The following is a 55,263-nucleotide window of genomic DNA, read 5'->3' on the forward strand; positions in this document are numbered from 1 at the left end:
GCCGAGGACCTGATCGTGCGCGCCGGTCCTCGGAATCGCCGATCTCCTCGCGAACCGGCGCGGGCGTGGGCGAGGGCGTGAGCGCTGGCTCCGGTTCAGAGTTCGGCGAGCACCGAGACGGGGCGCTCGATGCAGCGCGCCACGAAGGTGAGGAAGGCCGCAGCCTCGGCACCGTCGCAGACCCGGTGATCGAACGAGATCGTCAGCTCCGTCACGGTGCGCACCGCGAGGGCGCCCTCGACGACCCAGGGCCGCTCGATGAACCGGCCGACGCCGAGCATCGCCGCCTCGGGATGATTGATGATCGCCGCCGAGCCGTCGACGCCGAGCGTGCCGTAGTTGTTGAGCGTGAAGGTGCCGCCGGTCAGCGCCGACGGCGGGAACACGCCGGTGGCCGCTTCCTCGGTGCGCGCCGTGATCGCGTCGCGCAGCGTGCGCAGCGGCATCCGCTCGGCGCCGTGCACCACCGGTACGAGGAGTCCCCTCGGGGTCTGCGCGGCGAGGCCGAGGTTCACGGCCGAGTGATAGACGAGCTCTTCGCGTTCCGCGTCGAAGCTCGCGTTCAGCGCGGGGTGCTTCGCGAGGCCGGCGACGACGAAACGTGCAATGAGCGCGGTGATGCCGAATCGCTCGCCCGTCGCCTCCTGCAGTTGCCGGCGGGCGGCGAGCAGCCCGGTCGCGTCGACGTCCATCCAGACGGTCGCCTCGGGGATCTCCCGCCGCGATCGTGAGAAGTGGGCGGCCGCGGCTCGAGCCATCCGGTCGAGCGGCACGCGCCGGTCGCCGTCACGGTCTGCCGCAGGGGCGGCGACGGCCTCTGGCGATGGTGTCCGTATCGACGAGGCGGGGGATGCCGCGGTCTCGGCGTCCATCGTCGGCGTCTCGTGCTCGGCGATGTACGACTCCACATCGCGTCGCATCACGAGGTGGTCGTGACCGGAGCCGAGCAGCTGGCTCGCGTCGAAGCCGTGCTCGCGGGCGAGGCGGCGCACGATCGGGGAGACGACGGGGGAGCGGCGTGCTGCGTCGAGTCGGGCCGTGCCGTTCGAGCGCGGCCCGGTCGATGCGGCACTCCCGCCGCCGGCACTCGCACCGCTTCGCCGACCGAAGCGCGCCGGCGCCGAGGCCGCTCGCTTCGTCACGGTCGACTGCCGGGTGCCGTAGCCGATCAGCACGGCGCCGGACTCCTCGGCGAGCGCGGTCTCGTTCGTGACGATGCCGGGTTCGGCGGGCTCCGCGACATCCGGAACCGGTGCGTCGACGCCGAGCGTCAGGAGCACGGTGCCGGCGTGCAGCACCTCGCCGACCTCGCCGCCGAGCGACTCGACGACACCGGCGAACGGTGTGGGCAATTGCACGACCGACTTGGCCGATTCGAGCTCGACGACCACCTGGTCGATCGTCACCTCGTCGCCGGGTGCGACGAGCCAGGCGACGATCTCGGCTTCGGTGAGCCCTTCGCCGAGGTCGGGCAGGATGAACTCGCGGCTCATGCGTCCCACTCCCAGGTGTCGAGCGCGGCGAGCACGCGGTCGGCGGTCGGAAGGTGGTACTCCTCGAGCTTCGGCGAGGGGAACGGGATGTCGAAGCCCGCGATGCGCAGCACCGGCGCCGCCAGGTGGTGGAAGTTGCGCTCGGTCACCCGCGCGGCGACTTCGGCGCCGTAGCCGCCGAACTGCGCGGCCTCGTGGATGACGGCCGCACGCGAGGTCTTGCGCACGGATGCGCCGACCGTCGCGTCGTCGAACGGGGAGAGGCTCCGCAGGTCGACGACCTCGATGGAGAGGCCTTCGGCGGCGGCCGCCTCGGCGGCCTCGAGCGCGGTGCGCACGGTCGGCCCGTAGCCGATGAGCGTCACGTCGGTGCCCTCGCGCACGACCTCGGCGCGGTCCATCGGCGCGGTCGTGACGGGCAGGGCGAGCGGCGCCTTCGACCAGTACCGGCTCTTCGGCTCCATGAAGACGACGGGGTCGTCGCTCTCGATCGCCTCGCGCAGCATCGAGTAGGCGTCGGCGGGGTTCGACGGCATCACCACGGTGAGGCCGGGGGTGGACGCCCAGTACGACTCGGACGAGTCGGAGTGGTGCTCGACGCCGCCGATCGCGCCGGCGCAGGGGATGCGCACGACCATGGGCAGCGTCACACGCCCCTTCGTGCGGTTCCGCATCTTCGCGACGTGCGAGACCATCTGCTCGAACGCCGGATAGCTGAACGCGTCGAACTGCATCTCCACGACCGGGCGCATGCCGTACATCGCCATGCCGACCGCCGTGCCGATGATGCCCGACTCGGCGAGCGGCGAGTCCCAGATGCGCTCATCGCCGAATTCGGCCTGCAGGCCGTCGGTGACGCGGAACACCCCGCCGAGCGGACCGACGTCCTCGCCGTAGACGATCACGCGGTCGTCGGCGGCCATCGCGTCGCGGAGCGCGGCGTTCAGGGCGCCGGCCATCGTCAGCTGCGTCGGGGCGGATGCCTCGGCGGCCGGGGTGCTCGTCGCGGTCGCGGTCATCGTGCGGCTCCCGCGCGGCTCGCGAACGCACCGGCGGCGATCTCGGCCTCGAGTGCGGCGCGCTGCTCGAGGAGTGCTGCCCGTTCGCGCCCGTACACGTGATCGAAGAGTTCGAGCGGGTCGAGCTCGGCCTCGACCGTCATGACCTCGCGCGTGCGGGCGGCGAGGGCCTCGGCGGCATCCGTGATCTCGGTGCGCACGGCTTCGGTGAGCGCGCCCTCGGAGACGAGGAACTTCTCGAGGCGTTCGATCGGGTCGCGGCGCTTCCAGTGCTCGACGTCGCGCGCGGCGCGGTAGCGGGTGGGGTCGTCGGAGTTCGTGTGCGCCTCGATGCGATAGGTCACGCCCTCGATGAGGGTCGGCCCGCCGCCGCCCCGGGCTCGTTCGACGGCGGCACTGGTGACGGCGTACATCGCCGCGATGTCGTTGCCGTCGACGTGGTAGCCGGGCATGCCGTAGCCGACCGCCTTGTCGGCGAGCGTCGCCGCGCGCGTCTGCCGCTCGAGCGGCACGCTGATCGCGAACTGGTTGTTCTGCACGACGAAGACGGTCGGCGTCTGCCAGACGGCCGCGAAGTTGAAGGCCTCGTGCGCATCGCCCTCACTCGTGGCGCCGTCGCCGAGGAAGGTCAGCGCGACGATCGGATCGTGGCGCAGGCGGGCCGCGTGCGAGAGCCCGACGGCGTGCAGCGCCTGCGTCGCGAGCGGCGTGGCCTGCGCGGCGGTGCGGTGGGCGTGCTGGTCGTAGCCGTTGTGCCAGTCGCCGCGGAACGACTGCAGGATGTCGGCGGGCTCGATGCCGCGGGTGAGGAGGGCGATGCTGTCGCGGTACGTCGGGAACAACCAGTCCTGCGCGGTGAGCGCGGCCACGGCGCCGATCTCGCACGCCTCCTGACCGTAGGCGGACGGATAGGTGGCGAGTCTGCCCTGCTTCGTGAGCGCGGTGACCTGCACGTCGAAACGGCGGGCGACGACCATCTTGCGGTAGAGCTCGAGGAGCGTCTCGGTAGCCGGCAGCCCGAAGCCGCCGGTCGCTGCGCCGGTGACCGCGTGGCCGGCGTTGTCGAGCAACCGCAGGGGCTTCTCGCTCGGCAGGGTGCGGACGGATGCGTGCTCGACATTGAGGCTCATGACCTCATCGTCGGACACTCTCGCGGGCCGCGACGGAGGTCTCGATCAACCGTGAACGAACGGCTCGACGAGCTCGAAAGCGTGGCCGTTCGTCCGCTGGAACCGCCGTCAGGTGCGCCAGATGTCCAGGGTCTGCGCCGGGGGATGACCCTCGATCTCGGCGAGGATCAGGTGCGACCGCGTCGAGACGACGCCCGGCATGTCGTGGATGTCTCGGAGGATCGCCTGGCTCAACTGCTCGTGGTCGGGCGCGCTCACCGTGAGGATGATGTCGATGTCGCCCGAGACGGCCTGCACCTTCTCGACGAACGGCAGCGTCGCGAGCTTGGCCGCGATCTCCTCCCATGACACCTCGCCGATGCGCACCACGACGAGTGCCGAGATGTTCAGCCCGATCGCCTTGCGGTCGATGTGGGCGCCGAACCCGGTGATCACTCCGCGTTGCTGCAACTGCTGCACGCGGTTGTGGGCGGCGGTGCGGGAGATGTGCACGCGCTCGGCGAGGGTTCGCACCGAGAGTCGGCCGTCGCGGCTCAGCTCAGCGACGATGCTGCGGTCGATACTGTCGAGCGCATCGTTGCGGTGCGGTACTGACTGGGTCATCCTCGTCCTCGTTGCTCGGTTCCAGCGTACCGGCTGCGACGCTTCGCGCGCCGAAGGGATGCCCGCATCGGCGCGTGCCTGATCACCCGGGGCAGCAACGGCCAGACGGCCGCGATCGCGTCGAGCCATCCGTTCGCGACGCGCTCGACCCGTGGCGTCCAGCGGAACCCGTACGCGGCGCGGATCGGCGCCGGGAGCAATGCCGCCGTCATGAGGCGCACGAGCGGCAGCAGCAGCGCGGCGCCGAACGGCAGGGCGGATGTCCCGGTCAGCAGGCTCCTCGCGACGGAGCGGGCCTCGTCGCCGACCTCGAGTGCGGGGAGTTGCTCGGCCCACCATGCGTCGAACTCGGCGCGCGTCTCGGGCCATCCCTCACCGGCGGCCTGCAGCCGCATGCCGAGCGGAGCGTACCCGCGCACGATGACGTCGGCGGTCGACGCCGGCAGCGGGCCCTCCAGTCGCTCGTGCAGCTCGAGTGCGACCGCGAGCAGCGTCGAGGCGACCCACCGCTGGGCGTCGGCGTCGAACGCGTTGTAGGCGGGTCGTCCGCCCTCCGCGTCGCCGCGAACGGGAGCGTGACGCCGGTTCACCGTGCGCACGGCCTCGGCGGCGAGCTGCTCGTCGCCGAAGCCGATGGCGTAGACGTAGTCGAGGGTGCCGATCAGGCGATCGAGGGGGCGTTCGCGGAACCCGCTGTGCCGGGCGACGCCGCGTGCGACGCGAGGGTCGGCGAGCTGCAGCAGGATCGCGGCACCGCCGCCGAGCAGCAGCACGCCCTCGGCGCCGTGGCGCCGGAAGACCTCGAGTTCGTCGGCGTTCGTCTCTGCATGCATCACTACCAGTTGTAGCGCTAGTACCAGTTGAATCGCTCCGAGTGCGCCCACGCACCGCACGGGGCGCCGTAGCGATCGGCGATGTACGAGAGGCCCCATTCGATCTGCGTCGCGGCGTTGGTTCGCCAGTCCGCTCCGGCGCTGGCCATCTTGCTGCCCGGCAGCGACTGCGGAATGCCGTAGGCGCCGCTCGAGGCGTTGTAGGCGTCGGCGCGCCAGCTCGACTCGCGCGTCCAGAGCTTCACGAGGCACTGGTACTCGCCCGAGCCCCAGCCGTAGCGCGCGACGGCGCCGGCCGCGTAGGCCTTCGCACCGGCGGTGTCGACGACGACGCCGGGCGGCGGTGCACTGCCGACGTCGACCGTGTTTCCGCTGGCCGCCTCGGCGGCGCGCTGCCGTTCAGCCTCCGCCTGCCGGAGTGCTTCGCCCGCCTGGTACTGGCGTTCGAGCGCCGCGGTGCTGTCGCGCAGGCTCGCGAGCTGCGCGTACAGCGTGTCGACCACGATCCGCTGCGCGGCGAGTTCGTCTTCGGCCGCCGCGTGCGCGGACTCGGCTTCGGCGGCGGCGTCCGCAGCCGCATCCGCCAGTCGAGATCGTTCCTGTTCGGCGACGTCGGCCTGCGCCGAGAGCGAGGCCGACTCCGCCTTCGACGCTTCGGCCCGGTCGGCGATCCCTCCGTAGATGCTCGTGAGCTGGGCGGCGCGGGAGAGACCCTGCAGGAGGTCGGTCGCGGCGTCATCGGTGAGGAGGAGGCGCAACGTGACATCCGCGCCGCCCGACCGGGCGAGCATCGCACCGACCCGCCCGAGGCGCTCGGCGGAGGCCACGGCTTCGCCCTCGGCCGCTGCCGCCCGAGTGGAGAGGGCCGCTGCCCGCTGCTCCGCCGTCGCATGTGCCGCGGCCGCTGCGGCGGACACCCCGGCCGCTTCCACCGCGGCGTCGCCCAGCGCAGCGGCGGTCGTCTCGAGCGAGGCGACGAGCCCGCTGATGCGCGTCGCCTCGGCCTCGCGGGTCGCGACGTCCTGCTTGGCCGCGGCGACCTCGTCCCAACTGGGGTAGTCCTCGCCGAATGCGGGGGCGACGGGCACCACGAGCGCCGCGACGATGACCGCCGCTGCAACTGCCGCGTACCTCGGTCGAGCTCGCACAGGACCCCCTTCGAGGCCGTGAGTCTACCCACGGCCGCTCTCGGCGCTCGTTCGGACACGCACCGTAGAGTCGTTCGAATGCGCATCATCCGAAGAGCACGACTGCCGCTCGTCCTGACGGCGGCGCTGTTCGCGATGACGGCGTGCGCTCCAGCGAGCGGCGCCTCCGCGCCTTCCGGCGATGCGACGGCGGCGCCCAGTCCGACGCTCGCGCCGGTCGATCCGATCGGCGAATGGGTCGATGAGCGGATGTCGCAGCTCACCATCGAGCAGAAGGCGGCAGCCCTGCTCATGGTGCACGCGCCCGGCACCGACCCTGCGCCACTGCGCGCGTACGTCGACGCGGGCGTGTCGGGCATCATCCTGATGGGCGACAACGTGCCGGCGGGCCCGGCCGAGCTCGGCGCGCTCACCGCCGCCGTGCAGGCCGACCCCGAAGCCCCCGTGCTGATCGGCATCGATCAGGAGGGCGGCGAGGTGCAGCGGCTGCCATGGGACGGCGCGCCGGGCGCCGAAACGCTGCGCGCCGAGGCCCCGGCCGCTGCGGAGGCCGCATTCGCGGCGCGGGCCACGACGCTCGCCGAGAGCGGCGTCAACGTGAACTTCGGGATCGTCGCCGATGTCACCGCCGATCCCGATTCGTTCATCTTCGGACGCGTGCTCGGCACGGACCCGGCCGGCTCGGCCGAGCGGGTCGCGGGCTCGGTGGCGGGGGAGCAGGGTCTCGTCGCGAGCACGCTGAAGCACTTCCCGGGCCATGGGGCGGCACCGGGCGACTCGCATTCGACCGTGCCGTCCGCGCCGCTCACCATCGACGAATGGCGCGCCGGCCCTGGGCTGCCCTTCGCGAGCGGCATCGACGCCGGAGCCGAACTGGTGATGACCGGGCACTTGAGCTATCCCGCCGTCGATGCCGCACCTGCATCGCTCTCGGCCGAGTGGCATCGCGTGCTGCGCGACGAACTCGGGTTCGACGGAGTCGTCGTCACCGACGACATGCTGATGCTGCAGCACAACGGCCTGCCCGAGTTCGCGGATGCCGGCGAGAACGCGGTGCGCGCGGTTGCCGCGGGAGCCGAACTGCTGCTCTACGTGCTCCCGGCCGACCCTGCGTCGATGGGCATCTCGGTCGACGGGCTGGTCGGATCCCTCGTCGGCGCCGTGCAGTCGGGCCGCATCACCGAGGAACAGCTCGATGACGCCGCCGCGCGCGTGCTGACCCTGCGCCGCTCGCTCACGGGCTGACCCGAGAGTCTCCTGAAACTTCTCGAACGGTCGGGAATACCTCCCAGCTCCATGCGTTTGCATATGCGTGGCCGTTCGGCCGCCATGACATCGAACACGGGAGACCACCCAATATGACGACCACCGCCTCGACGATCGAGATCCCCGGATACCGTGCAGGCAGCTGGAAGATCGACCCCACGCACAGCGAGGTCGGCTTCAGCATCCGCCACATCATGATCAGCAAGGTCAAGGGCAAGTTCGAGCGCTTCGACGCGACCTTCGTCACGGCCGAGAACCCGCTCGACTCGAGCGTCACCGCGTCGGTCGAGGTCGCCTCGATCACCACGAACGAGCCGAACCGCGACGCGCACCTGCGCACCGGCGACTTCTTCGAGGCCGAGACCTACCCGACGATCGACTTCGTCTCGACCGGCGTGCGCGTCGAGAAGGGCGACTTCAAGGTCGATGGCGACCTCACGATCCGCGGCATCACGAAGCCGGTCACCTTCGACTTCGACTTCGGCGGCTTCGGCGGCGACCCCTACGGCAACTACAAGGGCGGCGCCACCGCGAAGACCGTCATCAACCGCGAGGACTTCGGCCTGCACTACAACGCAGCGCTCGAGACCGGCGGCGTGCTGCTCGGCGACCAGGTGACGATCACCCTCGAGCTGCAGGCTGCGCTCGAGCAGTAAGCACCGAACGAACAGAGACGAAGGGTCGGATGCCTCGGCATCCGGCCCTTCGTCGTCGGCTCACGCCGTGGTGATCTCACCGAGTTCGGTCGACCAGAACGCGGCCCAGCGCTGGAACGCGGGACGGAACCTGCTCACCGCCGGTCGCCCGCGGAACCGCGTCACCTCGATCGACGTCGTGCCCTTGCGGACGGGGGCACGGCGCCAGGTGCCGACGACCTCGCCGCCTGCGACGAGGATCGGCAGGAACAGGCCGTTCTTGCCGGGAACGACGCGCAGGGCGTCGGCTTCGGAGCAGAACGCCGTTCGGTCGCCGTAGCCGAGGAAGTACTCATCGAACGGCGCGAGCACGTGGTGGCCCGACGGCGCGGACGCCGTCGAGGGAGCGTCGGCTGCGACGAACCGCTCGGCATCGAACGGGACCACCGCCCCGCCGGCTGCGGCCAGGGCGACGCGCGCCTGCGTGAGCGTGAGGCCGGTCCACCAGGCGAAGTCGCGCACCGTGACCGGTCCGTGGCCGCGCGCGTACCCGGCGAACAGGCGGCCGAGGATCTCGTCGGTGTCTCGGGGTTCGTCGGAGCGTCGCGGCGACCACTCGTCGAGCAGCACGAAACGCTGCCGCGCGCGGGTCTCGACCGGGCCGCAGCAGAGCAGCCCCTCGTTCGCGAGGCGCCAGATGAGGTGGTAGCCGCGCTGGCCCGCGGTGTCGATGCCCGCCGCCGCCCAGGCGGCCTGCAGCTCGTCGCGCGTCGCCGCCCGCCCGCCTTCGAGCTCGTGCACCGCGACCCGGCGGGCGACGGCGTGCACCTCGTCGTCGATGCCCTCGTCGCGGTGGGTCTTCGCCGCCCGCTGCATGAGTCGCGCCGCAGTGAGGCGGAGGATCGGCCGGAGCATCTCGGGGGCGACGAAGTGCAGGGTGCCGCGCATCGGCCATGAACGCAGCAGCACTCGCTCGTCGATGGCCGCGTCGATCGTCGCCTCGGTCGCGCCGGCGACCCGCGACCCGAGCACCCACTTCGCGGCGGCGAGATCCTGCGCCTGCAGGCAGACCAGCCGGTCGACGGCCGCGGCGGGGGAGTCGAAGCCGCCGTCGAGACCCTGAGCGGCCAGCCGGGCGGCGCGCACCGTCGAGATCGAGGCGTGCGGGGCATCCGTCGTCATGGTGCGAGTCTGCCGGATGCCTGTGACAACTGCGGGAAGCCCGCTCGTGAGCTTGCCATCTCGCTCGGCGGGATAGACTGGGAGGCTGTGCCGCTCGGCACGCCATCCCACCCCTGTCGTTTCGGAGGAACCCCGTGCTCGCCGTCCATGATCTCGAGATCCGCGTCGGTGCACGCGTGCTGATGGAGCACGTGAACTTCCGCGTCTCCGACGGCGACAAGATCGGCCTCGTCGGCCGGAACGGCGCCGGAAAGACCACCCTCACGAAGACGCTCGCGGGCGAGACCCTGCCGACCGGCGGGCGCATCGATCGCGGCGGCGAGATCGGCTACCTCCCGCAGGACCCGCGCTCCGGCGACCCCGAGATGCTGGCTCGCACGCGCATCCTCGACGCTCGCGGGCTCGGCTCGCTCGTGCTCGGCATGCACGAGGCATCCATGAACATGGGCAGCGACGACCCCGAGGTCGCCGAACGCGCGATGAAGAAGTACGGCAACCTCACCGATCGCTTCACGGCCCTCGGCGGCTACGCGGCCGAAGCCGAGGCCGCCTCGATCGCCTCGAACCTGAACCTGCCCGATCGCATCCTCGACCAGCCGCTGAAGACCCTCTCGGGTGGCCAGCGCCGCCGTATCGAGCTGGCGCGCATCCTGTTCTCCGACGCGGAGACGATGATCCTCGACGAGCCGACGAACCACCTCGACGCCGACTCCGTCGTGTGGCTCCGCGAGTTCCTGAAGGGCTACAAGGGCGGCGTCATCGTGATCAGCCACGACGTCGAACTCGTCGGCGAGGTCGTGAACCGCGTGTTCTACCTCGACGCGAACCGCTCGGCGATCGACATCTACAACATGGGCTGGAAGCACTACCAGCGACAGCGCGCCGCCGACGAGGAGCGCCGCAAGAAGGAGCGCGCGAACGCCGAGAAGAAGGCCGACGTGCTGAAGCTCCAGGCCGCGAAGTTCGGCGCGAAGGCATCGAAGGCCGCCGCCGCGCACCAGATGGTGGCCCGCGCCGAGAAGCTGCTCGCCGGCCTCGAGGAGGTGCGCGCCGTCGATCGCGTCGCGAAGCTCCGCTTCCCGACGCCCGCCCCCTGCGGCCGCACGCCCATCACGGCGTCGGACCTCTCGAAGAGCTACGGCTCGCTCGAGATCTTCACCGCGGTCGACCTCGCGATCGACCGCGGCTCGAAGGTCGTCATCATCGGCCTGAACGGTGCCGGAAAGACGACCCTGCTCCGCATCCTCGCGGGTGTCGACCAGCCCGACACCGGTGTCGTCGAAGCCGGGCACGGCCTGCGCGTCGGCTATTACGCGCAGGAGCACGAGACGATCGACGTCAAGCGCTCGGTGCTCGAGAACATGGTCAGCGCCTCGCCGAACCTCACCGAGACCGAGGCGCGCAAGGTGCTCGGCTCGTTCCTCTTCACGGGCGACGACGTGCACAAGGCCGCCGGCGTGCTCTCCGGTGGAGAGAAGACGCGTCTCGCGCTCGCGATGATCGTCGTCTCGGGCGCGAACGTGCTGCTCCTCGACGAACCGACCAACAACCTCGACCCCGCGAGCCGCGCCGAGATCCTCGACGCGCTCGCGCACTACGAGGGCTCGGTCGTGCTCGTCTCGCACGACCCGGGCGCCGTCGAGGCGCTGAACCCCGAGCGCGTGCTCATCATGCCCGACGGCACCGAAGACCACTGGAGCCGCGAGTACCAGGAGCTCATCGAGCTCGCGTGAGGTCGAGCGTGCTCGGCTCCGCTACCGCCGGTCGAGCACGCCGTCTTCGAGGTCGGCGTCGGCGTCGCGCCGCTTCGTCTTCGGCTTCCGGGCCGCGCGAGTCGCGGCATCCGTCGAGCCGGATGTCTCGGCGAGCGCCTTGCGTTCCTGGTTCGCCGCCCACGCGAGGCCGACGAAGCCCATGAGGGCGAAGACGTACCACTGCAGCGCGTACGAGAGGTGCGGTCCTTCGTCGCGTTCGGGGCGCGCGGCCGCCAGCGGCGGTTCGTCGGCGTCGGCCCCGCGCTGCACGAGCACCCCGTAGGCGGCCGTGTAGCTCGGTTCGCCGACCCGTTCGGAGAGCTCCTCGAGGTCGATCGTCGCGAACTCGTGGCCCGTCGACGTGCGGCCGTCGATGCGCCCTTCACCGGCCTTCAGTCGCGCTTCCGCCTCGACGTGGCCGCTCGGCGGCGGTGGCACCTCGCTCGGCCGGCCCTCGGAGTTCTGCGCGATCCACCCGCGATCGACCATGAACACGGTGCCGTCGTCGAGTCGGAAGGGCGTGATGACCTGGAAGCCCGAACTGCCCTCGAACGGCCTGTTGCGCACGACGATCTCCTGATCGGTCAGGTACTCGCCCGAGAGGGCGACCACCTGCCAGCGCTGGTCGATGTCGAAGGCGTCGGGGTCGGGCAGCGCCTCGGCGACCGGCACCGCCGCCGCGTCGTAGTTCGCGTCGATGCGCGCGACTTCGGCCAGCGCCTCGGTGCGCCGGTTGAACTGCCAGGAGCCGAGCGCCGAGCAGACGATCGCGAAGACGACCGTGAGCAGCAGGTAACCCGCCCATCGTCGATGCAACAGGAATCGCCAGTCGTTCACTCGTCGTCTCCGTCTGCGGCGTCGGGCCGCGGCTCATGGATGTCTGCGAACGCGGCGACCACGACCGGGAACGACCGCGCCTCGAGGAAGCCCCGCAGGTAGTCGACGTGCTCGTCGCACGCGAGCCAGGTCTTGCTGCGGTCGCCCGTGTGGATGCGCGGGTTGCGCCAGTCGATGCGCCAGGTCGCGGACTCCCGGCATTGCGCGCGCGAGCAGGTGCCGTGGTCGGGCGACGCGCCCAGTCCACCGATCATGCTGCGCCGCGTTCGTCGTTGCGGGTCGCATCGTCGTTCGGCGGCGCCGCGTTCGTCGAACCCCCGGTGCCGGCCGTCGGCGGGGCAGCCGGCGGTGGAGTGCGTCGCAGGAGCCCGCCCGGGCGGAGCACTGCGCGCTGCCGGCCGGAGCCCTGGACGTTCGCGAGCACGACTGCGAAGTACGGGAGGAAGATCGCTCCCGCCGCGAACACCGCGAGCCACCAGCCCCGCGCGAAGAGCAGGCCGATGACGCAGAGCACGCGGATCGACATCGCGATCGTGTACTTGATCATGCGCGCCCGCCGCTCCGCTTCGGGCGAGGGGGGCAGCGTGGTGATCGACTGCTGCTGCTTCATGGTGGTCGCCGTGGTCCTGCGGCACTCCTCTTGCTTCAAGCCTACGTCCGCGAGCGGGTGGCGGATGCCTCGAATGCACGAGCCTCTAAGCTGAAACGGGCCGATCAGCCCGACGCCAGAAGGAGAAGTACGCATGACGACGAGCCGCACCGTTCTCGTGACCGGTGGCAACCGGGGCATCGGGTTCGCGATCGCCCGCGAGTTCATCGCCCAGGGCCACCGCGTGGCCGTGACCGCCCGTTCGGGCGAAGGGCCCGAGGGCTCGCTGACCGTTCGAGCCGACGTCACCGACGCGGCATCCGTCGACGCGGCCTTCACCGAGATCGAAGCGACCCTCGGACCGGTCGAGGTGGTCGTCGCGAACGCCGGCATCACACGCGACACGCTGCTGCTCCGCATGAGCGAAGACGACTTCACGAGCGTCATCGACACCAACCTGACGGGCGCCTTCCGCGTCGTCAAGCGGGCCTCGAAGGGCATGCTGAAGGCGCGGTTCGGCCGGGTCGTGCTCATCTCGAGCGTCGTCGGCCTGTTCGGGTCGGCCGGCCAGGTCAACTACTCGGCGTCGAAGGCGGGGCTCGTCGGCATGGCCCGTTCGCTGACCCGCGAGCTCGGTGGGCGGGGCATCACGGCCAACGTCGTCGCCCCCGGTTTCATCGAGACCGATATGACCGGTGAACTGCCCGAGGCGCAGCAGGCCGAGTACAAGAAGAACATTCCGCTCGGCCGTTTCGCGGCGCCCGAAGAGGTCGCGAAGGTCGTGACGTGGCTCGCGGGCGATGACGCCGGATACATCTCGGGCGCCGTCATCCCCGTCGACGGCGGACTCGGCATGGGGCACTAGTCGGCGCCGCTCCGCGCGACGCCCGCGATTGACCTCCCCGAGCGACCGAGGGCAGACTGGGGCTCACTCGGGGCGAGGGGGAGCCATGTCGGAGCAGGGCGAACAGCCGCAATCATCCGGGCCGCCGCAGGCCGCCGGACCGCAACGAGCGGCGAAGCCCGACCGGGGGTGGATCTGGATCGTCGTCGTGATCGCCGTCGTCCTCGGGCTGATCGCCGGCTTCCTGGGCGGGCTGCTCGGGCGGAACCTGGTGGCGACTCCGGCGCCGTCCGCGGCGCCCGAAGCGTCCACGTCCGCCTCGGTCGCCGACGGCAGCGTCTGCGACGCCACGCGGGTCTCGAGCGACGTGCTTCCCGCCGTCGTGACGATCTCCGCACGCAGCGGTTCGGGCGGCGGCGTCGGGACGGGTGAGATCATCCGCGACGACGGGTACATCGTCACCAACAACCACGTGATCGCGGTCGCCGCGGAGGGCGGCGAGATCGCGGTGCTCTACAGCAGCGGTGAGACCGCGCCCGCGACGCTCGTCGGTCGGGACCCGAGAGCCGACATCGCGGTGCTGAAGGTCGAGCACCCGACCGCACTGCCGACGATCGAGGTCGGCAGTTCGGCGAACGTCGTCGTGGGGCAGCCGGTCGTCGCACTCGGTGCTCCGCTCGGACTCTCTGGATCGGTGACCGCCGGCATCGTCAGCGCGCTCGGGCGCGACGTGACGGTGCCGAGCGACGGCGATGCGACGACCGTCCTCACCGGCGCGATCCAGACGGATGCCGCCATCAACCCCGGCAACTCTGGCGGCCCGCTCGTCGACTGCGACGGCCGGCTGATCGGCATCAACACGGCGATCGCCACGGTGCCGAACGCCGCAGGCGAGGCCGGCGGCGGAAGCGTCGGCATCGGCTTCGCCGTTCCCGTGGACCGGGCCATGTCGATCGTGGACCAGCTCATCTCGACCGGCAGCGCGAGCTACCCGTACTTCGGAGTCTCGGTCGTCGCGATCCCCGAGAACGCCGCCGCCGACTTCGGCGTGGAAGGCGGCCTGTACGTGGCGTCGGTCGTCGCCGGCGGCCCGGCCGACGAGGCGGGCATCACCGCGGGCGACATCATCCTCACGGTGAACGGCGAACCCGCCGTCAGCCCCGAGGCGTTGACGTCCGTCACGCTCGAGGCGCAGGTCGGCGACGAGGTCGAGATCGGGTACGTCCGCGATGGCGCCCCATCGACGACGACGGTGACCCTGCAGGAAGCGCCGCAGGACTGAGTCGACGCCGGGCCCGCGGGAGGGTCAGAACGCGCTGCCGAGCCAGAGTCCGCCGGCGGCGGCCGTGAGCGAGAACACGAGCATCAGTACCCCACTGATGAACGACGCGGCGAATCGACGCTGGCGGATGAGTTGCACGGTCTCATAGCTCGCCGTGCTGAAGGTCGTGTAGCCGCCGAGGAACCCGGTTCCGAGCACGAGCGCGAGTTCGGGGGGCATCAGGTTCGAGAGGGTTGCGCCGATGATGACGCCGAGCGCGAAGGAACCCGAGACGTTGATGACCGTGGTGGCCCACGGGAACCCGGTGCGAACTCGCGATCGGATCACGCCGTCGAGGACGAAGCGCACGCCGGCACCGAGCCCGCCGCCGACGACGACGAGGAGGAAGATCGGAAGGGTCATGACGGCTCGCCGCCCCGAGCGCTGTCTCGTCGGTCTCCGCCGAGTCCGATCCCGACGACGATGCCCGCCCAGGTGGCGAGTCCGCCGACCAGCAGGGTGCCGAGGGCGTAGAGCGTCGACGCTCCGACCGCGCCGTTCACCGCGAGCACGACGGTGTCGTTCGCGAGCGCGCTGTAGGTCGTGAACCCGCCGCAGAACCCGGTGCCGAGGAGGAGGCGGAGCCGCACGGCCGACGCATCCGCGGCGCCCCGGTGCGCGAGTGCCGAATACAGGCAGCCGAGCACGAACGCCCCGACGATGTTGACGATCGCGATGGCGATCGGCACCCCCGCGACCGTGGGGATCGCGAGGGAGAGCCCGGCCCGGGCCGCAGAGCCCGCCATGCCGCCGATCACGACGAGTGCGATGGCGCTCCACCGGAGGTGGGGCGGCCGTGCATCCGTCACGAGTCGGTTCCGTGGTCGGGCTCGGACGCGTTCCGCTGCGCTGCGGGAACGATGACGACGGGCCGCGGTTGGCGGTGCGCCAGTTGCGCGCCGACCGAACGGCTGAAGAGCTCGCGCAGGCTCCCGCCGAGTGAGCGATCGTGGGCGCCCACGACGATCATGGCGGCATCGAGCGTGTCGGCGAGGTGTCCGAGGGCACCGGCGACGTCTCCGGCGAGCGCGAGCGTGCGCCAGGGCGCCGTCGTCGTCGCGAGGAGACCGCGCAGGGAGCGCGCCAGTGCCTCGTCGAACTCCGTCTCGTGGTCATCGGCGAAGTCCGGATCGATCGAGGCGCTCTCGACCGATCCGTCGCCGGCCTCGTCGACCGGATAGCGCGCGGGGTTCACGTATGCGCACACCAACTCGGCCCCGAACCGGGTCGCGAAGACCGCGGCCTGCTGCACCACTCGGGCCGGCTGACCGGGTACGACGCCGACGATCACCGGCTGCGACGAGCGCGCACCCCCGACCTCAGCCATGCCGCGATGCTACGCCGCGCCGCGGGCGAGGGCCAACGGGCGACACCGGGGGCTCACCCGCGGAGGCCGAGCACGGTGAGCACGGGTGACAGGTCGGGACGGTCGATCACGAGGTCGGCCTGCGCCCGCACGATCGGCTTCGCGCAGAAGGCGATGCCGAGTGCGGCTCGGCCGAGCATCTGCAGGTCGTTCGCGCCGTCGCCGACGGCGACCGTGCGAGCGAGGGGGATGCCGCCGGCATCCGCCCACTCGGCGAGCGCGACGGCCTTCGCGGCAGCATCGATGATCGGGCCGTCGACTCGGCCCGTGAGTCGGCCGCCTGCGACCTCGAGCCGGTTCGCCCGGCAGAAGTCGAGCCCGAGGCGCTCGGCGAGCGGGTCGAGCAGTTCGTGGAAGCCGCCCGACACCACGCCGACGCGCCCACCGGCCGCGTGCACGCCGTCGATGAGCTCCTGCACGCCGGGGGTCGGGGTCATCCGTTCGCGCGCCGCGGCGAGCACTGCGACGTCGAGGCCGGCGAGGGTCGCGACCCGTTCGCGCAGGCTCTCGGCGAAGTCGAGCTCACCGCGCATGGCCCGTTCGGTCACGGCGGCGACGTGTTCGAGCGTGCCCGCGGCGTCGGCGAGCAGCTCGATGGCCTCCTCGCGGATGAGGGTCGAGTCGGCGTCGAGCACGACGAGGGGGCCGCTCGCGCGGCCGACGGTGCCGGTGTTCACGCGGTGGCCCGGACGCGCGAGCCCTTGCCCACGACGGTGATGCCGCTGTCGGTCACGATGAACCCCCGGGCGATGTCTTCGGCCCGGTCGACACCGATGCGCGCCCCCGCCTCGACGATGACCTCCTTGTCGAGGATCGCCCGCTGCACGGTGGCACGCGCGTCGATGCGCGCACGGTCGAAGAGGATCGAATCGGAGACGTACGCGCCCGACCCGACCTTCGCCCATGGCCCGATGACGCTGCGTTCGACGTGCGCGCCCGAGATGACCGAGCCGAGCGAGACGATCGAGTCGATGACGGTGCCGAGGGTGCCTCGGGCGTCTCTGGTGAACTTCGCCGGCGGCGAGTTCAACTGCTGGCTGAAGATCGGCCACTCCCGGTTGTAGAGGTTGAAGACCGGCAGCACCGAGATCAGGTCTTGATGCGCCTCGAAGAACGAGTCGATGGTTCCGACATCGCGCCAGTAGTACCGGTCGCGATCGGTCGACCCCGGCACGTCGTTGCGCTGCAGGTCGTAGACGCCGGCCGAGCCCTGGGCCACGAATGCCGGGATGATGTCGCCGCCCATGTCGTGGCTCGAGTCCGTGCGTTCGCCATCGCGCAGCACGGCGTCGATGAGCGCGTCGGCGTCGAACACGTAGTTGCCCATCGAGGCGAGCACTTCGCCGGGGGAGTCGGGGAGCCCGACCGGATCGGCGGGCTTCTCGAGGAACCGGTGGATCCGGCCTGGGTGCGCGGGGTCGACCTCGATGACGCCGAACTGGTCGGCGAGCCCGATCGGCTGCCGGATCGCGGCGACGGTCGCAGCGGCGCCGGACTCGATGTGCGCGTCGATCATCTGGCTGAAGTCCATGCGATAGACGTGGTCGGCACCGACGACGACGATGATGTCGGGCTGCTCGTCGTAGATGAGGTTCAGGCTCTGCAGGATGGCATCGGCCGAACCCGAGAACCAGCGCTTGCCGAGGCGCTGCTGCGCGGGCACCGAGGCGACGTACGAGTTCAGGAGCCCGCTCATGCGCCAGGTCTGGGACACGTGCCGGTCGAGGCTGTGCGACTTGTACTGCGTGAGCACGACGATCTGCCTGAGCCCCGAATTCAGCAGGTTCGAGAGAGCGAAGTCGATCAATCGGTACTGGCCGCCGAAGGGCACCGCCGGCTTCGCGCGGTCTTCCGTCAGGGGCATGAGTCGCTTGCCCTCGCCGCCGGCGAGGACGATGCCGAATACCTTGCGCGTCGCCATGCCCACAACTGTAGTCAGCGCGAGGCATCCGCGGGCCGTGAAGTCGGGGCGTGACGGATGCCGCTGCGCTACGTTTGCAGCATGCGCGTCGACCTGCTCACCCGCGAGTACCCACCCGAGGTCTACGGCGGTGCCGGTGTGCACGTCGCGGAGCTCGTCCGAGCGCTGCGTTCGAGCATCGACGTGCAGGTGCGGTGCTTCGGCGCCCCGCGCGACGAGCCGGGCACATTCGGGTATCCGACCCCGCCCGAGTTCGCCGCGGCGAACCCGGCGCTCGGCACGATGGGCGTCGACCTGCTCATGGCCGGCGACACCGTCGGCACCGACCTCGTGCATTCGCACACCTGGTACGCGAACTTCGCGGGCTTCACGGCCAAGCGCCTGCACGGAGTGCCGCACGTCGTGACCGCGCACAGCCTCGAGCCGCTGCGACCGTGGAAGGCCGAGCAGCTCGGCGGCGGCTACCGGCTCTCGTCGTGGGTCGAGCGCACCGCCTTCGAAGACGCCGATGCGGTCATCGCGGTGAGCGAGGGCATGCGCCGCGACATCCTTCGTTCGTATCCCTCGATCGACCCGAGCCGGGTCGAGGTCGTCTACAACGGCATCGACCTCGAGGATTGGGCTCCGCACCACGCTCCCGACGTCGTGCGATCGCTCGGCGTCGACCCCGATCGACCGTCGGTGATCTTCGTCGGCCGCATCACGCGGCAGAAGGGGTTGCCCTACCTGCTCAGGGCCGCGCGCCTGCTGCCCGATGACGTGCAGCTCGTGCTGTGCGCCGGCGCGCCCGACACCGAGGACATCATGGCGGAGGTCACGTCGCTCGTCGACGAGTTGCGCACCGAACGCGACGGCGTCGTGTGGATCGATCGGCACCTGCCTCGCGCCGAGCTCTCGGCGCTCCTCACGGCGGCGACGACCTTCGTCTGCCCATCGGTGTACGAGCCCCTCGGCATCGTGAACCTCGAGGCCATGGCCTGCGGCGCTCCCGTGGTCGGCACGGCGACGGGAGGCATCCCCGAGGTGGTCGCCGACGGCGTCACCGGAGTGCTGGTGCCGATCGAGCAGCTCGACGACGGCACCGGCACGCCCGTCGACCCCGATCGATTCGTCGCCGATCTCGCTGCGGCACTCACCGCCGTCGTGAGCGATCCTGCGCGCGCGGCGGAGATGGGCGCTGCCGGGCGGCGCCGCGCCGAGACGGATTTCGGCTGGGCTGCGATCGCCGAACGCACGCTCGAGCTCTACGCGCGAGTCCTCGCCCGGTGACCGCGGTCGACGCGCTCGGCGTGCCGAGCGACCCTCGCGCTGCCGATAGCATGGGACGCATGGCGAGCACGGTTCTGCAGTTCCACGATGTGTCGGTGGTCCGCGATGGCAACACGATCCTCGACTCCGTCGACTGGAGCGTCGCCTCCGACGAACGCTGGGTCATCCTCGGACCGAACGGTGCGGGCAAGACGACGCTGCTGCAGATCGCAGCGGCAGCGATGCACCCCACCTCCGGCAAGGCCGACGTGCTCCAGGAGTCGCTCGGCAAGGTCGACGTGTTCGAACTGCGCCCGATGATCGGCTTCGCGTCGACCGCGATGGCCCGCAAGATCCCGCGCAACGAGACCGTGATCGACGTCGTGCTCACCGCGGCGTACTCGGTCACCGGCCGCTGGAACGAGGAGTACGAGGCGATCGACCTGCGTCGTGCGCAGCGCGTGCTCTCGGAGTGGGGCCTCGAGGGCTTCGCCGACCGCCGCTTCGGCAGCCTCTCCGACGGCGAGCAGAAGCGCGTGCAGATCGCCCGATCGGTCATGACCGACCCCGAACTGCTGCTCCTCGACGAGCCGGCCGCGAGCCTCGACCTCGGTGCTCGCGAAGAGCTCGTCGCGCTGCTCGGCGGCTACGCCGCCTCGTCGGCCTCGCCCGCGATCGTGATGGTCACCCACCACGTCGAGGAGATCCCCGTCGGCTTCACGCACGCCCTGCTGCTGCAGAAGGGCGGCATCGTGACCGCCGGTCCGCTCGCGGAATCGCTGACCGCCGAGAACCTCTCCAAGACGTTCGGCATGACGATCGAGCTCACCGAGACCGACGGGCGATACGCGGCTCGCGCCGTGTGACCTCGCGGCCCTGTCGATTCTGCTAGACTCGATAGCTGGCCCGTGGGCCAACTTTCTTCCCTGCGTGCGCGCAGGCTCCGTATCCACTGTCCGAATGCTTCACCAGCTGAAATCCAAGGAAGTCTCCATGAAGACCGACATCCACCCCGAGTACAACGCGATCGTCTTCCGCGACCTCGCTTCGGGCGCCACGTTCCTCACCCGCTCGACGGCGAAGAGCGACAAGACGATCGAGCTCGACGGTGAGACCTACCCGGTCATCGACGTCGAGATCTCGTCGGAGTCGCACCCGTTCTACACGGGCAAGCAGCGCATCATGGACTCGGCCGGTCGCGTCGAGAAGTTCAACCAGCGCTTCAAGGGCTTCGGCGCGTAAAGCACTGTCGTACCACGAAGGCCCCGCCAGCGGCGGGGCCTTCGTCGTACACGCAGGTGCTGCCGGGCAGTTGTCGGCGTGCTAGCGTCACCGGATGCCGGGACCATCCCACAGCCGGAGACGCGAGTCGACTCCGCTCATCCTGCCGACGGTTTCCGGCAACGGCATCGTGCTCCGCGCGTTCCGCGACGATGACGTCGAGACGGTGCGCGCGGCCTCGCGCGACCCGCTGATTCCCGACCTCACGACGGTTCCGCGCAACGCCGATCGTCGCGGCGCCCTCGCCTACATCGCGCGCCAGCATCGACGCCTGCGCTCGGGTGCGGGCTACTCGTTCGCGATCGCGAGCGTCGACGACCGAGCCATCGGCCAGATCGGGCTCTGGCCCGTGCGCGACGACCCGGGGCGCGCCAGCATCGGCTACTGGATCCTCGAGTCGGCGCGCGGCCACGGCCATGCGTCCGCGGCGCTGCGTGCGCTCAGCGAATGGGCGTGGAGCCTGCCGTCGCTCGAACGCCTCGAACTGTTCGTCGAGCCTTGGAACACCGGCTCATGGAAGGCGGCCGAAGCGGCCGGGTTCGAGCGCGAGGGACTGCTCCGATCGTGGCGGGTGATCCGCTCGGAGCGACGTGACCTGTTGATCTACTCGAGGCTTCGCGAACCGGGGGAGTCGAACGCGGGCTCAGCGCACCGGCCAGACGCCTGACGTCGTGAACTCGGGCTCGCCGTTCTTGCGGCGCCACGCCTGGTAGCTCTCGGCCTGCTCGCGGCTCCAGTCGACCTGCCGGGCGTGCAGCTCGGCGACGGCGGTCGCGGCGAGCTCGGGGAAGGTGCGCGCGATGGCCTGGGCGACACGGCCGGCCGCCACGGCGTCGGCACCGGCGTCGTGGGCGTCGTCGAGCACGACGCCGTAGTGCTCGGCGGTCGCGGAGAGCGTGCGCTTGCCGCGGCGGTACTTGTCGACGGCCTTGTCGATGACGAGCGGGTCGATCACGGCACCGGGCGCGGGCAGGGGAGCGATGCCGTAGCGGGCGGCCTCGCGGTCGAGGATCGTGAGGTCGTACGCGGCGTTGTACGCCACGATCGGCAGCCCGCGCGCAGCGGCATCCGTCAGCGCGCCGACGATCTCGGCGACCGCGACCGGGGCCTGCTGGCCCTCGAGGCGGGCGCGCTCGGTGCTGACACCGTGGATGAGCGTCGCCGCGGTGGGGATCTCGACCCCCGGGTCGACGAGCCACTCGCGCTGCTCGAGCACCTCGCCCGAGGCGCCGATGACGCCGACGTGGGCGGTCACGATGCGACACGTGTCGACGTCGATTCCCGTCGTCTCGAGGTCGAAGACGGTGAGCGTGTCGGCCCAGTGGCCACCCAGAAGATCCATGCCGTCAGGCTATGTTCGGCCACCGTCATCGAGTCTCTGCGGGGGCGCGTGTCGGCGGCATCCACAGGAATCCGGCTCTCCACAGCGATCAGCGGGCACCCCGAGTCGAACCATAGAATGGCAGGGATGATCCCCTCTCCCTACGCCGAGCAGCTCGCTCGTATCCCCGTGCGAGCGCACCGCGTCGACGTCGACGGCACCGAGACGGCGTGGTGGGAGTACGGCGAATCGGATGCCCCCGTGCTGGTGCTCGTGCACGGCTTCCGCGGCGACCACCACGGCCTCGAACCCGTCGTCGCCCAGTTGCCCGGCTACCGCATCATCTCGCCCGACCTCCCGGGGTTCGGCGAATCGGCGACCTTCTCGGGTCGCCCGCACGACATCGAGGCCTACGCCGCCTGGCTCGGCGCATTCATCGACGCCGTCGGCATCACCGGCCCCTACGCCCTGCTCGGCCACTCGTTCGGGTCGATCGTCTCGTCGGCCGCGGTCGCGGGCGGCCTCTCGCCCGAGCGCCTCGTACTCGTCAACCCGATCGGCGCCCCGGCCCTCGAAGGCCCGCGCGGCGTCATGACGCGCCTCGCGGTCCTCTACTACCGCACCGCTGCGGCACTGCCCGAACGCGCCGGCTTCGCGCTGCTGCGCAACGGCGCCGTCGTGCGCGTCATGAGCGTCACGATGGCCAAGACCCGGTCGAAGTCGCTCCGCCGCTTCATCCACGACCAGCACGACCAGTACTTCTCGGCGTTCGGCGACCGCGACGCCGTGCTCGAGGCGTTCCAGGCGTCCGTCAGCAACGACGTGAGCCAGTTCGCCGCCGACATCCCGGTGCCGACGCTCCTCGTCGCCGCCGAGCGCGACGATGTCACGCCGCTCTCGGCGCAGCACCGACTCGTCACGCTCTTCCCCGATGCCACGCTCGAGGTCATCCCCGAGGTGGGCCACTTGATCCACTACGAGACGCCCGGCGATGCCGCGTCGCGCATCCTGACGTTCCTCGGCGCCGGGGCGCGCGCGTGAGGATCGTCGTCGACTGCCGCTACACCCGCATCGGGCAGCACGACGGCATCAGCCGGTTCACGGCGGGCATCGTGACCGAGCTCGGCAAGCGGCATCCGCTCACCATGCTCGTGAGCGACCACCGTCAGCTCGACATGCTGCCCGAACTGCCGTGGCAGCTCGTGAGCTCGCCGACGAGCGTCCGCGAACCGCTCGTCGCCCTGCAGGTCAAGAAGCTGCGGCCCGATGTCGTCTTCACGCCGATGCAGACGATGGGCTCGTGGGGGCGCGACTACAAGCTGCTGCTGACCCTGCACGACCTGATCTACTACGAGAACCGCACGCCCCCGCGCGACCTGCCGGCTCCCGTGCGGCTGCTCTGGCGGCTCTACCACCTCGCGTGGTGGCCGCAGCGCATGCTGTTGAACCGGGCCGACCAGGTGGTCACGGTCTCCGAGACCACGGCGGGGCTCATCCACGAGCACCACCTCACCGACCGGCCCGTCACCGTCGTGCCGAACGCGGCCGACGACCTCGGCGCGCCGGCGCTGCCGCGCACCCGCCCCGAGGGGCACCGGCTCGTCTACATGGGCTCGTACATGCCGTACAAGAACGTCGACACGCTCGTGCGCGCCGTCGCGGCCCTGCCCGACCACGAGCTGCACCTGCTCAGCCGCATCAGCGACGCCGAACGGTCGCGCCTGACGCGCCTGGCTCCGCAGGCTCGACTCGTCTTCCACGACGGCGTGACCGATTCCGCGTACGCCGAGCTGCTCTCGAACGCGACCGCGCTCGTGCACGCGTCGAAGGCCGAGGGCTTCGGCATCCCGCTCGTCGAGTCGATGCGACTCGGCACGCCCGTGGTCGTCAGCGACATCCCGATCTTCCGCGAGATCGGCGGCGACGCCGCCGTCTACTTCGACCCCGAGAACCCCGAATCGCTCGTGGCTGCGCTGTGGTCGCTCGAACGCGCAGGGGAGTGGGAACGGCGTTCAGAGGCCTCCGTCGGCGTCGCGGCCCGCTACAACTGGGCGGCGTCGGCCGAACGCCTGCTCGCGCTCATGCAGTCGACGGTCGTCGGCAACGGGCGTCGCCGTCGTCGCCGCGTCGGCTGAGACCCGGCTACGCGTCGGTGCCAGTGAGCGCCTCGGGTTCGACGAGCGCCAGTTCGCCCGCCTCGAAGCGCACGAGATGCACCGAGCCGTTGCCGACCACGTAGCCGGCGCCCGGCAGCGTCCATTCGCTGAGGTGCAGCATGAGCGAGTGGATCACGCCGCCGTGGGAGACGACGACGACCGAGCCGCCCGGGTGCGCCGCGGCGATGTCGGCGAGCGCCGCGGTCGCTCGTGCGATCACGGCCGAGCGCGGTTCGAGGCCCTCGATGGTCGCCGCCTGCGCCTCCACGGCCGCGCGGCCCGCGTGGTCGAGTCCTTCGAGCACGCCGTGGGCGCGCTCGGCCAGATCGGCGAGCAGTGCGGGCTCGGGCAGTTCGAGCGTGCGAGCGATGATCTGCGCGGTCTCCGCCGCGCGTGAGAGCGGCGTGCCGTAGACGGCGTCCCACTGCTCGCCCGCGAGTCGCTCGCCGGTCTGCGCGGCCTGTCGTCGCCCGGTGTCGTTCAGCGGGATGTCGGTGGTGCCCTGGATGCGTCGCTGGCGGTTCCACTCGGTCTCACCGTGACGCACGAGGGCGATGAGCACCGAGTCGGTGCGGGCGTCGGTCGCGGCATCCGTCATTGCAGAACTCTCGCAGAAAAGCGGAGTGGTCACGAATCGAGCGCCGCGGCGATCGCGACGAGGGTCTCGCTCGCCCCCGCCTCGACCTTGACGGCGGCGCGGCCGTCGCCCTTGGTGACGCCGCGGTTGATGATCACGATCGGGAGGCGCTTGCGCCGGGCCTGCTCGATGAGGCGCATGCCCGAGTTCACGACGAGCGAGGAGCCGGCGACGAGCAGCACGTCGGCGCCCTGCACGAGGGAGGCTGCGGCCTGGAACCGGTCGGCGGGCACGAACTCGCCGAAGAAGACCACATCGGGCTTCAGGATGCCGCCGCACACGGTGCACGCCGGAATCACCATCGCGTCGACGTCGTCGACCTCGACGTCGCCGTCGGGGGCCGGGCGGATCGCGGTCGCGAGGTCGATCTCGGGATTCAGCGCCTCGAGCCGTGCGGCCATGGCCTGACGGGCGTAGTGCTGGCCGCACGTGAGGCACAGCACCCGGTCCATGCTGCCGTGCAGCTCGATGACGTGCCGGTTCCCCGCGCGGCGGTGCAGGCCGTCGACGTTCTGCGTGATCACGCCGCTGGCGACACCGCGCGCCTCGAGGTCGGCGAGGGCGAGGTGGCCGCGATTCGGCACTGCGCTGCTGAAGCTGCGCCAGCCGAGGTGGCTGCCCGCCCAGTAGCGCTTGCGGGCCCGTTCGGAGGCCAGGAACGTCTGCACCGTCATGGGCGTGCGCACGGGAGCGCCCTCGCCGCGATAGTCGGGGATGCCGGAATCGGTGCTGACGCCCGCCCCGGTGAGCACCGCGACGCGCGCGCCGCGGAGCAGTTCGATCGCCTCGGCGAAATGCGCCTCGGCGGCGACCGGTGCCTCGATTCCAGTGCTCACGCGACTCTCCCTTCGGCGATGACCCCGAGTCTAGACGCGTCCGTTTTCCGGAATGTTTCGTGCACTGGCAGGCTGGAGGGTGAGGAGACCCATGCACATCGAACGAGTCCGCGACGCGGCATCCGATGCGGTGGCCGATTACGCCCGGCTCACCGACGTCGCGCTGCGCAGCGCCCACGAGCCCGAACAGGGTCTCTACATCGCCGAGTCCGCGAAGGTGATCCGCAGGGCGATCGCCGCGGGCCACCGACCCCGCTCGGTGCTCATGGAGGAGAAATGGCTCGCGGGCCTCGAACCGGTGCTCGCGCCGTTCGACATCCCCGTGCACCTCGCCGACCCCGACCAGCTCGAGGCGATCACCGGGTACCGCGTGCATCGCGGCGCCCTCGCTGCGTTCGAACGCCCCGTGCTCGTCGACCCCGCCGAGCTCCTCGCCGATGCCCGCCGCGTCGTCGTGCTCGAGGACATCGTCGACCACACGAACGTCGGGGCGATCTTCCGCAGCGTCGCAGCCCTGGGCGCCGATGCGGTCCTCGTGAGCCCGCGCTGCGCAGACCCGCTCTATCGGCGGAGCGTGCGCGTGAGCATGGGCACCGTGTTCCAGGTGCCGTGGACCCGCCTGCCCGAGTGGCCCGAGGCCGCCGACCTGCTGCACGCCGCCGGCTTCACGATCGCGGCCCTCGCCCTGGCCGACGACGCGGTCTCGCTGCCCGAGCTCGCCGCCGATGCGCCAGAGCGTCTCGCGCTCGTCTTCGGCGCCGAGGGCGACGGGCTCAGCCGCACCGCGCTCGCGGCCTCGGATTCGGTCGTGACGATCCCGATGCGGCACGGCGTCGACTCCCTGAACGTCGCTGCGGCCGCCGCCGTCGTGCTCTACGCGGTCGCGCTGCCCGAGGTGGCACCGTGACGGGCATCGAGGCGGAAGAGTCGAAGGCGGCGAAGGCGCGGGTGTACCGCCGGCGCCGCATCGTCGTGTTCAGCGCCCTCGCGGTCGTCGTCGCGCTCGTCACGACGGGTGGCGTCTACACGGCCAACACGCTGGGCGCGGCCGTGCCCGCCGCCGCCCCGCAGATCACCGACCCCGAGCCCGTCGCCGCCGCCGCGCAGCCGATCGCATTGCCGGGGTTCGGCAGCTACGCCGTCGGGGCGGTCGGGTTCGACGGACTCGTGGCCGCGGGCAACGAGTCGACGCCGATGGCGATGGCGAGCATCACGAAGGTCATCACCGCGCTCACGGTGCTCGCCGAGCACCCGATCGCAGCCGGTGAGAGCGGCCCCGACATCGAGTACACCGATGCCGACGTCGACATCTACTGGGACATGGTCGCCCAGAACGGCTCGGTCGCCCCCGTCGAAGCGGGCGCGACCTTGAGCCTCAAGGAGAGCCTCGAGGCGCTCCTGATCCCGTCGGGCAACAACTACGGCATCTCGATCGCCAACTGGGCCTTCGGCTCCGAGCAGGCGCTCGTCGAGAAGGCCAACGCGTGGCTCGCCGCCAACGGCCTCGCGAACACGCACGTCGTCGACTCGAGCGGCATCTCCGACGACAACGTCGGCACCGCGACCGACATGGTGCTCCTCGGCGAGATCGCGCTGCGCGACCCCACGATCGCGGCCATCGTCGCGTCGAAGAGCGTCGAGATCCCCGAGATCGGCACCCTCGAGAACTCGAACAAGCTGCTCGGCACGCACGGTGTCGACGGCATGAAGACGGGCACGACCGACGACGCCGCGAACCTGCTCTTCACGGCCGACTACGCCGTGGGAGCCTCGACGGTGACCGTCGTCGGGGTGCTGCTCGGCGGCGAGACCCACTCCGTGCTCGACGAGGCCATCGCGGCGCTGCTCGACTCCGTCGCCCCGGGCTTCCACGAGGTCGCACCGCTCGAGGCGAACCAGGTCTTCGCCGAGTACACGACGCCATGGGGCGAGTCGGCGCGGGCCCGCGCCACCGAGGGCGCCACGCTCGTCGTGTGGAGCGACACGCCCGTCGACGTCGAGGTGCAGGCCGAGCCGGTGACGCTCGCCGAACGGGGCGAACAGGTCGGCACCGCGATCGTGCGCGCCGGCTCGCAGGAGATCAGCGTGCCGCTCGTGCTCGATGCCGCGATCGAGGACCCGGGGGCGTGGTGGCGCCTCTCGAATCCGGGTGCCCTCGACTGACCGACGCCGGCCGAGCCGTCTCGGGACCTATTCGGGCTGCGTGTACGGCGCGGCATCCGGTCGCTTGGCGCTGATGAGATCGCCCGACGACTGGTGGCGGATGCGGCGCACCACCCACGGCACGAGGTACTCGCGCGCCCACGACAGGTCTTCGACGCGCGCCTGACGCCAGGTGCTCGACGGCAGGGGTTCGGGTCGCAGCGGCTCGAGATCGTTCTCGACGTTCAGGGCGTCGAGCACCATGCGCGCGACGGTGTGATGGCCGAGCGAGTTCAGGTGCAGTCGGTCGGGCGCCCACATGCGCTGGTCTTGAATGGCGGTCAGGGCCCACTGGTCGGCGACGATGCAGTCGTACTTCGCGGCGATCGTGCGCAGGTTCTCGTTGTAGATCGCGACCTTGCCGCGGATGCCGCGGAACACGGGGGAGAAGCCCACGTCGACGCCCGTGAAGATGACGATGGTCGCGTGGTCGCGCGAGAGCCGCTCGATCGCGTACTCGAAGCGGGCCGCGATCTCGTCGGGGTCGGTGCGGGGCCGGATCACGTCGTTGCCGCCGGCCGAGATCGTGATGAGGTCGGGTCGCAGCGCGAGGGCGGGCTCGATCTGCTCGTCGATGATCTGCTGTATGAGCTTGCCGCGCACGGCGAGGTTCGCGTACGCGAGGTCCTCGGTGCCCTGCGCCAGCTGTTCGGCGACACGATCGGCCCAGCCGCGGTGTCCGCCGGGGGCGTTCGGCTCGGGATCGCCGATGCCCTCGGTGAAGGAGTCGCCGAGGGCGACGTAGCGCGACCAGGGATGCTGCTGCGAGACCATTCCTCCATCATGCCAACTCGATCCCGGTTCGGGGATGTCAGGTGCCTCCGCTACGCTCGGATCCAGTGAGTACCGCGATCCCTTTCGGCCCCCAACCGGGCACGTCGGCCGCCGAGCACCTCTCACCATCGTTCCCCGAACGCGCCGCGTGGGGCACCGCTTCGAAGCTCCGGGCCTGGCAGGCCGAGGCGCTCGAGCAGTACCTCGCCGAGTTGCCGCGCGACTTCCTCGCCGCTGCGACACCGGGCGCCGGCAAGACGACCTTCGCCCTTCGACTCGCCGCCGAGCTGCGCGCTCGGCGCATCATCGACCGCATCACCGTGGTGGCGCCGACCGATCACCTGAAACGGCAGTGGGCGGATGCCGCGGCGCGCGCCGGGATCCGGCTCGACCCCGACTTCCGCAACGCCCACGGTCGCACCGCCCGCCACTACCACGGGGTCGCCGTCACCTACGCGCAGGTCGCGATGCGACCGGGCCTGCATCGCGAGGTGACGATGTCGGGCAAGACGCTCGTGATCCTCGACGAGGTGCATCACGGCGGCGACACGCTCTCGTGGGGCGATGCGATCCGCGAGGCCTTCGAACGCGCCGAGAAGCGGCTGTCGCTGACCGGCACGCCGTTCCGCTCCGACACCGCTCCCATCCCGTTCGTGGACTACGCTCCCGACGCCCAGGGCGTGCGCCTCTCGCGGTCCGACTACAACTACGGCTACGGGCGCGCCCTCGCCGACGGCGTCGTGCGCCCGGTGCTCTTCATGGTCTACGCCGGCCACATGCGCTGGCGCACCAAGGCCGGCGACGAGATGGAGGCGAAGCTCGGCGAGGACAACACGAAGGACATCACCTCGTCGGCGTGGCGCACGGCGCTCGAACCGAGCGGCGAGTGGATCCCCGCGGTGCTCGCCGCCGCCGACCGGCGCCTCACCGAGGTGCGGCACGGCATCCCCGACGCCGGCGGGCTCGTCATCGCGACCGATCAGACCGTCGCTCGCGCCTACGCGCAGATCCTCGAGCAGATCAGCGGCGAGAAGGTGACGATCGTGCTCTCCGACGAGAAGGAGGCGAGCTCGCGCATCGAGGAGTTCTCGGCGAACACGAGTCGATGGATGGTCGCGGTGCGCATGGTGTCCGAAGGCGTCGACGTGCCGCGGCTCGCGGTCGGCGTGTACGCCACGAGCGCCTCGACGCCGCTCTTCTTCGCCCAGGCCATCGGTCGCTTCGTACGGGCACGGCGGCGCGGCGAGACGGCCTCGGTGTTCCTGCCCAACGTGCCCGGCCTCATGGCACTCGCCTCGCAGCTCGAACTCGAGCGCGACCACGCGCTCGATCGCCGCGGGGGCGACGACGACGATGACGGCCTCGACGACAGCCTCCTCGAATCGGCCAACCGCGAGGAGCGCGCCTCCGAAGAGGAGATGGGGCTCGGCACGTGGGAGGCGCTCGGGTCGGATGCCTCGTTCGACCGCGTGCTGTTCGACGGCACCGAGTTCGGCACCCTCGCCGAGCCCGGCAGCGACGAGGAGTACGACTTCATCGGCATCCCGGGCATCCTCGAGCCCGAGCAGGTCTCCGAGCTGCTCAGGCACCGTCAGGCCCGTCAGGCCCGCCGCGCGGGGGAGCGGCGCAAGCACGCCGTGGCCGTCGAACGCGACGGTGAGGAGGGTTCCGGAGCTTCGGCGGAGCCCGTGGCATTGTTCCGCACGCTCAAGGAGCAGCGGTCGCTGCTGAACAGCATCGTCGGTCTGTACGCGAGGCAGTCGGGGCAATCGCATTCGCTCGTGCATGCCGAGCTGCGACGGGCATGCGGCGGGCCCGAGGTCGCGCAGGCGACCGTGACCCAGCTGCAGTCGCGCATCGAGCTCGTGCGACGACGTCTGTCGGGGCGCTGATGGACGCGACTCGGGGCGCTGTCAGGAGCATGGCGGGCCCTCCCGGCATGATGGCCGAGTGAGGATCAACGGGTTCGCCGACGTCTGCCTTCGCACGCTCATGCTGCTCGGCGCGCAGGCGGGCGAGCGGCTCACGAGTCGCGAGATCTCCGAGCGCATCGGGGTGCCCTACAACCACGTGAGCAAGGCGGTGCTCGAGCTGCGGCGGCGCGGCGCGCTCGACGTCGCCCGCGGTCGCACGGGAGGCGCCAGCATCACCGACGCGGGTCTCTCGCTCAGCGTGGGTGCGCTGCTGCGCTCCCTCGACGGTCATCAGGATCCGGTGGAATGCATCACGAGCGACGGCACGAGCTGCCCGTTGATCGCCGGCTGTCGCCTTCGATCTGCGCTCCGTGTCGCCCGCGAGGCGTTCTACGCGACGCTCGACGAGTTGACGGTCGAGTCGTTGAACTCGACGCCCTCCCACGTGTCGCTGCCGCTTCCCGCGCGCCGTGAAGCATCCGTCGAGGGCTGATTTGCACCCGCTTTTCTACAGGGTGTAGAAAAGACCTTGGAATCTGGCATATCGAATGCCAGATATGAGTTCCGAGGAGAACAATGCTTTCCGAGAAGTCCCGCCCCGTGATCGAAGCGACCCTGCCCGTGATCGGCGAGCGGATCGGCGAGATCACGCCGAAGTTCTACCGCCGCCTGTTCGCCGCGCACCCCGAGCTGCTCGACGGCATGTTCAGCCGTGCGAACCAGGGCAACGGCACGCAGCAGCAGGCGCTCGCGGGCAGCATCGCAGCCTTCGCCGCGCACCTCCTCGCCAACCCCGAGACGCTCCCCGAGGCCGTGCTCTCGCGCATCGCCCACAAGCACGCCGCCCTCGGAATCCCCGAATCGGGCTACCCGATCGTCTACGAGCACCTCTTCGCCGCCATCGCGGAGGACCTCGGCGACGCCGTCACCCCCGAGGTCGCCGAAGCCTGGACCGAGGTCTACTGGCTCATGGCCGACGCCCTCATCAAGATCGAGCGCGGCCTCTACGCGCGGCAGGCGAACGAGGTGATGTGGGCCGACTGGCGCGTCACCGCGAAGGACGCCGCCGGTGCGGGCTCCGTCACCTTCCGCCTCGAGCCCGCCGACGCCACCGCAGTCACCGCGGCCACGCCCGGTCAGTACGTCTCGGTGCGGGTGCGGCTCGCGGACGGGCTCCGCCAAGCGCGCCAGTACTCGCTCTCCGACGCGGTCGAATCGCTGACCGAGCGCGTCTTCACGACCAAGCTCGACGAGAGCGGCGAGGTCTCGCCGTTCCTGCACGGACACGTGAACGTCGGCGACGTCGTGGAGCTCTCGAATCCCTACGGCGACATCGAACTCGACGAGACCGACGCCCCGATCGTGCTCGCGACCGCGGGCATCGGCTGCACGCCGAGCGCATCCATCCTGCGTTCGCTCGCGAATCAGGCGTCGGGCCGTCGGGTGCTCGTGCTGCACGCGGAGCGCAGCGCCGAGAATTGGGCGCTCGAGGCCCAGATGCGCGAAGCCGTCGCCGCGCTTCCGAACGCCGAGCTGCGACTCTGGCTCGAGGAGCCGACCGCCGAGGCGGGCGCGGTCCCCGGCTTCATGAGCCTCGACGGCGTCGATCTGCCGACCGGTGCGAAGCTCTACCTGTGCGGCCCCCTGCCGTTCATGCGGTCGATCCGCTCGCAGGCGATCTCCGCCGGGGTTCCCGCCACCGACATCCACTACGAGGTCTTCGGGCCCGACGTCTGGCTCGCCGCCTAGGCGATCGGCGGGTGACGGGCGTCGGCGGTTCGCACCGCCGGCGCCCGTCCGCATTCACGCCACGTCGATCGAGACGGATGCGGCGGGGCCGCCGCAGCGGAGACGGCCGAGTCGATCGGAGCGGGTCTAGCATGACCGTATGGACCGTCGTTCGCGGGTGCTCGTCGTCGCCATCGTCGTCTCCTTCATCGCGTTCCTCGACGGTGCGGTCATCAATGTCGCGCTCCCCGCGATCGAGGCGGAGCTCGGCGGCGGCCTCGCACTGCAGCAGTGGGCGGTCGACGCCTATCTCCTGACGCTCGGCTCGCTCATCCTGCTCGCCGGGTCGCTGTCCGACTCGTACGGGCGACTGCGGATCATCCGCATCGGGCTCTACGGCTTCGCCGCCACGTCGGTGCTCTGCGCCATGGCGCCCGACGGACTGGTCTTCGTCATCGGCCGAGCGCTGCAGGGCGCGGCCGGCGCCCTCCTGGTGCCGAGTTCGCTCGCGCTCATCATCGCGACGTTCCCCGCCGCAGCGCAGGGCAAGGCGATCGGGCGGTGGACGGCGTGGACCACGGTCGCGTTCCTCGTCGGCCCGTTGCTCGGCGGCGTGCTCGTCGACCTCGTCTCGTGGCGTCTCGTGTTCTGGATCAACCTGCTGCCGATCGCCTTCTCGCTCGTCTTCATGCACGCGCTCGGCCGCGACACCGCGAACCCGGCGAAGGAGCGCATCGACTGGCCCGGGGCGGCGCTCGGCGTCGTCGGGCTCGGCGGCACCGTCTTCGCGCTCATCGAGCAGGGCCGGTTCGGCTGGTCGTCACCGGTGGTCTACGTGCCGCTCGTCGTCGGCCTCGCCGCGCTCGTCGTGTTCGTGTGGTGGGAGCACCGCACACCGCAGCCGATGCTGCCGCTCAGCCTCTTCCGCGCACGCAACTTCGCGGTGGGCAATCTCTCGACGCTCTTCATCTACGCCGCGTTCTCGCTCGGCCCGTTCGCGATCACGATCTTCCTGCAGGAGTACGCGGGCTTCTCGGCGACGCTCGCGGGTCTCGCGACCCTGCCGCCGACGATCATGATCGTCTTCCTCGGCTCCTGGTTCGGCGGCCTCTCGTCGCGATTCGGCCCTCGCATCTTCATGACGCTCGGCCCGCTCACGGTCGCGATCGGCTACCTGCTCACCCTCACGGTCACGACCGAGGTCTCGTACTGGACCCAGCTGCTCCCGGGCATCATCGTGATGGGGCTCGGCATGGCGATGACCGTCGCGCCGCTCACTGCGGCGATCCTCGGCGCGGTCGATCCGGCCCGCGCCGGCATCGGATCGGCGGTCAACAACGCCGTCGCCCGCATCGCCGGTCTCGTCGCGATCGCCTCGATCGGCGTCATCATCGGCACGCAACTCGATGTCACGGGGTTCCACCGCGCCGCGATCGCGACCGCGGCCTTCCTCGTGGTCGGCGGCATCGTGTCGTGGATCGGCATCAGGAATCCCGTGCACGCCGCCGCGACGCCGGCGCCCGAGCCGGCGCGCGACTGAGCCGGGACTCGCTCTGCGCACGCCGGAACGGGAGTCGATCAGCGCGCGTCCACCGGTTCTCGCTCGGGGGAGGCGTCGCCGGTCACGGCATCGTCGAGTCCGCCGAGTTCGGCAGCCTTGTCGAGCGCCGCCATGAGGTCGTCGGTGAGGTCGTCGACGTGCTCGAGGCCGATCGCGAGACGCACGATGCCCGCTCCGGGCTTCGCCTCGCCGGCGACGGGCCGGTGGGTCAGCGATGCCGGGTGCTGCACGAGCGAGTCGACGCCGCCGAGCGACACGGCATGCGTCACGAGCTCGCAGGATTCGGTGAATCTCGCCGCGGCGTCGTATCCGCCGACGAGATCGAGCGCGATGATCGATCCCGGTCCCTCGAGCTGGCGGCCGATGAGCCCCGAGGGGTCCTGGCCGGGCAGTCCGGGGTAGTGCACGCTCGCGACGGCGGGGTGGCTGAGCAGGCGTTCTGCGAGCACGGCCGCCGTCGCCTGCTGCGCGCGGACTCGGAGCGGGAGCGTTCGGAGCCCGCGATGCAGGAGGTAGGCGCCCATCGGATGCAGCAGGCCGCCGGTGAGCGCACGCACCTGTCGCAGCCGTTCGACCCAGACGCCGTCGGCGGCCACGACGCCCCCCATGACATCGCCGTGGCCGCCGAGGTACTTGGTCGCGCTGTGCAGCACGAGGGTCGCGCCGTGCTCGACCGGGCGCTGGAGGACGGGAGTCGCGAAGGTGTTGTCGACGAGCACCGGCACGTCGCCCGCGGCATCCGACACCGCCCGGATGTCGAGGAGTTCGAGCGTCGGGTTCGCGGGTGTCTCGATGACGACGAGGCCCGTGTCGGGGCGGATGGCGCTCGCGATGCCCGACGCATCCGTCCATGTGACCTCGGTGCCGAGCAGGCCGCTCGCGAGCACGTGGTCGGTGCCGCCGTAGAGCGGGCGCACCGCGACGATGTGGGGTCGTCCGGCGGACGCCGTGGCGATGAGGGCGGCGGCGAGTGCCGCCATGCCGCTCGCGAATGCGACGGCGCCCTCGGTGCCCTCGAGTCCGGCGAGGGACTCCTCGAATCGTGCGACCCCGGGCTGCCAGAGGCGCTGGTAGACCGCCGACCGGCCTTCGCCGAGGTCGTGGCCCGTTGCGAGCTCCTCGTAGGAGGCGCCGCCGGTCTCGACGTCGCCGAGCGGGTTCGTGGTGGAGAAGTCGATCACTGGCACATGGGATCCGCTCTCTCGAACGCCCGTCATTCCGCCGTGGACGGCGCGGGTCTCGAGGTGCGACGACGATGTCTGCATGGCTCGAATCAAGCAGAATCTGTGACATTCAGCAAACGAGCGTGAAGGTTCGATGCGATACGATCGAAATCTCGAATGTTCTGCAATTTCGACCCCTGAGGAGACCACCGTGGCGCAGAAGCCGGAACTCGACCGCGTCGACCGGGCACTGCTGCAGGCGCTGTCGACCAACGCCCGCGCCTCGGGTGCCGCCCTCGCCGCCGAGGTCGGGGTCGCCGAGTCCACCGTATCGCTCCGGCTCCGACGACTGCAGAGCCTCGGCACCGTGCGCGGCTACCGCGTCGACGTCGACCTCGCCTCGCTCGGCGTCTCGCTGCAGGCGCTCATCGCGATCCGTCTCGTCAAGCACGACCGCAGCGAGATCGACGCGTTCCGCCAGGCCGTGCCGCACCTGCCCGGCGTGATCGGCGTCTTCCACATGGCCGGCGCCGAGGACTACCTGATCCATGTCGCGGCGCGCGACGCGGAAGAGCTGCGGGAGTTCGTGCTCGCCTACCTGACGGGCCACCCCGCCGTCGCCCACACCGAGACGAACCTGATCTTCGAGCACGCCGACGGCGACGGCTGGAACAAGCTCGTCGGCTGACGGTTCGGCGATCCGAAATCCTGCCAATCCGGGCGATTCCGGCGATCGCGCCGACCCCGCCCGATAGCGTGGCTGAGGCCGTTCGAACGGCCGCATGCGATGGCGCGGGACGAGCTCGGTCGCAGGCAACCCGGCGCCCGCGATGGACGGGAGCACGATGAACGACGTACAGCCGGCGGGCACCTCCGCCGACCGGGCGAGATGGCGGCGCTACCTCGCCGACGAACGGGCGGAAGCCGCCGTCTACCGTGAGCTCGCAGCGCGCCGCGACGGCGAGGAGCGCGACATCCTGCTCGCGCTGGCCGCCGCCGAGGGGCGCCACGAGGCCCACTGGCTCGCGCTGCTCGGCGGCGACGACAACGGCGTGCCCCGTGCCGATGTGCGCACGCGCATGCTCGGAACCCTCGCGCGACGATTCGGGTCGATCTTCGTGCTCGCGCTCGCGCAGCGCGCCGAGGCGCGATCGCCGTACGCGAGCGACCCCGATGCCACCGCCGCCATGGCCGCCGACGAACGCATCCACGGCGAGGTCGTGCGGGGGCTCGCCTCGCGCGGTCGCCGACGTCTCGCCGGCACCTTCCGCGCCGCGGTGTTCGGCGCCAACGACGGACTCGTCTCGAACCTCGCGCTCGTGCTCGGCATCGGTGCCACCGGAGTGCCCGCCGCAGTCGTGCTCTTCACCGGCATCGCGGGCCTGCTCGCCGGCGCTCTGTCGATGGGCGCGGGGGAGTACGTCTCGGTGCGATCGCAGCGCGAGCTGCTGGAGGCATCCGCCCCCGACCCCTCTGCGCGCGAGGCGCTGCCCGACCTCGACATCGGCGCCAACGAGCTCGCACTCGTCTACCGGGCGCGCGGCATGGAGGAGCAGGAGGCCGTCGACCACGCGGCACTCGTCGTCGCGCGCGTGCACGCCGCCGAACAGGTGCAGGCGCCGACCGACGCGTTCAGTGTCGTCGAACACGACGACGAGGCCGTCGGCACCGGCCTCTCCGCCGCGATCTCGAGCTTCTGCTTCTTCGCGTCGGGCGCACTCATCCCCGTGCTGCCGTACCTGTTCGGCTTGACGGGGCTCCCGGCGATCCTGACGGCGACGGTGCTCGTGGGCATCGCCCTGCTCGCGACCGGCGCGATCGTCGGCCTGCTCTCCGGAGCGTCTCCGCTGAAGCGCGCCCTGCGCCAGCTCGGCATCGGCATCGGGGCCGCGGCGGTCACGTACCTCCTCGGCCTCGCCTTCGGCACCACGATCGCCTAGGAGCACCATGACCCGACCCGTCGCACTGCTCACCGGCGCCGGCCGCAGCAACGGCATCGCCTGGGCGATCGCCACCACCCTCGCCGCCGACGGCTGGGACGTCGCGTTCAGCCACTTCGGCGACTACGACCGACGGATGCCGCTGGGCGGCGACCCCGATCGAGATCCAGCGGCCCTCGCCGCCGAACTCCGTGCGCTCGGAGCCCGCACGATCGCCCTCGACGCCGACCTCGCCGACCCGTCGGTGCCGGGCAGGCTCGTGGCCGAGGCATCCGCTGAGCTCGGACCGATCAGCGCGCTCGTGCTCTCGCATGCCGAGAGCGTCGACTCCGGCATCCTCGACACGACGATCGAGAGCTTCGATCGGCACTTCGCGGTCAACACGCGTGCGTCGTGGCTGCTGCTGCAGGCCTTCGCCGCGCAGGTGCCGGCAGCGGGCGGCAGGGTCGTCGCGCTCACGAGCGACCACGTCGTCGGCAACGTGCCCTACGGGGCGAGCAAGGGCGCACTCGACCGCATCGTCATCGCGGCGGCCCGCGAGCTCGCGCCGCTCGCCATCACCGCGAACCTCGTGAACCCGGGGCCGGTCGACACCGGCTGGATGGACGACGAGACCCGCGCGGTGCTCACCGCGGCGCAGCCGAGCGGCAGGCTCGGCACGCCAGACGACGCCGCCCGCCTCGTGCGCTTCCTCGTCTCCGACGAGGCCCGCTGGGTCACGGGCCAGCTGATCATGAGCGACGGCGGCTTCTCGATCTGATCCGTGCCGGCCATCTGATCAGTGCCGGCCGTCTGATCCGTGCCGACGGACTGATCCGTGCACGACCGATCGGGCCGCACCGTTTCGTCAGCCGGCGGGTGCGGTCACGAAGTCGATGAGCTCCTCGACCCGGCCGAGCAGTGCGGGTTCGAGGTCGCCGTAGCCGCGCACCCGGCCGAGGATGTGCTGCCACGCACGTGCGATGTCGGCCTGCTCCTCGTGCGGCCAGCCGAACGCGTCGCACACGCCGTGCTTCCACTCGATGCCCCGCGGAATGACGGGCCACGCCTCCTTGCCGAGGCGCGCCGGCTTCACGCCCTGCCAGATGTCGATGAACGGATGGCCGACGACGAGCACGTTCGCCCCGTGCGGGCCGCGCATGACGGCGTCGGCGATGCGCTGCTCCTTCGAGCCGGGCACGAGGTGGTCGACGAGCACGCCGGCCTTGCGGCCGGGGCCCGGGCGGAACTCGGCGAGCACGTCGGCCAGCACGTCGACACCCTCGAGGTACTCGACGACGACTCCCTCGATGCGGAGGTCGGAGCCCCAGACCTTCTCGACCAGCTCGGCGTCGTGGCGCCCCTCGACGAAGATGCGGCTCGGCAGGGCGACGCGCGCGGGTGCGGACTCCACGGCGAACGAGCCCGAGGCCGTGCGCAGTCTGCCTGCCGGCGCCTTGGGCTTCGGCGCGACGAGCTGCACCGCCTCGCCGTCGACGAGGAAGCCGTGGCCGAGCGGGAACATGCGCTTGGCGCCGAAGCGGTCCTCGAGCACGACGATGTTCTTCTCGATGCCGATCACGGCGCCGCAGAACCCGTTGCCTGCGAGCTCGACGACGAGGTCGCGTTCGGCCTCGACCGTCGGGATCACCGTGCGCCCGCGCGCCTTCCAGTCACCGGCGAGCACGTCGCCGCCGTACCGGTCGGTCGGGTCGTTGCGGAAGGAGTCGGGAGGCGTCGCGGGCACCGATCGAGGCTAACGGAAGTCGCGTGATCGGTGCGGCGCCGACACGGTGAGGGGCTCGAATCGATCGGCGACGAGATTGGTGACGCCCTCCTGCGAGCGCTCGAGCATGCCGCGCACGATCATCGCCGGCGCCTCGCGGGCGATGCGGCGGTAGCGGTTCCACACCCCGACGCCCGCGATGACGTTCAACGTGCCCGACTCGTCTTCGAGGTTCAGGAAGGTGATGCCGCTCGCCGTCGCCGGTCGCTGCCGGTGCGTGACGACCCCACCCACCTCGATGCGCCGGCCCGACTCCGCCTGCTGCAGCAGGTCGATGCGGACGACCCCGCGCTCGTCGAGCCGCTCGCGCACGTGCCGGATGGGGTGGTCGTCGGGCGAGATGCCCGTCGCCCAGAGATCGTAGACGACCTGCTCGGCCGGGCTCAGCATCGGCAGCAGCGGCGGCTGCACGACGACCACGGAGCCGGCAAGGTACTCCTCGCGGTCGAGGGCGGCTTCGCCCGCCATCCAGAGCGCCTCGCGCCGCTCGAGCCCGAAGCCGTCGAACGCGCCCGCCGCGGCGAGCGCCTCGAGCTGCGTGGCATCGAGTGCTCCTCGCCGCGACACGTCGGCCATGTCCCGGTACGGTCCGCGGGCCTCGCGTTCGGCGACGAGCCGCTCGGCGACGGCCTTGCCGATCGAGGAGACGTCGGCGAGGCCGAGTCGCACCGCGAACGCGCCGTCGCGCCGGTGCTCGGCCCCGCGGTCGGGTTCCCGGCGATCGAACTTCCCGACCGGAGCCTGCACGGGCTCGGCGCACGCGTCGAGACCGGTGGGCGCGCGGCATCCGTCGCCGAGGCCTGCGCCTGCAGCCGCGCCGTCTGCGGCCTCGAGCCCCGCGTGCACCCCCGACCGCAGGATGTCGGGGCGCAGCACCTCCACCCCGTGGCGGCGTGCGTCGGCGGTGAGCGTCTGCGGCGAATAGAAGCCCATCGGCTGGGCGCGGAGCAGCGCCGCGAGGAATGCGGCCGGGTAGTGCAGCTTCAGCCACGAGCTCGCGTAGACGAGCAGCCCGAAGCTCAGCGCGTGGCTCTCGGCGAAGCCGAAGTTCGCGAAGGCCTCGATCTTCTCGTAGATCGAGTCGGCGACGTCACCCTCGATGCCGTTCTCGGCCATGCCGGCGTAGAGCTTCGCCTTCAGTCGCTCGATCTTCTCGACCCCGCGCTTGGAGCCCATCGCCCGCCTGAGCAGGTCGGCGTCGGCGGCGCTGCAGTTGCCCACCGCGACCGCCATCTGCATGAGCTGTTCCTGGAAGAGCGGCACGCCCAGCGTGCGTTCGAGCACGGGTTCGAGCTTCGGGTGCAGGTAGCTGACGGCCTCTTCGCCGGTGCGCCGCCGGATGTACGGATGCACCGCACCGCCCTGCACCGGACCGGGGCGGATGAGCGCGATCTCGACGACGAGGTCGTAGAAGCATCGGGGCTTCAGACGGGGGAGCGTGCCCATCTGCGCCCGGCTCTCGACCTGGAACACGCCGATCGAGTCGGCGCGGCAGAGCATGTCGTAGACCGCCCCCTCTTCCTTCGGCAGGCTCGCGAGCTCCCACACCTCACCCGTCGACTCCCGAACGAGGTCGAAGGTGTACTGCAGCGCCGCGAGCATGCCGAGGCCGAGCAGGTCGAACTTGACCAGGCCCATCCACGCGCAGTCGTCCTTGTCCCACTGCACCACGGTGCGATTCTCTTTGCGGGCGTGCTCGATCGGCACGACCTCGCCGACGGGGCGGTCGGTGAGCACCATGCCGCCCGAGTGGATGCCGAGGTGGCGCGGGAAGGTGAGCACCTGCCCGGCGAGGTCGACGACCGAGTCGGGGATGTCGTGGTCGTCGGTCTCGACCACGGCGCCCCAGCGCTCGACCTGGCGCGACCATGCATCCTGCTGGCCCGTGGAGTACCCGAGCGCCTTCGCCATGTCGCGCACCGCGGCCTTCGGCCGGTAGCTGATGACGTTCGCCACCTGCGCCGCGTTCTGCCGGCCGTACTTCGCGTAGACGTACTGGATGATCTCCTCGCGACGGTCGGAGTCGAAGTCGACGTCGATGTCGGGCTCCTCGTCGCGGAGCGCGGAGAGGAACCGCTCGAAGGGCAGTCGGTATCCGATCGAGTCGACCGCGGTGATGCGCAGGGCGTAGCAGACCGCCGAGTTGGCGGCCGAGCCGCGACCCTGGCAGAGGATGCCGCGGCGACGTGCCTCGGCCACGATGTCGTGCACGATGAGGAAGTAGCCCGAGAAGTCCTTCAGTTCGATGACGTCGAGCTCTCGTTCGAGTCGCTCGCGCACGTGCTGCGGCACGCCGGGGTAGAGCTCTTCGGCTCCGCGCCAGACGAGCACCCGCAGCCAGCTCATGGGCGTGTGTCCCGCCGGCACCTCTTGCTTCGGCAGCTTCGGGCGGGCGCTGCGCAGGGTGAAGGCCAGCTCGTCCGAGAGCGTCACCGAGCGCGCGACCGCGCCGGGGTAGCGGGCGAACCGGGCGGCCATCTCGGCGCCGCTGCGCAGGTGCAGTTGGTCGGAGGCCGGCAGCCACCCGTCGAGCTCGTCGAGGCTGCGGCGGGCCCGCACCGCGGCGAGGGCGGCCGCGAGGCGATGCTCGGGCGGCGTCGCGTAGTGCACGGCGTTCGTCGCGAGGAGCGGAAGGCCGGCCCGCTCGGCGAGGCCGGCGAGGGCGTCGTTCGCCTCCTGATCGAAGGGATGCCCGTGGTCGAAGAGCTCGACGACGACGTTGTCGCGGCCGAAGAGGGCAGTGAGGCGATCGAGCTCGCGCGCTGCCGCAGGCGCCCCGCCCTCGGCGAGCGCACGGCGCACGGCGCCCTTGCGACACCCGGTCGGCACGACCCACTCGCCGTCCGCCCGCTCGGCGAGCTCTTCGAGCGAGTACACCGGTCGCCCCTTCTCGCCGCCCGCGAGCTGGGCGTCGGTGATCGCACCTGCCAGTCGGTGGTAGCCGGCCTCACGTCGAGCGAGCACGAGCAGGTGCTCGCCCTCGGGGTCGGCGAAGCCGTTCTGCGGCCCCTGCAGCCCGAGCGAGAGCTCGGCGCCGAAGACCGTCTGCAACTCGGGGAAGCTCTCGGCGGCCTCGGCGAAGTGCACGATGCCGTAGAAGCCGTCGTGGTCGGTCATGGCGAGCCCGGTGAGTCCGAGGCGCTGCGCCTCCTCGACGAGCTGCTCGGGCGAGGACGCGCCGTCGAGGAAGCTGAAGTTCGAGTGCGCGTGCAGCTCGGCGTAGGGCACGACCGGACCGGTCGGGGCTGCGAGCCCCTCCGAGGGGCGGTACGGATGGCGCTTGCGGCTCCAAGCCGGCGAGTCGCCGCCGTCGCCGATGGTCTTCGGCGCACCCGGCGCCGTCGGCGCGCCCGGCCGGCGCTCGTCGGAGAGCTTGCGCTCGAGCTCCGACCACGGAATGCCCGGATTGTTCCACCCCATCGGTCACCGCCCCCTTTCCACCCGTCCGCTCCAGATCGTCGTCGGACTCAGTCGTACCTCGCCTCGGCCCACCAGCCCTCGTCATCGCGCACGAGGAGCCACGCGCAGCCGTCGTCGTCGACGATCTGGAAGCGGTGCACGCGCCGCGCGTGCTCGGCGTCCCACCAGCGTTCGACGACGGGCCAGGGGCCGGCCCAGGCCCGCACGGGTGCGGGTTCGGCGCCGGCGAGCGCGAATCGCTCGGGCTTGGCCGAGATCACTCCGCGGGCGTCGATCCCGACGACAGCGCCTCCGCCGTCGAGCAGCCCGATCGGCAGTCGTTCGCGGAACACGCTCGCCGGGGCGAGCGCGGGCAGGCTGCCGGGCCACGGCGCACCCGCGCTGCCGCGTTCGGGTGCCCGGTCGCCCCAGGGAACGAGCACCTGCCGGTCGGCGAGCATGCGACCGCCGCCGATCGCCGCCGTGACGACCGCGTCATGGCCGAGCATGCTCTGCACGCGGGTGAGCCCGTGGTGCACGCGTTCGTCGGGCCCGCCGCCCCAGAGCCCCTCTTCGTGGTTGCCGGTCGAATCGATGCGCTCGGGCACGACGCGAAGGCGCACGATCGGGCGGGTGAGCGCGCTGTCGGCGGTGCCGGCGCCCTGCAGCTGCCAGCGCACGCGGTCGACGACGTCGGCGGGGGTGAACCAGCGCGGGTGCAGCCAGCTGCGGCTGGAGTGCCCGCCGGCCTCGTCGTCGATCTCGACGCGGATGCCGGTGCACACGAGTCGTCTCGCCCGCATGCGTTCGATGAACTCGTCGGCTTGCAGCCGGAAGGCGAAGGCGAGCTGGTCGATGCGGTCGAGCGGCGGCTCGAACTCCTGCGCGACCTCGAACTCGGGCGGCGGGGTGCGTGCGAGCACCCGGGCCTGCTCGCGCCCGGCGGCACGATCGTGCGCGAAGGCTCCGGCCGCGCCGAACCTGCGGCGCACGTCGGCCGCGGGCAGGGCGGCGAACTCGCCGAGGGTGCGCACCCCGAGGCGGTTCAGCAGGGTGCCGATGCGGGCGTCGACGACGAGACGCACCGGCAGTGGCGCGATGAAGGCAGCGGATGCCCCTGGCTCGACGATGCCCACGGGCGACTCGCCCGCGTCTCCCGTGGCGCCCGCAGCGCGTGCCGCCTGCTCGGCCGCGAACGGCCCGTCGGCGACTCCCACCCGTGCGCCTGCCACGTCGAGTGCGGCGACCGTGTCGAGCAGTGCCCGCGCCGCGGCCATCTCACCGCCGTAGTAGCGCGCGGGGCCGCGGGCCCGCATGGCGAGCGTGCCGGGGCGGATGAGCTGGACCCCGGGCACCGTCTCCTCGACCCGGCGCACGATCGGCTCGAAGACGCGCACGTCGAGCGAGGCGTCGTAGTCGAGCAGGGTGAGCTCGGGGGAGCGGTACTGCGCCTCGCGGAGCTTCAGCCCCCGCACCACGCCGTCTCGACGCGCTGCGGCAGAGCAGGCGAAGATCTGCCCGCCCTCGGTGAGGGCGACGGGTGCGTCGGGATCGAGCCCTGACTCACGGCAGGCGGCGAACACGGGCCAGTCGGGGCACCAGAGCACGATCGTCCGGGTGGGGTCGGAATGCACGAGGTCGACCGGCATCAGACGGCCCGCCGAACGTACTCGTCGAGGCGAACCGGCTCGCCGAGCGGCGCCGGCGCGCCCTGGGGAGCCTGCTCGGCGGCGGCGACGCGGAACTCGAGCGAGCGCCCCGGCAGCTGGAGGCGGGAACGCCCACGGCGCCCGAACTCACCGCGACCGCCGGCCGAGACGACGACGTCGCGGTCGCTGAGGTGTCCGTGCCCGAGTTCGAGCCCGTGCCACCGGCTCGTCTCGACGCCGAGGCTCGCGTCGCTGCCCGGCCACTGGCCGGCGACGAGCAGCACGGTGCCGCGCTGCCGGAGCCTGGCCGTCAACCGCGACGCCTCGGCGGGGGAGACCCGGCCGACCGGCCGCACGGCGACCACGGGGATGACGTCGGCGAGCGCCGCGACCACGGCGAGCCACTGCCGCCCGGGGTCGGGCACGAGCGCGAGCCGCTCGAGGTCGATGCCGAACCGCGAGGCCGCCTCGACGCCGAACTCGGGCATGCCCGCGACCGCGACCCAGCGGCCGCTCGCCGAGGGGCCGGCGAGCAGCGCCATGAGCAGGGTCGTCGACCCCTCGACCGAGACGACCGTGCCCTCGCGAAGACTGCCGCCGGGCAGCACCTGTTCGAAGGCCGGATGCGTGGGCACGGTCTTCGAATCGAGCCGCGTCGCCTGCATGCCCCTGATGCGGGCCTGCAGCTCCTCGACGCGCGACGGCACCTCGGCCGGGGCGAGGGGAGCGGTCATGGTCACCCTCACAGTTTCGAACACATGTTCGAATACGGCAAGTCGGCAGTGCCGACCGTCCAGAACGTCGGACGACCTCGCGACAGACATCCGACGAGCGTCGGACGACCTCGCGACAGACATCCGACGAGCGTCGGAACGCACGCGAGAAGAAAATCCGCACGGCTCGAAAACACGGCCGAGAAATGCGAGAAGGCCGGATCAGAAAACTGATCCGGCCTTCTCGACACAAGCGTGCGCGAGGGGGGACTTGAACCCCCACGCCCGTTAGGGCACTAGCACCTCAAGCTAGCGCGTCTGCCATTTCCGCCACCCGCGCTCGTGTCAGGCCGTTCCGATCACTCGGTGGCCCGAGAGAAGACATTAGCACGGTTTCAGAGGTGCCTTCGACCACGGTGGCCAACCACGGATGCCCCGGCTACCGTGAAGGGCATGGCCCCGTCTCCCACTGGCACTCCTTCCGACGCAGAACTCGACGAGACGGCGATCGTCGCACGCGACCTGATCCGCTTCGACACCTCGAACTACGGCGAAGGCCGGGCCAACGGCGAGCGCGAGGCCGCCGAGTACGTCGAGGCGCGCCTGGCCGCGCTCGGGCTCGCGCCGCAGCTCTTCGAACCCGAGCCGCGTCGCACGAGCGTCGTGGCGCGAGTGCCCGGCCGCGATTCGTCGAAGCCGGCCCTCGTCGTGCACGGGCACCTCGACGTCGTGCCCGCCGACGCCCGCAACTGGAGCGTCGACCCCTTCGCGGGCGAGGTGCGCGACGGCATGCTGTGGGGGCGCGGAGCGGTCGACATGAAGGACATGGACGCGATGATGCTGACCGCCCTCGGCGACATCATCGGCTCGGGTTCGCAGCCGGCGCGGGATCTCGTCTTCGCCTTCTTCGCCGACGAGGAGGCCGGGGGAGGCGCTGGCTCCGGCTGGCTCGTCGACCACCACCCCGAGCTCTTCGACGGCGCCACCGAGGCGATCAGCGAGGTCGGCGGGTACTCGATCACGGTCGGGGGCCGCCGCGCCTACCTGCTGCAGACCGGTGAGAAGTCGTTGCTCTGGGTGCGTCTCGTCGCGAAGGGCACCGCCGCCCACGGGTCGCGGCTCATCCGCGACAACGCCATCACGAAGCTCGCCGAGGCGATCGCGACGCTCGGCCGCACCGAGTGGCCGGTGCGACTCACGGGCACCACGCGCGAGCTGCTCGGCGAGATCGCTGGCGTGCTCGGCGTCGACCCCGAGCAGGTCTCGCCCGACGAACTCGCACTCGCCACGGGCTCCGCGTCGGGGTTCATCACGGCGACCCTCCGCACGACGACGAACCCGACGCTCCTCACGGCCGGCTACAAGCACAACGTCATCCCCGATCGCGCCGAAGCGCTCGTCGACATCCGCACCCTGCCCGGCGAGGAGGAGGCGGTGCTGGCCGAGGTGCGTGCGCTCGTCGGCGACGAGGTCGAGGTCGAGATCGTGCACCGCGACGTCGGACTCGAGGCCGCGACATCCGGTGCCCTCGTCGACGCCGTGAAGCACACGCTCGGGGTGCACGATCCCGGTGCCCCCGTCTTCCCGTACCTGCTCTCGGGCGGCACCGACAACAAGGCGCTCAGCCGGCTCGGCATCGCGGGGTACGGTTTCGCTCCGCTGAAGCTGCCAGAAGGCTTGGACTTCCCGGCGATGTTCCACGGGGTGGACGAGCGGGTGCCGCTCGACGCATTAGTCTTCGGTAGGCAGGTCCTGCGCGACCTCCTCCTCGACTACTGACCGAACGAGTCAGTCTTCGGCAGGCAGGTCCTGCGCGACCTCCTCCTCGACTACTGACCGAACTCAGTCCTCCCGCATCCGCGGAGGCGGAAGGCGGATGCACCACGTGATCGAAGCGCTCATCCTCGGCCTCGTCCAAGGCCTCACCGAGTTCTTGCCGATCTCCTCGAGCGCACACCTGCGCATCCTGGGGGAGTTCCTGCCCGGCGCTCAGGACCCCGGGGCCGCCTTCACCGCGATCACGCAGCTCGGCACCGAGGCCGCCGTCGTGGTGTTCTTCTGGCGCGACATCGTGCGCATCGTCTCGCACTGGTTCGGGTCGTTCACCGGGCGGGTGCCGCGCAACGATCCCGACGCGCGCATGGGCTGGCTCATCATCATCGGCTCGGTGCCGATCGTCGTGCTCGGTCTCGTGTTCCAGGACCAGATCGAGACGAGCCTGCGCTCGCTCTGGATCGTCGCGACGATGCTCATCGTCTTCGGCCTGATCCTCGGTCTCGCCGACTGGGCGGGTGCCAAGCGCCGCAAGCTCGAGGACCTCACGGTGCCGCACGGCATCTTCTTCGGCCTCGCGCAGTCGCTCGCGCTGATCCCGGGCGTCTCCCGCTCGGGCGGCACGATCACGATGGGACTCTTCCTCGGCTACGAGCGGGCGGCGGCAGCGCGCTACGCGTTCCTGCTCGCGATTCCGGCAGTCTTCGGCAGCGGGTTCTTCCAGCTCGTGAAGAGCCTCGACGAGCCCAGCGTGTACAGCCCGATCGAGACGGCGTTGGCGACGCTCGTCGCCTTCGTCGTCGCGCTGCTCGTGATCGCGTTCTTCATGAGCTACATCTCGAAGCGCAGCTTCCTGCCGTTCGTGATCTACCGGGTGCTGCTCGGCACGACGATCTTCGTGCTCCTCGGCACGGGAGTGCTCAGCGCCTGATCGATCGGCGCGAACGAGCGGATCCCGCGTGGCGGCGGTGACCCGCTGCGGGGCGTGCGATCAGCGACGTTCGTGCGGTCAGCGCGGCCCGTCGCCGCGTCCGTCGGCGCGGCCGCCCGGCTCTTCGCCGCGACGGCGGAGGTAGCGCTCGAACTCCTGCGCGATGGCCTCGCCGCTCGCCTCTGGCGCATCGACCGCGTCGCGCGCCTGCTCGAGCTGGGTGATGTAGCCCGCCATCTCGTCGTCGTCGGCGGCGAGGGCGTCGACGCCCGCCTCCCAGGCCTTCGCGTCGACCTCGAGGCTGCCGCGGGGGATGGAGAGCCCCGTGAGCTCCTCGACCTTGCCGAGGAGGGCGAGCACCGCTTTCGGCGACGGGGCGTTGTGCACGTAGTGCGGCACGGAGGCCCAGAGCGAGACGGTGGGGATGCCGACGCGTTCGGCCTGGTCGGCGATGACGCTGAGGATCCCGACGGGGCCCTCGTACGTCGAGCGCTCGACGCCGAGCGCAGACCGCACCTCGGGGTTCTCACTCGAGGCGAAGACCGAGAGCGGCCTCGTGTGCGGCGCATCGGCGAGCATCGCGCCGAGCAGCACGATGCCCTCGATGTCGGCGGCCAGGGCGGCGTCGACGAGCTCGGCGGCGAATCCCTTCCAGCTGCGGGCGGGCTCCGCCCCGAGCAGCACGTGCAGCGCTTCGGCGCCGGGCCCGGTCACCCGGTCGTCGTCATCGTCGGATGCAGGGAGGCCGCCCGGGCCCATGATCGCGGCGCCCGGCCATTCGAGGCGGCGCCCGCCGTCGTCGCCGAGCACGATCGTCGGCCGCGTGAACTGGTAGTCGAAGTAGAGCTCGGGGTCGACCGCGGCGATCTCGACGAGGCCGAGGCGCTCGACGAGGAGCTTGGCCGCCCCGGTCGCCGCCTCTCCGGCGTCGTTCCATCCCTCGAATGCGACGACGAGCAGCCTTCCGCCCTCGAAACCGGCCGGCTGATTCACTCCTGGTGCCCCGCTTCCCGCCCCGGATCTCCGGGTTCACCTCCACAATAGGCCGTGCCCCGTAGACTTGACGGTTGTGACCACTCGCCTCCCCGCCGCAGTCCTCTGGGACATGGACGGCACCCTTGTCGACACCGAGCAGTACTGGATGGCCGCCGAGACGGAGCTGATGGAGTCCTTCAGCCTTCCGTGGAGCCACGACGACGCCCTCGAGCTCGTCGGCAGCGGCCTCTGGGAGGCGGCGACGTTCTTCCAGGAGAAGGGCGTCGAGCTCGACGCCGACACGATCGTCAGCCGGCTGACCGAGCGCGTGCGCGAACAGCTCGAGGCGCACGGCGTTCCGTGGCGACCCGGCGCGCGCGAGCTGCTGCAGTCGCTGCGTGAGGCATCGGTGCCCACCGCCCTCGTGACGATGTCGATCCGCTCGATGGCCGACGACATCGTCGCCGCCATCCCGTTCGAGGCGTTCGACGTCATCGTGTCGGGCGACAGCGTCGACAACGCCAAGCCGCACCCCGAGCCCTATCTGACGGCCGCGGCCGAGCTCGGCGTCGACATCGCCGACTGCATCGCCATCGAGGACTCGCCCACCGGGCTCGCCTCGGCGCACGCGTCGGGCGCCATCGCCGTCGCCGTGCCGAACTTCATCCCGCTCGACGGTCTTCCCGCCGCCGCGCTCTGGCCGACGCTCGACGGCACGACCGTCGACGACGTCGCGGCGCTCCTGACGACTCGCGAGGTCACGGCATGATCGAGAGCAGAGGCGAGCAGAGCGGTCCGTTCCGGGTCGGCGACCGCGTGCAGCTGACCGGTCCGAAGGGCCGGCTCCACACGATCACCCTCCAGCCCGGCGCGCACTTCCATTCGCACAAGGGCCTGCTCGCGCACGACGACCTGATCGGCCGCCCCGACGGGTCGGTCGTCGCCAACCAGGCGGGCGTCGAGTACCTCGCACTGCGTCCGCTGCTCACCGACTTCGTCATGTCGATGCCGCGCGGCGCCGCGATCGTCTACCCGAAGGACGCCGCGCAGATCCTCGCGCAGGCCGACATCTTCCCGGGCGCCCGCGTGGTCGAGGCCGGCGTCGGTTCCGGCGCGCTCTCGCTCTGGCTGCTCCGCGCGATCGGCTCGGCCGGGCACCTCTACTCCTTCGAGCGACGCGACGACTTCGCGAGCGTGGCGCGCTCGAACGTCGCCACCTTCCACGGCGCCGACCCCGAGAACTGGTCGATCACGCTCGGCGACCTGGCCGAGGTGCTGCCCGAAACGGTCGACGAGGCATCCGTCGACCGCGTCGTGCTCGACATGCTCGCGCCGTGGGAGTGCCTCGAATCGGTCTCCGCCGCGCTCAAGCCCGGCGGCGTGCTGCTCTGCTACATCGCCACCGCGACCCAGCTCTCGCGCGTCGCCGAGGCGATCCGCGCCACGGGGGAGTACACCGAGCCGCAGTCGTCCGAGACGATGGTGCGCGGCTGGCACGTACAGGGTCTCGCGGTGCGCCCCGACCACCGCATGATCGCGCACACCGGCTTCCTCATCACGGCCCGACGCCTCGCGCCCGACACGATCCTGCCCGAGCTGAAGCGTCGCCCGTCGAAGACGGAGTTCAGCGATGAAGACGTCGAGGCCTGGACCCCCGGCGCGCTCGGTGAGCGCAACGTGAGCGACAAGAGCCTGCGCAAGCGCGTCAGGCAGGCGGATGCCGCGGCCACCCGCTCGCGCGCGGGCGACGAGCCGGCCGTTGCCGAAGCGGCCGACGCGGCCGACGCCGCCGAGGCATCGGACCCTGAATCGCCCGAGACGAACCCCGCCGGTCAAGGCGGGTAGGCTTTCATCGCCCCTCACCGATCACCCAAGAATCGAGGATCAGTGCGCTCGTCATTCGCGCTCATCGCCACGGCCGGCATCATCGCCCTGACCCTGTCGGGGTGCGCCACGGCGCCCGCCCCCGAGGCCGGGTCCGGTGATTCCTCGAACGCGGTCACGGTGACGGGCGACTTCGGCGAGAAGCCCCGCGTCGAGTTCCCCTCGCCGCTCGCGCCCGAAGAGACGCAGTGCACCGAGATCATCGCCGGCGACGGCGAGCGCCTCGTCGACGGGCAGCAGAGCCTCGTCGGCCTCGCCGTCTACAACGGCACGACCGGTGAGGAGCTGCAGGTCACGGGCTTCGGCGGCAAGACGGGCGATCCGGTGCCGCTTGCGATCTCGGCGAACACGCTCCCCGGAATCAACAAGGGCCTCACCTGCGGCTCGGTCGGGTCCCGCGTGGCCGTCGTGGTCCCCGAGAAAGACGGATTCGGCCCGAACGGCAACCAGTCGCTCGGCATCGAGCCCGGCGACAGCCTCGTGTTCGTGCTCGACATCCAGCGCGCCTTCCCCGCCCGTGCCGACGGTGCGGTGCGTCTCAGCCGTGACGGCTTCCCTGCGGTGGTGCTCGCACCCGACGGCCGTCCCGGCATCACGGTGCCGAAGGCCGATCCGTTCGAGACCACCGAGGTCGAGGTCCTGAAGGAGGGCTCGGGCGAGGTCGTCGAGTCCGGCGACACGGTCGTCGTGCACTACACGGGCGTGACCTGGGACGACAGCAAGGTCTTCGACTCGAGCTGGGAGAAGGGCGCGCCCGCCATCATGACCGTCTCCGACGGCGCCGACAGCCAGGTCATCCCGGGCTTCTCGAAGGCGATCATCGGACAGAAGGTCGGTTCGCAGGTCGCCGTCGTGATCCCGCCGAGCGATGGGTACGGCGATCAGGGGAACGAGAAGGTCCCGGCGAACTCGACCCTGTTCTTCGTGATCGACATCCTGGGCGTGATCTGAGCCCGTCGCGGCGGCTCTCGCCGTCGCCGCGGTTCAGTAAGATCGCACCTGTGGCAAGCGGCGGAGTGACCAAGGGCGAGTCGAAGATCCCGGTCGAGGATCGCCTGTTCAGCCTCGTGCTGGCGTTGCTCGCGACCGAGACGGGGCTCTTGAAGTCCGAGATCCTCTCAACGGTGCGCGGCTACGCCGAGCGATTCGATTCCGCCGGTCAGAACGCGAATCTCGAGCGCCAGTTCGAGCGCGACAAAGACGACATCCGCGAGCTCGGCATCCCGCTCGAGACGGTCGAGTCTCCTGATCGCCCGGGCGACAACCAGGCACTGCGCTATCGCATCCCGAAGGGGCAGTACGACCTGCCGACCGACGTGCGGTTCACGCCCGACGAACTCGCCCTGCTCGGCCTCGCCGCCGAGGTCTGGCGCGAGGCGTCGCTCTCGGCCGACTCGCAGCGCGCACTCACGAAGCTCCGCTCGCTCGGCATCGAGCCGCGCGAGCCGGTGATCGGGTACGCCCCGCGCCTGCGCGTGCGCGACACGGCGTTCGAGCCGCTGCGACAGGCGCTCGACCGTCGACAGTCCGTGCGGTTCCGCTACTTCAAGCCCGGTGAGCCCGAGCCGCGCCGGCGCACGGTCGATCCGCTCGCAGTCGTGCTGCACGACGGCCGCTGGCACCTGCACGCCTACGACCACGATGCAGCGGATTCGCGCACCTTCCTGCTCTCGCGCATCATCGGCGAGGTCGTGCCCGTGCCCGGGTCGAGCTTCGAGGCGCCGCCGCTCGGCGTGCAGGACCGCATCATCGCCGAGCTTCAGGCCCTGCACCAGAGCAACGTGGCCGACCTCGCGATCACCGGAGGCAGCGACGCCGAGGTGCGCCTCGGCAAGCGTGCGATCGAGGGCGACGAAGACGCCGGCGTCATCCGCCTGCACTACACGGATGCCGCGGTGTTCGCCGATGAGCTCGCCGCGTACGGCCCCGAGGTTCGAGTGCTGTCACCGGCATCACTGCGCGACGCCGTGCGCGACCGGCTGCGTTCCGTCGTCGCCGCACATTGCGATGGAGACTCCGGGGCCCGTCGAGCAGAGGAGGGGAAGTGATGGCCAAGCGGTCGAAGCCGTTGAAGGCGCCCGACAAGCTCGTCTTCCTGCTCTCGTTCGTGCCGTACCTGCTCGAGCAGCGAGTGGTCGACGTGGCCGAGGCCGCGACGCACTTCGGACTCTCCGAGGACGAGATCCGGCATGCCGTGCGACTCATCGCGACCTCGGGGCTGCCCGGCGAGACCGGCACGTACCAGCCGAACGACCTCTTCGACATCGACTGGGACTCCTTCGAGGACGAAGACGTGATCGTCATCGTGCACCACGTCGCCATCGACGATGCGCCGCGACTCTCGGCGCGCGAGGCTGCGGCGCTGATCGCCGGGCTGCAGTACCTGTCGGCCTCGCCCGAGAACGCCGGCCGGGCATCGCTCGCGTCGCTCATGGCCAAGCTCACGGCCGGGGCATCCGCTGCGCCCAGCCGCCTGGCCGTCGCCGAATCCGTGGCGGATGCCTCGCTGGCCCGGATCCGCGAGGCGGTCACCGGCGGTCGCCAGCTCGAGTTCGACTACCGCAACGCCCTCGGGGTCGCGGGCCGTCGCCGGGTCGATCCGCTCCGCATCCTGTCGCAGGACGCCGACTGGTACCTGCAGGCCTACTGTCACACGCGTGAAGACGTGCGCAACTTCCGGGTCGACCGCATGAGCGCGCTGGTCGTCTCCGACGCCCCGATCGAGGACCACTCCGACCGCACGGTGCCCGACACGCTCTTCCAGGGCTCCGACTCCGATCTCGACGTGGTCGTCGACGTCGCGCCCGAGACGCTGCCGCTGCTCGCCGACTACCTCGCCGACTCGCGCACCGAGCAGGTCGACGGGCGACTGCGGGTGACGCTGCGCCTCGCGCACGTGCACGGGCTGAAGCGCCTCGTCGCCGGGCTTCCGGGTCTCGTGACCGTCGTCGCACCCGCGGAGGCTCGCGCCGTCGTCGCAGAATGGGCGGCGGCGGGCCTCGCAGGCTACGCTGAGTCAGATCCTTCCGATGTCGGGCGGCACGAGCCTGACATCGACGACAGGTAGACTGTCGTCACCCTCACCGACGAAACGGACGAACCCCCATGTGGCAAGGCTTCACTGGTTGGCACGCGCTGATCATCCTCGTGGTCATCCTGTTGCTCTTCGGAGCTCCCAAGCTTCCCGCGCTCGCCCGTAGCCTCGGCCAGTCGATGAAGATCCTGAAGAGCGAGGTCCGCTCCGACAAGACCGATCCCGACGCGAGCGGCGAAGAGACGCCCAAGGCCGACGGCCCGGATTCCGGCAAGAACTCCTGACCACGGTGACCGCGGTGAAAGATCGCGGCGAGAAGGACCGCGAAAAGCGGATGTCGCTCGGTCAGCATCTGATCGAGCTCCGCAAACGCCTCTTCATCTCGGCGATCGCAATCGTCGTCGGCACCGCCCTCGGGTGGTGGCTGACCGACGCGTTCATCTGGGACGCGCTCCAGGAGCCGGTGGCTCGTGTGGCCGAGGCTCGCGGCGACGACACCGCGATCATCTTCCAGACGATCTCGAGCTCGTTCGACCTCATGCTCCAGATCGCGTTCACGATGGGCATCGTGATCTCGAGCCCCGTCTGGCTGTACCAGATCTTCGCGTTCCTCGTGCCGGGTCTGAACAAGAAAGAGCGTCGTTTCACGCTCGCGTTCTTCGCGAGCGCGATTCCGTTGTTCTTCGCGGGCTGCGCCGCCGGATGGTTCGTGCTGCCGAACATCGTGAAGCTCATGACGAGCTTCGTGCCCGAGGGCGGCGAGACGCTGCTCACGGCCAAGGAGTACATCGACTTCGTGCTGAAGCTCGTGGTCGCGATCGGCATCGCCTTCGTGGTCCCGGTGTTCATCGTGCTGCTGAACTTCGCCGGAGTGATCAGTGCGGCGGCGATCATCAAGTCGTGGCGGGTGGCGATCCTCGTGATCGTGCTCTTCACCGCGATCGCGACCCCGTCGGCCGACGTCGTCTCGATGTTCATGCTCGCGATCCCGATGATCCTGCTCTACTTCCTCGCCTGGTTCATCGCGAACATGCACGATCGTCGTGTCGCGCGCCGCAACGCGCTCGAATTCGGGGAGCCTGTCTAGGCTGGAGTGGTGATGAGCCTCTCGCCGGCCGAGCGTTATGCGCTCTCCCGCCAGCAACGCCGCCAGCCGCGTCTCGCCGATTTCGTGTCGGGTCAGCGATTCGACCTCGACCCGTTCCAGCTCGCCGCGTGCGGCGCGCTCGATGAGGGGCGCAGCGTGCTCGTCGCCGCGCCGACCGGCGCGGGCAAGACGGTGGTCGCCGAGTTCGCGGTGTTCCTCGCGATGCAGGAACAGGGGGCGAAGGTCTTCTACACGACCCCGATCAAGGCGCTCTCGAACCAGAAGTATCAGGAGTTCGTCGACGCCTGGGGTGCTGAGTCCGTGGGCCTCCTCACCGGCGACACCAACGTGAACTCGGGCGCACGGATCGTCGTGATGACGACCGAGGTGCTGCGCAACATGCTCTACGCCGACTCGCCGCTGCTCGACCGGCTCGCGTACGTCGTCATGGACGAGGTGCACTACCTCGCCGATCGCTTCCGCGGCGCCGTCTGGGAGGAGGTCATCATCCACCTCCCAGAAGAGGTGCGACTCGTCTCGCTGTCGGCCACCGTCTCGAACGCCGAGGAGTTCGGCGACTGGCTGCAGGCGGTGCGCGGCGACACCGACGTCATCGTCTCCGAAGAGCGGCCAGTGCCCCTCGAGCAGCACGTCATCGTGAAGTCGAAGATGCTCGACCTCTTCGACTCGTCAGGGCAGGCATCGACGAACCGGGTCAATCCCGAGCTCAAGCAGCTCGCCAGAGCCGGCGGCCGCTCGACCTCCGGCCGGTCGACCCGCGGGCAACGCGGCAGCGACCGTGGCCGGTACCACCGTGATGCACGCAGCGGCAACGGCCGTGCCGACCGCCCCGAGGTCGTCGCGATGCTGCAGGGCAAGAACCTGCTGCCCGCCATCGTGTTCATCTTCTCGCGCGCCGGGTGCGACCAGGCGGTGCGTCAGGTGCTGCGCAGCGGCATCCGACTCACCGAATCGGCCGAACGCGCCGAGATCCGGGAGATCGTGGAATCGCGGGCGCGGATGCTTCGCGATGAGGATCTCGCGGTGCTCGGCTACTGGGAATGGCTCGAAGGGCTCGAGCGCGGCGTCGCCGCGCACCACGCCGGCATGCTCCCGGCGTTCAAGGAGATCGTCGAGGAGCTCTTCCAGCTGAAGCTGTTGAAGGTCGTCTTCGCGACCGAGACGCTCGCCCTCGGCGTCAACATGCCCGCACGCTCCGTGGTGCTCGAGAAGCTCGAGAAGTTCAACGGCGAGGCGCGGGTGCCGATCACGCCGGGGGAGTACACCCAGCTCACCGGCCGTGCCGGCCGACGCGGCATCGACGTCGAGGGCCACTCGGTCATCCAGTGGGT

The 55,263-nt window shown here is 70.8% G+C and carries 55 protein-coding genes and 1 tRNA gene (1 of these 56 only partly in view); 30 read left to right on the forward strand and 26 right to left on the reverse strand.

The genetic code is table 11. From position 1 onward, the window contains the following. Positions 1–95 precede the first annotated feature (95 nt). The 6 genes from ACFTQE_RS01280 to ACFTQE_RS01305 form a co-directional block, all read right to left on the reverse strand. Entirely contained in the window at positions 96–1,493 is a 1,398-nt protein-coding gene (locus ACFTQE_RS01280) for a dihydrolipoamide acetyltransferase family protein (protein ID WP_376923363.1), read from the reverse strand. Then, positions 1,490–2,512 (reverse strand): alpha-ketoacid dehydrogenase subunit beta, encoded by a 1,023-nt coding sequence (locus ACFTQE_RS01285; RefSeq protein WP_376923364.1) that lies wholly within the window; start codon positions 2,510–2,512, stop codon positions 1,490–1,492. The genes ACFTQE_RS01280 and ACFTQE_RS01285 overlap by 4 nt, the downstream gene beginning before the upstream one ends. Beyond that, entirely contained in the window at positions 2,509–3,642 is a 1,134-nt protein-coding gene (pdhA, locus tag ACFTQE_RS01290; protein ID WP_376923365.1) for a pyruvate dehydrogenase (acetyl-transferring) E1 component subunit alpha, read from the reverse strand. The genes ACFTQE_RS01285 and pdhA overlap by 4 nt, the downstream gene beginning before the upstream one ends. 108 nt (positions 3,643–3,750) lie before the next feature. Further along, on the reverse strand, positions 3,751–4,245 hold the full coding sequence (locus ACFTQE_RS01295) for an Lrp/AsnC family transcriptional regulator (RefSeq protein ID WP_056008950.1): 495 nt from the start codon (positions 4,243–4,245) through the stop codon (positions 3,751–3,753). Beyond that, positions 4,242–5,078 carry an oxygenase MpaB family protein gene (locus ACFTQE_RS01300; protein ID WP_376923366.1) on the reverse strand — a complete coding sequence of 279 codons (837 nt, stop codon included), beginning with the start codon at positions 5,076–5,078 and terminating at the stop codon, positions 4,242–4,244. The genes ACFTQE_RS01295 and ACFTQE_RS01300 overlap by 4 nt, the downstream gene beginning before the upstream one ends. Before the next feature lie 17 nt (positions 5,079–5,095). Then, a complete protein-coding gene (locus ACFTQE_RS01305; protein WP_376923367.1) occupies positions 5,096–6,226 on the reverse strand; it encodes a hypothetical protein in 1,131 nt (376 codons plus the stop codon). A gap of 78 nt (positions 6,227–6,304) precedes the next feature. On the opposite strand from ACFTQE_RS01305, the gene ACFTQE_RS01310 reads away from it, so the two are divergent. Next, a complete protein-coding gene (locus tag ACFTQE_RS01310; protein ID WP_376923368.1) occupies positions 6,305–7,471 on the forward strand; it encodes a glycoside hydrolase family 3 N-terminal domain-containing protein in 1,167 nt (388 codons plus the stop codon). 113 nt (positions 7,472–7,584) lie between these two features. After that, positions 7,585–8,148, forward strand: a complete 564-nt coding sequence (locus ACFTQE_RS01315; RefSeq protein WP_376923369.1) for a YceI family protein — start codon at positions 7,585–7,587, stop codon at positions 8,146–8,148. Between the two features lie 60 nt (positions 8,149–8,208). Here the strand turns inward: ACFTQE_RS01315 and ACFTQE_RS01320 are convergent, their stop codons facing one another. After that, a complete protein-coding gene (locus ACFTQE_RS01320; RefSeq protein WP_376923370.1) occupies positions 8,209–9,309 on the reverse strand; it encodes a winged helix DNA-binding domain-containing protein in 1,101 nt (366 codons plus the stop codon). 134 nt (positions 9,310–9,443) lie between these two features. Between ACFTQE_RS01320 and ACFTQE_RS01325 the strand changes: the two genes are divergently transcribed. Further along, positions 9,444–11,042 carry an ABC-F family ATP-binding cassette domain-containing protein gene (locus ACFTQE_RS01325; RefSeq protein WP_376923371.1) on the forward strand — a complete coding sequence of 533 codons (1,599 nt, stop codon included), beginning with the start codon at positions 9,444–9,446 and terminating at the stop codon, positions 11,040–11,042. Between the two features lie 21 nt (positions 11,043–11,063). Here ACFTQE_RS01325 and ACFTQE_RS01330 read toward each other — a convergent pair whose 3' ends face one another. Genes ACFTQE_RS01330 through ACFTQE_RS01340 form a run of 3 tightly spaced genes read right to left on the reverse strand, consistent with a single transcriptional unit; the run spans position 11,064 to position 12,510 of the window. After that, complete coding sequence (locus ACFTQE_RS01330; RefSeq protein ID WP_376923372.1) at positions 11,064–11,900, reverse strand: SURF1 family protein; 837 nt, start codon at positions 11,898–11,900, stop codon at positions 11,064–11,066. After that, on the reverse strand, positions 11,897–12,154 hold the full coding sequence (locus ACFTQE_RS01335) for a hypothetical protein (RefSeq protein WP_376923373.1): 258 nt from the start codon (positions 12,152–12,154) through the stop codon (positions 11,897–11,899). Before ACFTQE_RS01335 ends, ACFTQE_RS01330 begins: the two co-directional genes overlap by 4 nt. Further along, positions 12,151–12,510: a DUF3099 domain-containing protein gene (locus ACFTQE_RS01340; RefSeq protein WP_376923374.1), complete on the reverse strand. Its 360-nt coding sequence runs from the start codon at positions 12,508–12,510 to the stop codon at positions 12,151–12,153. Before ACFTQE_RS01340 ends, ACFTQE_RS01335 begins: the two co-directional genes overlap by 4 nt. A 133-nt stretch (positions 12,511–12,643) precedes the next feature. Here ACFTQE_RS01340 and ACFTQE_RS01345 point away from each other — a divergent pair, with 133 nt between their 5' ends. Together ACFTQE_RS01345 and ACFTQE_RS01350 are read left to right on the forward strand one after the other, a co-directional pair. After that, a complete protein-coding gene (locus ACFTQE_RS01345) occupies positions 12,644–13,354 on the forward strand; it encodes a beta-ketoacyl-ACP reductase (RefSeq protein WP_376923375.1) in 711 nt (236 codons plus the stop codon). Positions 13,355–13,439: 85 nt separating this feature from the next. Beyond that, positions 13,440–14,615 (forward strand): S1C family serine protease, encoded by a 1,176-nt coding sequence (locus ACFTQE_RS01350; RefSeq protein ID WP_376923376.1) that lies wholly within the window; start codon positions 13,440–13,442, stop codon positions 14,613–14,615. A gap of 24 nt (positions 14,616–14,639) precedes the next feature. On the opposite strand, the gene crcB is transcribed toward ACFTQE_RS01350, so the two are convergent. The 5 genes from crcB to ACFTQE_RS01375 are packed head-to-tail and all read right to left on the reverse strand — an operon-like array spanning position 14,640 to position 17,941. Beyond that, complete coding sequence (gene crcB, locus ACFTQE_RS01355; RefSeq protein ID WP_376923377.1) at positions 14,640–15,017, reverse strand: fluoride efflux transporter CrcB; 378 nt, start codon at positions 15,015–15,017, stop codon at positions 14,640–14,642. Continuing rightward, complete coding sequence (locus tag ACFTQE_RS01360) at positions 15,014–15,463, reverse strand: fluoride efflux transporter FluC (RefSeq protein WP_376923378.1); 450 nt, start codon at positions 15,461–15,463, stop codon at positions 15,014–15,016. The genes crcB and ACFTQE_RS01360 overlap by 4 nt, the downstream gene beginning before the upstream one ends. Further along, entirely contained in the window at positions 15,460–15,981 is a 522-nt protein-coding gene (locus tag ACFTQE_RS01365) for a universal stress protein (protein ID WP_376923379.1), read from the reverse strand. Before ACFTQE_RS01365 ends, ACFTQE_RS01360 begins: the two co-directional genes overlap by 4 nt. A gap of 53 nt (positions 15,982–16,034) precedes the next feature. Further along, positions 16,035–16,697: a phosphoserine phosphatase SerB gene (gene serB, locus ACFTQE_RS01370; RefSeq protein WP_376923380.1), complete on the reverse strand. Its 663-nt coding sequence runs from the start codon at positions 16,695–16,697 to the stop codon at positions 16,035–16,037. Further along, positions 16,694–17,941, reverse strand: a complete 1,248-nt coding sequence (locus tag ACFTQE_RS01375; protein ID WP_376923381.1) for a glucose-1-phosphate adenylyltransferase — start codon at positions 17,939–17,941, stop codon at positions 16,694–16,696. The genes serB and ACFTQE_RS01375 overlap by 4 nt, the downstream gene beginning before the upstream one ends. Positions 17,942–18,022: 81 nt before the next feature. Between ACFTQE_RS01375 and glgA the strand changes: the two genes are divergently transcribed. The 4 genes from glgA (at position 18,023) to ACFTQE_RS01395 (ending at position 21,137) form a co-directional block, all read left to right on the forward strand. Further along, positions 18,023–19,210 carry a glycogen synthase gene (gene glgA / locus ACFTQE_RS01380; protein WP_376923382.1) on the forward strand — a complete coding sequence of 396 codons (1,188 nt, stop codon included), beginning with the start codon at positions 18,023–18,025 and terminating at the stop codon, positions 19,208–19,210. Between the two features lie 59 nt (positions 19,211–19,269). Beyond that, positions 19,270–20,055: an ABC transporter ATP-binding protein gene (locus ACFTQE_RS01385; RefSeq protein WP_376923383.1), complete on the forward strand. Its 786-nt coding sequence runs from the start codon at positions 19,270–19,272 to the stop codon at positions 20,053–20,055. A 127-nt stretch (positions 20,056–20,182) separates the two neighbouring features. Beyond that, positions 20,183–20,431 (forward strand): type B 50S ribosomal protein L31, encoded by a 249-nt coding sequence (locus ACFTQE_RS01390; protein WP_332063060.1) that lies wholly within the window; start codon positions 20,183–20,185, stop codon positions 20,429–20,431. A 94-nt stretch (positions 20,432–20,525) separates the two neighbouring features. Then, complete coding sequence (locus tag ACFTQE_RS01395; protein WP_376923384.1) at positions 20,526–21,137, forward strand: GNAT family N-acetyltransferase; 612 nt, start codon at positions 20,526–20,528, stop codon at positions 21,135–21,137. Here ACFTQE_RS01395 and ACFTQE_RS01400 read toward each other — a convergent pair. Then, a complete protein-coding gene (locus tag ACFTQE_RS01400) occupies positions 21,114–21,812 on the reverse strand; it encodes an exonuclease domain-containing protein (RefSeq protein ID WP_376923385.1) in 699 nt (232 codons plus the stop codon). The genes ACFTQE_RS01395 and ACFTQE_RS01400 overlap by 24 nt on opposite strands. A gap of 126 nt (positions 21,813–21,938) precedes the next feature. Here ACFTQE_RS01400 and ACFTQE_RS01405 point away from each other — a divergent pair, with 126 nt between their 5' ends. Both ACFTQE_RS01405 and ACFTQE_RS01410 read left to right on the forward strand, forming a co-directional pair. After that, the gene (locus ACFTQE_RS01405) at positions 21,939–22,832 is read left to right on the forward strand and encodes an alpha/beta fold hydrolase (protein WP_376923386.1); all 894 of its coding nucleotides are present in this window, start codon (positions 21,939–21,941) and stop codon (positions 22,830–22,832) included. Then, positions 22,829–23,926 carry a glycosyltransferase family 4 protein gene (locus ACFTQE_RS01410; protein ID WP_376923387.1) on the forward strand — a complete coding sequence of 366 codons (1,098 nt, stop codon included), beginning with the start codon at positions 22,829–22,831 and terminating at the stop codon, positions 23,924–23,926. Before ACFTQE_RS01405 ends, ACFTQE_RS01410 begins: the two co-directional genes overlap by 4 nt. 7 nt (positions 23,927–23,933) lie before the next feature. Here ACFTQE_RS01410 and ACFTQE_RS01415 read toward each other — a convergent pair whose 3' ends face one another. Next, positions 23,934–24,545, reverse strand: coding sequence for a histidine phosphatase family protein (locus ACFTQE_RS01415; RefSeq protein ID WP_376923388.1), 612 nt, complete (start codon positions 24,543–24,545; stop codon positions 23,934–23,936). A 29-nt stretch (positions 24,546–24,574) separates the two neighbouring features. Continuing rightward, positions 24,575–25,420 carry an NAD-dependent protein deacetylase gene (locus tag ACFTQE_RS01420; protein ID WP_376923389.1) on the reverse strand — a complete coding sequence of 282 codons (846 nt, stop codon included), beginning with the start codon at positions 25,418–25,420 and terminating at the stop codon, positions 24,575–24,577. 91 nt (positions 25,421–25,511) lie between these two features. On the opposite strand from ACFTQE_RS01420, the gene ACFTQE_RS01425 reads away from it, so the two are divergent. Together ACFTQE_RS01425 and ACFTQE_RS01430 are read left to right on the forward strand one after the other, a co-directional pair. Then, positions 25,512–26,327 carry a TrmH family RNA methyltransferase gene (locus ACFTQE_RS01425; RefSeq protein ID WP_376923390.1) on the forward strand — a complete coding sequence of 272 codons (816 nt, stop codon included), beginning with the start codon at positions 25,512–25,514 and terminating at the stop codon, positions 26,325–26,327. After that, positions 26,324–27,583, forward strand: coding sequence for a D-alanyl-D-alanine carboxypeptidase family protein (locus ACFTQE_RS01430; protein WP_376923391.1), 1,260 nt, complete (start codon positions 26,324–26,326; stop codon positions 27,581–27,583). The genes ACFTQE_RS01425 and ACFTQE_RS01430 overlap by 4 nt, the downstream gene beginning before the upstream one ends. Before the next feature lie 27 nt (positions 27,584–27,610). Here ACFTQE_RS01430 and ACFTQE_RS01435 read toward each other — a convergent pair whose 3' ends face one another. Further along, on the reverse strand, positions 27,611–28,396 hold the full coding sequence (locus ACFTQE_RS01435) for an SGNH/GDSL hydrolase family protein (RefSeq protein ID WP_376923392.1): 786 nt from the start codon (positions 28,394–28,396) through the stop codon (positions 27,611–27,613). Positions 28,397–28,461: 65 nt separating this feature from the next. On the opposite strand from ACFTQE_RS01435, the gene ACFTQE_RS01440 reads away from it, so the two are divergent. The 4 genes from ACFTQE_RS01440 (at position 28,462) to ACFTQE_RS01455 (ending at position 33,577) form a co-directional block, all read left to right on the forward strand. After that, complete coding sequence (locus tag ACFTQE_RS01440) at positions 28,462–30,288, forward strand: DEAD/DEAH box helicase (RefSeq protein WP_376923393.1); 1,827 nt, start codon at positions 28,462–28,464, stop codon at positions 30,286–30,288. A 58-nt stretch (positions 30,289–30,346) separates the two neighbouring features. Next, a complete protein-coding gene (locus ACFTQE_RS01445) occupies positions 30,347–30,802 on the forward strand; it encodes an RrF2 family transcriptional regulator (protein ID WP_376923394.1) in 456 nt (151 codons plus the stop codon). A gap of 83 nt (positions 30,803–30,885) precedes the next feature. Then, positions 30,886–32,058, forward strand: coding sequence for a globin domain-containing protein (locus ACFTQE_RS01450; protein ID WP_376923395.1), 1,173 nt, complete (start codon positions 30,886–30,888; stop codon positions 32,056–32,058). Between the two features lie 139 nt (positions 32,059–32,197). Then, positions 32,198–33,577, forward strand: a complete 1,380-nt coding sequence (locus ACFTQE_RS01455; RefSeq protein WP_376923396.1) for an MFS transporter — start codon at positions 32,198–32,200, stop codon at positions 33,575–33,577. Positions 33,578–33,615: 38 nt separating this feature from the next. Here ACFTQE_RS01455 and ACFTQE_RS01460 read toward each other — a convergent pair whose 3' ends face one another. Then, positions 33,616–34,863, reverse strand: coding sequence for a trans-sulfuration enzyme family protein (locus tag ACFTQE_RS01460; protein WP_376923397.1), 1,248 nt, complete (start codon positions 34,861–34,863; stop codon positions 33,616–33,618). Between the two features lie 109 nt (positions 34,864–34,972). On the opposite strand from ACFTQE_RS01460, the gene ACFTQE_RS01465 reads away from it, so the two are divergent. The 3 genes from ACFTQE_RS01465 to ACFTQE_RS01475 all read left to right on the forward strand — a co-directional run bounded on the left by ACFTQE_RS01465 (position 34,973) and on the right by ACFTQE_RS01475 (position 37,461). Further along, positions 34,973–35,449, forward strand: coding sequence for an Lrp/AsnC family transcriptional regulator (locus ACFTQE_RS01465; protein ID WP_375832984.1), 477 nt, complete (start codon positions 34,973–34,975; stop codon positions 35,447–35,449). A gap of 157 nt (positions 35,450–35,606) precedes the next feature. After that, positions 35,607–36,701 carry a VIT1/CCC1 transporter family protein gene (locus ACFTQE_RS01470; protein ID WP_376923398.1) on the forward strand — a complete coding sequence of 365 codons (1,095 nt, stop codon included), beginning with the start codon at positions 35,607–35,609 and terminating at the stop codon, positions 36,699–36,701. A 7-nt stretch (positions 36,702–36,708) separates the two neighbouring features. Next, positions 36,709–37,461, forward strand: coding sequence for an SDR family oxidoreductase (locus ACFTQE_RS01475; RefSeq protein ID WP_376923399.1), 753 nt, complete (start codon positions 36,709–36,711; stop codon positions 37,459–37,461). A gap of 87 nt (positions 37,462–37,548) precedes the next feature. Here the strand turns inward: ACFTQE_RS01475 and ACFTQE_RS01480 are convergent, their stop codons facing one another. The 5 genes from ACFTQE_RS01480 to ACFTQE_RS01500 form a co-directional block, all read right to left on the reverse strand. Next, a complete protein-coding gene (locus tag ACFTQE_RS01480) occupies positions 37,549–38,427 on the reverse strand; it encodes a DUF3097 domain-containing protein (protein WP_376923400.1) in 879 nt (292 codons plus the stop codon). 9 nt (positions 38,428–38,436) lie between these two features. Continuing rightward, a complete protein-coding gene (locus tag ACFTQE_RS01485) occupies positions 38,437–41,886 on the reverse strand; it encodes an error-prone DNA polymerase (RefSeq protein ID WP_376923401.1) in 3,450 nt (1,149 codons plus the stop codon). Between the two features lie 47 nt (positions 41,887–41,933). Beyond that, positions 41,934–43,514, reverse strand: a complete 1,581-nt coding sequence (locus ACFTQE_RS01490; RefSeq protein ID WP_376923402.1) for a DNA polymerase Y family protein — start codon at positions 43,512–43,514, stop codon at positions 41,934–41,936. After that, positions 43,514–44,248, reverse strand: a complete 735-nt coding sequence (locus ACFTQE_RS01495; protein WP_376923403.1) for a hypothetical protein — start codon at positions 44,246–44,248, stop codon at positions 43,514–43,516. The genes ACFTQE_RS01490 and ACFTQE_RS01495 overlap by 1 nt, the downstream gene beginning before the upstream one ends. Positions 44,249–44,483: 235 nt before the next feature. Further along, positions 44,484–44,567: transfer RNA gene (locus tag ACFTQE_RS01500), tRNA-Leu, on the reverse strand. 113 nt (positions 44,568–44,680) lie between these two features. On the opposite strand from ACFTQE_RS01500, the gene ACFTQE_RS01505 reads away from it, so the two are divergent. Both ACFTQE_RS01505 and ACFTQE_RS01510 read left to right on the forward strand, forming a co-directional pair. Further along, positions 44,681–46,006 (forward strand): M20/M25/M40 family metallo-hydrolase, encoded by a 1,326-nt coding sequence (locus ACFTQE_RS01505; RefSeq protein ID WP_376923404.1) that lies wholly within the window; start codon positions 44,681–44,683, stop codon positions 46,004–46,006. Between the two features lie 97 nt (positions 46,007–46,103). After that, a complete protein-coding gene (locus ACFTQE_RS01510; RefSeq protein ID WP_376923405.1) occupies positions 46,104–46,931 on the forward strand; it encodes an undecaprenyl-diphosphate phosphatase in 828 nt (275 codons plus the stop codon). Positions 46,932–47,009: 78 nt separating this feature from the next. On the opposite strand, the gene ACFTQE_RS01515 is transcribed toward ACFTQE_RS01510, so the two are convergent. Then, positions 47,010–47,924, reverse strand: a complete 915-nt coding sequence (locus tag ACFTQE_RS01515; protein WP_376923406.1) for a PAC2 family protein — start codon at positions 47,922–47,924, stop codon at positions 47,010–47,012. Positions 47,925–48,000: 76 nt separating this feature from the next. Between ACFTQE_RS01515 and ACFTQE_RS01520 the strand changes: the two genes are divergently transcribed. The 8 genes in view from ACFTQE_RS01520 to ACFTQE_RS01555 are tightly spaced (at most 50 nt apart) and all read left to right on the forward strand, a layout consistent with a single transcriptional unit that may run on beyond the window. Beyond that, complete coding sequence (locus ACFTQE_RS01520; protein ID WP_375832962.1) at positions 48,001–48,675, forward strand: HAD family hydrolase; 675 nt, start codon at positions 48,001–48,003, stop codon at positions 48,673–48,675. Beyond that, positions 48,672–49,751, forward strand: coding sequence for a tRNA (adenine-N1)-methyltransferase (locus ACFTQE_RS01525; protein WP_376923407.1), 1,080 nt, complete (start codon positions 48,672–48,674; stop codon positions 49,749–49,751). Before ACFTQE_RS01520 ends, ACFTQE_RS01525 begins: the two co-directional genes overlap by 4 nt. A 42-nt stretch (positions 49,752–49,793) precedes the next feature. Continuing rightward, entirely contained in the window at positions 49,794–50,741 is a 948-nt protein-coding gene (locus ACFTQE_RS01530) for an FKBP-type peptidyl-prolyl cis-trans isomerase (protein ID WP_376923408.1), read from the forward strand. A 50-nt stretch (positions 50,742–50,791) separates the two neighbouring features. After that, positions 50,792–51,838 carry a helix-turn-helix transcriptional regulator gene (locus ACFTQE_RS01535; RefSeq protein WP_376923409.1) on the forward strand — a complete coding sequence of 349 codons (1,047 nt, stop codon included), beginning with the start codon at positions 50,792–50,794 and terminating at the stop codon, positions 51,836–51,838. Next, positions 51,838–52,857 (forward strand): helix-turn-helix transcriptional regulator, encoded by a 1,020-nt coding sequence (locus tag ACFTQE_RS01540; protein ID WP_376923410.1) that lies wholly within the window; start codon positions 51,838–51,840, stop codon positions 52,855–52,857. The genes ACFTQE_RS01535 and ACFTQE_RS01540 overlap by 1 nt, the downstream gene beginning before the upstream one ends. 38 nt (positions 52,858–52,895) lie before the next feature. After that, a complete protein-coding gene (gene tatA, locus ACFTQE_RS01545; RefSeq protein ID WP_375832952.1) occupies positions 52,896–53,108 on the forward strand; it encodes a twin-arginine translocase TatA/TatE family subunit in 213 nt (70 codons plus the stop codon). A gap of 5 nt (positions 53,109–53,113) precedes the next feature. Next, the gene (gene tatC / locus ACFTQE_RS01550; protein WP_376923411.1) at positions 53,114–53,911 is read left to right on the forward strand and encodes a twin-arginine translocase subunit TatC; all 798 of its coding nucleotides are present in this window, start codon (positions 53,114–53,116) and stop codon (positions 53,909–53,911) included. 12 nt (positions 53,912–53,923) lie between these two features. After that, a protein-coding gene (locus ACFTQE_RS01555) for a DEAD/DEAH box helicase (protein WP_376923412.1) crosses the window boundary here: on the forward strand, positions 53,924–55,263 show its 5' portion. It continues 1,093 nt past the right edge of the window; only the first 1,340 of its 2,433 coding nucleotides appear in the window; the start codon lies at positions 53,924–53,926; its stop codon lies off the right edge, out of view.

Source organism: Agromyces sp. NPDC056965 (assembly GCF_042673425.1).
Taxonomy (GTDB): Bacteria; Actinomycetota; Actinomycetes; order Actinomycetales; family Microbacteriaceae; genus Agromyces.

What these genes read in the sequence shown, in the direction of transcription:
- ACFTQE_RS01280 (WP_376923363.1), bottom strand. Translation starts at nt 1,493, where the DNA reads ATGAGCCGCGAGTTCATCCTGCCCGACCTCGGCGAAGGGCTCACCGAA.
- ACFTQE_RS01285 (WP_376923364.1), bottom strand. Translation starts at nt 2,512, where the DNA reads ATGACCGCGACCGCGACGAGCACCCCGGCCGCCGAGGCATCCGCCCCG.
- pdhA (WP_376923365.1), bottom strand. Translation starts at nt 3,642, where the DNA reads ATGAGCCTCAATGTCGAGCACGCATCCGTCCGCACCCTGCCGAGCGAG.
- ACFTQE_RS01295 (WP_056008950.1), bottom strand. Translation starts at nt 4,245, where the DNA reads ATGACCCAGTCAGTACCGCACCGCAACGATGCGCTCGACAGTATCGAC.
- ACFTQE_RS01300 (WP_376923366.1), bottom strand. Translation starts at nt 5,078, where the DNA reads ATGCATGCAGAGACGAACGCCGACGAACTCGAGGTCTTCCGGCGCCAC.
- ACFTQE_RS01310 (WP_376923368.1), top strand. Translation starts at nt 6,305, where the DNA reads ATGCGCATCATCCGAAGAGCACGACTGCCGCTCGTCCTGACGGCGGCG.
- ACFTQE_RS01315 (WP_376923369.1), top strand. Translation starts at nt 7,585, where the DNA reads ATGACGACCACCGCCTCGACGATCGAGATCCCCGGATACCGTGCAGGC.
- ACFTQE_RS01320 (WP_376923370.1), bottom strand. Translation starts at nt 9,309, where the DNA reads ATGACGACGGATGCCCCGCACGCCTCGATCTCGACGGTGCGCGCCGCC.
- ACFTQE_RS01335 (WP_376923373.1), bottom strand. Translation starts at nt 12,154, where the DNA reads ATGATCGGTGGACTGGGCGCGTCGCCCGACCACGGCACCTGCTCGCGC.
- ACFTQE_RS01340 (WP_376923374.1), bottom strand. Translation starts at nt 12,510, where the DNA reads ATGAAGCAGCAGCAGTCGATCACCACGCTGCCCCCCTCGCCCGAAGCG.
- ACFTQE_RS01345 (WP_376923375.1), top strand. Translation starts at nt 12,644, where the DNA reads ATGACGACGAGCCGCACCGTTCTCGTGACCGGTGGCAACCGGGGCATC.
- ACFTQE_RS01350 (WP_376923376.1), top strand. Translation starts at nt 13,440, where the DNA reads ATGTCGGAGCAGGGCGAACAGCCGCAATCATCCGGGCCGCCGCAGGCC.
- crcB (WP_376923377.1), bottom strand. Translation starts at nt 15,017, where the DNA reads ATGACCCTTCCGATCTTCCTCCTCGTCGTCGTCGGCGGCGGGCTCGGT.
- ACFTQE_RS01365 (WP_376923379.1), bottom strand. Translation starts at nt 15,981, where the DNA reads ATGGCTGAGGTCGGGGGTGCGCGCTCGTCGCAGCCGGTGATCGTCGGC.
- ACFTQE_RS01375 (WP_376923381.1), bottom strand. Translation starts at nt 17,941, where the DNA reads ATGGCGACGCGCAAGGTATTCGGCATCGTCCTCGCCGGCGGCGAGGGC.
- glgA (WP_376923382.1), top strand. Translation starts at nt 18,023, where the DNA reads ATGCGCGTCGACCTGCTCACCCGCGAGTACCCACCCGAGGTCTACGGC.
- ACFTQE_RS01385 (WP_376923383.1), top strand. Translation starts at nt 19,270, where the DNA reads ATGGCGAGCACGGTTCTGCAGTTCCACGATGTGTCGGTGGTCCGCGAT.
- ACFTQE_RS01390 (WP_332063060.1), top strand. Translation starts at nt 20,183, where the DNA reads ATGAAGACCGACATCCACCCCGAGTACAACGCGATCGTCTTCCGCGAC.
- ACFTQE_RS01395 (WP_376923384.1), top strand. Translation starts at nt 20,526, where the DNA reads ATGCCGGGACCATCCCACAGCCGGAGACGCGAGTCGACTCCGCTCATC.
- ACFTQE_RS01400 (WP_376923385.1), bottom strand. Translation starts at nt 21,812, where the DNA reads ATGGATCTTCTGGGTGGCCACTGGGCCGACACGCTCACCGTCTTCGAC.
- ACFTQE_RS01405 (WP_376923386.1), top strand. Translation starts at nt 21,939, where the DNA reads ATGATCCCCTCTCCCTACGCCGAGCAGCTCGCTCGTATCCCCGTGCGA.
- ACFTQE_RS01415 (WP_376923388.1), bottom strand. Translation starts at nt 24,545, where the DNA reads ATGACGGATGCCGCGACCGACGCCCGCACCGACTCGGTGCTCATCGCC.
- ACFTQE_RS01425 (WP_376923390.1), top strand. Translation starts at nt 25,512, where the DNA reads ATGCACATCGAACGAGTCCGCGACGCGGCATCCGATGCGGTGGCCGAT.
- ACFTQE_RS01435 (WP_376923392.1), bottom strand. Translation starts at nt 28,396, where the DNA reads ATGGTCTCGCAGCAGCATCCCTGGTCGCGCTACGTCGCCCTCGGCGAC.
- ACFTQE_RS01450 (WP_376923395.1), top strand. Translation starts at nt 30,886, where the DNA reads ATGCTTTCCGAGAAGTCCCGCCCCGTGATCGAAGCGACCCTGCCCGTG.
- ACFTQE_RS01455 (WP_376923396.1), top strand. Translation starts at nt 32,198, where the DNA reads ATGGACCGTCGTTCGCGGGTGCTCGTCGTCGCCATCGTCGTCTCCTTC.
- ACFTQE_RS01460 (WP_376923397.1), bottom strand. Translation starts at nt 34,863, where the DNA reads ATGCAGACATCGTCGTCGCACCTCGAGACCCGCGCCGTCCACGGCGGA.
- ACFTQE_RS01470 (WP_376923398.1), top strand. Translation starts at nt 35,607, where the DNA reads ATGAACGACGTACAGCCGGCGGGCACCTCCGCCGACCGGGCGAGATGG.
- ACFTQE_RS01475 (WP_376923399.1), top strand. Translation starts at nt 36,709, where the DNA reads ATGACCCGACCCGTCGCACTGCTCACCGGCGCCGGCCGCAGCAACGGC.
- ACFTQE_RS01485 (WP_376923401.1), bottom strand. Translation starts at nt 41,886, where the DNA reads ATGGGGTGGAACAATCCGGGCATTCCGTGGTCGGAGCTCGAGCGCAAG.
- ACFTQE_RS01490 (WP_376923402.1), bottom strand. Translation starts at nt 43,514, where the DNA reads ATGCCGGTCGACCTCGTGCATTCCGACCCCACCCGGACGATCGTGCTC.
- ACFTQE_RS01495 (WP_376923403.1), bottom strand. Translation starts at nt 44,248, where the DNA reads ATGACCGCTCCCCTCGCCCCGGCCGAGGTGCCGTCGCGCGTCGAGGAG.
- ACFTQE_RS01505 (WP_376923404.1), top strand. Translation starts at nt 44,681, where the DNA reads ATGGCCCCGTCTCCCACTGGCACTCCTTCCGACGCAGAACTCGACGAG.
- ACFTQE_RS01510 (WP_376923405.1), top strand. Translation starts at nt 46,104, where the DNA reads ATGCACCACGTGATCGAAGCGCTCATCCTCGGCCTCGTCCAAGGCCTC.
- ACFTQE_RS01525 (WP_376923407.1), top strand. Translation starts at nt 48,672, where the DNA reads ATGATCGAGAGCAGAGGCGAGCAGAGCGGTCCGTTCCGGGTCGGCGAC.
- ACFTQE_RS01540 (WP_376923410.1), top strand. Translation starts at nt 51,838, where the DNA reads ATGGCCAAGCGGTCGAAGCCGTTGAAGGCGCCCGACAAGCTCGTCTTC.
- tatA (WP_375832952.1), top strand. Translation starts at nt 52,896, where the DNA reads ATGTGGCAAGGCTTCACTGGTTGGCACGCGCTGATCATCCTCGTGGTC.